This is a genomic window from Streptomyces qinglanensis, assembly GCF_900111245.1.
Classification (GTDB): domain Bacteria; phylum Actinomycetota; class Actinomycetes; order Streptomycetales; family Streptomycetaceae; genus Streptomyces; species Streptomyces qinglanensis.
The window spans coordinates 1-56,304 of sequence record NZ_FOGO01000019.1; the positions used below are offsets into that span (position 1 = coordinate 1).

Consider the following 56,304-nt stretch of genomic DNA (forward strand, 5'->3'; position numbering starts at 1 on the left):
GTCAGCAGCGCCGCCATACCGGCCTGCAACACCATGAACACCGTCGAATCCGACCGCCGCGCCAACCCCACCAGACCCCGATGCAGCTCAGCGTCCAGCTCGAACGTCAACTGGGCGCCCTCGTAGCCGGCCGTGGCCGGCCGGGGCCGGTCGGTGGGGAAGGTCACCTGCTCCGGCAATCCCGCCAGCTCCGCACGCCAGTAGTCCACCTGCTCGGAGAACACGCTCTCCGGGTCGGTCTCGTCGCCCAGCAGTTCGCGTTGCCAGAGCGTGTAGTCGACGTACTGGACGGGAAGCTCGGACCACTCCGGGTCACGCTGCTCGACGCGGGCGGTGTACGCCTCCACCAGGTCACGCGTCAGCGGAGCCATCGACCAGCCGTCACCCGCGATGTGATGCATGAGCAGCATCAGGACACACTCGTCGGGCCGGAGCCGGAACAGCCATGCGCGCAGGGGGACGTCCGAGGAGAGGTCGAAGGTGTGGCGGGCTGCGGAGTCCAGGGCACGCGGCAGCTCGTCCTCGGAGACCGGCCTGCTCTCCCAGACGAGGTCGAACGCATCCGCGGGGAGGACGAGCTGGTGCGGCTCGCCGTCGACCTCCGGGAACACCGTACGCAGGGATTCGTGCCGCTCCATCACGTCCCGAAGTGCCGCCCGAAGCGCCTCTGCGTCGACATCGCCTTTGAGCCGAAGCGTCAGCGGCATGTTGTACGTGGCCGACGGCCCCTCCAGCTTGTGCAGGAACCACAGGCGACGCTGAGCGAAGGACAACGGGATCACGAGCTGATTCCTTCTGGGTCGTCGGACAAAGCTCTTGGGCACGCCCCCATGGCACCCACGACTCGTCGGATGGACGAGTCCGTGCGGCGAGAGGACAGCGGAGTAGCTGTCAGCAGGCGTGGAAAAGTCAGATCGAGGAGAACAGGGAACACGGCACAGGAATGCCGGAAGGAAAGAGAGTCGGCCGAAGCCGTGGCATCAGAGCCGTTCGGCGGGATTTCGTGGTGCGGATTCCGCGGCTATCGCGTGTCGGCTCTACCGCGTGCGCACACGTCGGGCCCTGCCGCAATCGCTCATCTCGAGGTCGCCCGCTCCGGGCGCACCACACCGGCATCGTCGGTCGTCTTCGGACCCCAACACAAAGCCCCCCGTAGCGCCTTGTCGTTTGGTCGGGCGTAACTCCGCCCGGGCGGCGTCACATTGGCCGCGTACCCCCGGAGTGAAACACACCCGACCCACGACGTGTCAAGGTCGAATCCGGCGCCCCCCTGAGCGCCGCCGAGGTCGCCAAACCCGAGTACACGTAGGGGAGTTGAGCGTGCAAGCGGGTTCCGGACGGGACTGCCGGAGCGTCACCCGGAAGGGCGGCACCGGGACGGGGTAGATGCTCTGACATCCTTCCCCCGAAGCCGTCCCGCATGTGATCCACCTCATACGCCCGAGCCGGAGATTTCGCATAGCGTGTCCAGCCGGTGACGGAAGATGCCGACGTTCGGCGCCTGTCCGCCCCGTTCTCGCTCCGTTTCCGCCTCGTTTCCATCCCACTCCGGCCTTCGGGAGCCGTACTCCTCCCACTCGACCGATTCCGCGCGGCCCAGCGCACCATCCGAATGCGGAGCGTCTCCCGTCCGACCCTGAGGGACGTGCAAGGTTCATGCCAGAAAACAATGCCCGGCGCAGCGCTCTCGAGATCCTGGAAAAGCAGCGGCAGTTCGACCTCACCCTGGCGGAGATCGACGACATCGAGGGGTTCGATGCGTTCCTCGGGGTGGAGACGGGCGAGCCGGTGGAGCCCTGGGAAGTTCTGGAGGCGGACGACCGCACCCTGGAGAACAATTCACGCTATTCCCCGACGCCGGTCCGCACCGTGCGCGCCGCGCTCACCGCGGCCGCTGTCCGGCACGAGGAGATCTCCTTCGTCGACTTCGGTTCGGGCAAGGGACGCGTGCTGCTCATCGCCGCCGAACACCCCTTCAAGCGCGTCATCGGGGTGGACTTCTCCTCCGAGCTCTGCGCGACGGCCAGGAAGAACGTCGAGTGCACCGTCAGGAACCCGCCGGTGCGCCGGAGCCCGATCGAGATCCACCACCAGGACGCGCGCGAGTTCGCCATCCCCGACGACGCAGGGTTCTTCTACTTCTACGAGCCCTTCTCGGCGGCCGTCGCCGCGGCAGTCCTCGACAACATCGAGGCGTCCCTCGCCCGGCTCCCACGCGACGCGGTGCTGTGCTTCGTGGGATCGAGCCTGCTCACCGAGGTGGAACGGCGCGGTGCCTGGGCGCAGTCGGGCGACACCCTCGCCTCACCGGACGCCGATTACTACAGCACCCGGCTCTACACGTACACGAACGGCTCCGCAGGAGAGCGTCCCGGGTAGACGCTCCCCGGCACAGCTCCTCAGCACCTCCGTACCGAAGGCGAGTCACTCTGCATGTCCAGCCTCATCACACCCGATCCCGGCGCTGTGGACACACTGGATCTGACCGATCCGCGCACCCACGCCGAGTACGATCTCACCCGGGTGTGGCAGCGGCTGCGGAAGGAGCAGCCCTTCTACAAGCACCGTCCGGTGGGCGGTTCGGAGGGATTCTGGGTCGTTTCGCGCTACGAGGACGTCTCCACCCTCTACCGCGACACCAGGCGCTTCACCTCCGAGAAGGGGAATGTTCTCACCACGCTCCTCCTGGGCGGTGACTCGGCGGCGGGCATGATGGCCGCGGTGACGGACGGCCCGCGCCACAACGACCTGCGCAGGATCCTGCTGAAGGCGTTCTCGCCGCGGGCGCTGACGGGAGTCGTGGAGAACATCCAGGCCGCCGCCCGGCAGCTCCTGCTCGACGCCGTCGCACGGGAGGAGTGCGACTTCGCGCGGGACGTGGCCGCGCACATCCCGCTCAACGCGATCTGCGACCTTATGGCCGTGCCCCAGGCGGACCGTCCCTTCGTACTGGAGTGCACCGAGGCGGCGCTCGGGTCCGACGGTGGAGCCCAGTCCCCCGCTGTCGCCTGGCAGGCACGCAACGACATCCTCGCCTACTTCGAGAAGCTGGCCACCGAGCGCCGGAGGAACCCCGGCACTGACGCGGTCAGTCTGCTCGCCACCGGCACCCTCGAGGGCAAGCCGCTCACCATGGACGAAATCGTCGTCAACTGCTACAGCCTCATCCTCGGCGGCGACGAGACCAGTCGCCTCTCGATGACGGGTGCTGTGGCGGCGTTCCTCGAACACCCGGATCAGTGGCGTGCGCTGCTCGACGGCGAGGTGGAAATCTCCACCGCCGTCGAGGAGGTGCTGCGCTGGACGACACCCGCGATCCACTTCGGCCGGTCCGCGCTGGAGGATGTGCCCGTCGGCGACCAGGGGCAGCAGATCAAGGCCGGCGACGTCGTCACTCTCTGGAACAACTCGGCCAACATGGATGAAGAGGTCTTCGCGAACCCGGGCCGCTTCGACCTCGCCCGCACCCCGAACAAGCACATCGCCTTCGGCTACGGGCCGCATTTCTGCCTCGGGGCTTACCTCGGGCGCGCCGAGATCGCCGCCATGCTCACAGCGCTCCGCGACATCGTGACCACGATCGAGCCGAACGGGGAGCCGCGCCGCGTCTACTCCAACCTGTTGTCCGGCATGACCAGCCTCCCGGTGGTCCTGCGCCCCGCGTGACGCAGGGGGCAGGACGGGCGCAGGCTGCCCGCCGCACAAGGAGGGCGTGGCGTTCGAAGCCGCGGACACCGGGAACTGCTCTGTGCGCCGGCACTGAACACCGACATGTCGGTTTCCGGAACCTCCGGTCTCCCGGCGCGCTGGACAGGGGCGTTAACCTCTAGCTTTGCTCCCCCGAGGCCGCTGTCGGCCAGCTTCGTCTGTGGCGTGGACGGCCTCCGCCCCCTGTGAGGTACCCGTGCACTTCGATGCCTGCCCCGTACCGGCGTCCCCCTCTGCCTCCGGCCTCCCCGGACCGCCCGCGGGCCCCGTCGCCGACCGGGACGAGGCGGAGGAGTTCCTCCACCAGTTCCACACCGAGCACCCCGCGCTGCCGGTTCCGCTCAGCACCCGGCTGCAGGAGGTCCGGGCCGCCATCGACGCGACGGGCACCTACTGGCACACCCCGGAGGAGCTCACCTGGGGAGCACGGGTGGCGTGGCGCAACTCCGCCCGCTGTATCGGACGGCTGTACTGGCAGAGCCTGCAGGTCCTGGACCGCCGGAACGCGCACTCCGCAGAGGAGATCCATCACCACCTCACCGACCACCTGCGCCAGGCCACCAACGGGGGCCGCATCCGCCCCGTGATCTCCGTCTTCGCGCCCGACACACCCGCACGTCCCGCACCCCGAGTCTGGAACGACCAGCTCGTCCGGTACGCGGGCCACCGGCGCGCGGACGGCACCGTGCTGGGCGACCCGGTGAGCGCCGACCTGACCGCGGCGGTGCGGCGCCTGGGCTGGCAGGGCCCGGAGGGGATGTTCGACGTGCTGCCGCTCGTCGTCGACACCCCCGGCGACAAGCCCCGGCTCTTCGACCTCCCGCCGGACGCGGTCCTGGAGGTCCCCCTCCGGCATCCCGAGTGCAGCCGGATCGACCAGCTCGGCCTGCGCTGGTACGGAGTTCCGGTGATATCCAGCATGCGACTGCGGATCGGCGGCGTCGACTACCCCCTCGCCCCGTTCAACGGCTGGTACATGGGCACCGAGATAGGCGCCCGCAACCTCGTCGACGAGGACCGCTACAACCTGCTGCCCACGGTGGCCGCCTGCCTGGGCCTCGACACCAGCAGCGAGGCCACGCTCTGGCGGGACCGCGCACTCGTCGAGATCAACGTCGCCGTACTGCACTCCTTCCAGGCCGCCGGAGTGCGCATCAGCGACCACCACACCGAGTCCCGCCGCTTCCTCACCCATCTCGCCAAGGAGGAGCAGCAGGGCCGTACCGTCACCGCGGACTGGAGCTGGATCGTTCCTCCGGTCTCCGGTGGCCTCACTCCGGTCTTCCACCGCTACTACGACGAGGTGGAACAGCGCCCCAACTTCCATCCGGGCGCGGACCTCTCCGCCCGCATGCGGGACACCGCCTGAACCGACGAGTTCACGCAGTCGCGAGCTGTCGGGATCGTAGCCGAGCGCCTGGCGCAGATGGGCGACGGCCGCCTGCGCCGCCCGGTCCCGGTCGGCGTGGAACTGCCGGCCCGCCGGGTCCAGGAACGTCATGCGGGCCAGGTTGTCCGCCCGGCTGAAGGAGGCGCGTGGAGCACGTCGGCCAGGGCGTTGGTGGCAAGCAGGTCCAGGGTGCGGTTCACGACGAAGGCCGGGGTGCGGGCCTAGCCGTCCATGAGCTGACGCAGCGCGGGACCGACCCGGTCGGTGGCGTGCGTGGACGGGAGACGGGTCGCCCGGTGCCGTCCCGGCCGGCCGGTGGAGGTGGGCCCGGGCCTCCGTGTCGAGGCGCAGTGCGCGGCCGGGAGCGTCCAGCACCTGCGGCGACGTTGCGCTCCCGGCCCTGTTCCAGGCAGGTGTAGTAGTCGGCGTTCATCCCGGCCAGGACGGCGACTTCCGCGCGGCGCAGTCCGGCGACCCGGCGGACGCCGTAGCTCGCCGGGGCGGCGGCCAGGGCGCGGCCGATCGTCGCCGCACCGCCGGGCGGGCGGAGACGGCGATCCGTCCGCGCCGGGACTCCGGCCGCCGCCGGCTCCTCCGCGGCGCCGCGAAGGGGCCGGCGGAACAGGCGCCGCGGCCCGCCCTGGTCCGGCTCAGCGGTTGCCGAGCCGGGCCAGGGTGGCGTCGAGGTCGGCGGCGCGGGGGCGGTTGTGAGGCAGCTTGGCGAGCACGGCAGCCATGCCGCAGGTGTTGGTGAGGGCCGAGAAGACCAGTCCGGCGGCGATGCCGGCGGACAGCAGTTGGAAGGCCGGGTGGACGAGCAGGCCGAGGAGGAGGCCGAGGAGGACGACCGTACCGGCGGTGAAGCGGACCTGCCGCTCCATGCCCCAGGTGGCGCCGCCGGCGCTCTGCGGGCGGTGCAGGTCGTGGCCGTCGGCGGCCCAGGCGCCGGTGCCGCCGGAGAGGGTGGCGGTCTCGATGCCGTTCTCGGCGAGGACCCGGCAGGCGCTCTCGGACCGGGCGCCGGACGCGCAGACGACGAGGATGTCGCCGCGGTCGGCCGCGCGGCGGATGTCGGGCAGGGCCCGCCGTATCTGGTCGAGGGGGACGTTCAGCGCGCCGGGCAGGTGCCCGCCGGCGTATTCGCCAGGGGTGCGGACGTCGATGACGGTCAGCTCGTGCAGCCGGGTGCGGGCTTCTCCGGTACCGAGGGCGGTGGGCGCGGTCATGGCAGATGTCATCCTTTTCTTTCGGTCGTGCCCCCTCGGGGCCGTATATTACCCGTAGGGGTATTTCACGAGGAGTGATGATGGAGCTTGACCTGGCGGCAGCAGAACTGAAGGCGGTACTGAACCGGCTGCGCCGGGCACAGGGCCAGATCTCCGGGGTGATCCGGATGATCGAGGAGGGGCGGGACTGTGAAGAGGTCGTCACGCAGTTGGCAGCCGCGTCGCGCGCGCTGGACCGGGCCGGGTTCGCGATCATCGCCACCGGGCTGCAGCAGTGCCTGACCGAGATGGCGGACGGCAGCCGCTCCGGTGAGGACCGGGACGAGATGCGCGCCCGGCTGGAGAAGCTCTTCCTCTCCCTGGCCTGACCCGACCGTCCCGAGCCCCCGAGCCTCCGAGCCCGGCTGTTCCGAGTCCCGGAGCCCCCGAGCCCGGCCGCTCCGAGCCGTCCGCCCCGAGCCCCCGGCGGCCCGCGTGCTCACACGACCACGTCCACGAGCATGAAGGCCGCCACACCCAGCAGGACGAGGGCGAAGATCCGCTGCAGGGTCCGGCCGGCGATCTTCGTGGCGAGGCGTTTCCCGTCCCAGGCGCCGAGGATCGCGGCCCCGGTGAACGGGGCGATCACCTCCCAGCGCAGGCCCCCGCCGCCGGTCCGCGCGGCGAGCGCGGCCACCGAGTTCACGGTGATGACCAGCAGGCTCGTGCCCACGGCCTGCTTCATCCGCAGCCCGAGGACTCCCACCAGCGCGGGAACCGCGAGGAACCCGCCGCCGACGCCGAGGAATCCCGTCACGGCACCCAGCCCGGCTCCCGCGCCCGCCGCCCTGGCGGGATGTATCCGCTCGGGCGGCTCGGAGTCCGCGGGCCGCAGCATGCGCAGGGCGGCCAGCGCGGCGACGACCGCGAAGGCGGTGGTGAGTGCCGCTGCCGGGAGCCGGCCTGCCGCAGCCCCGGCCAGGACCGCGGGCACGATGCCGGCGGCCGCGAACAGCGCCCCGGTCCGCCAGACGACGTTGCCGTCCCTGGCATGGGCGTAGAGGGCGGTGGCCGAGGTCGCGGTGACGATGATCAGGCTGGCGGTGGTCGCCGACGCCGGTGGGAACTCCAGCAGATAGATCAGCGCCGGTACGGCGAGCACGCTGCCACCGCCGCCGAGCGCTCCGAGGGCCAGGCCGACGACGGCACCGGCGACCAGGGCGACGATCAGGAGGCTCACGCTATCGAGCCGCTGTTCCCGCGTTCGTCGACGACCGGGAACCCGGCGGCGGCCCACGCGTTCATGCCGCCCTCGACGTCCACCGCGTCCGCGTTCTGCTCGGTGAGGAGCTTCGCTGCCCGCTGGGAGCGGTGCCCGCTGCGGCAGATCACCACGAGCGGACGGCGCTGTGCGGCAGCGGGCAGGGCCGCGCCCGCTGCCAGCCCGGTCAGCGGGGCGTGCACGGCATCCGGGGCGTGCCCCGCCCGCCACTCGGGCTTCTCGCGCACATCCAGCAGGACCGCTTCGGGCCGGTCCCCGGAGGTGCGGGCGCGGGCCTCGTCCACGGACAGGCGCGGTGCGCTCCTACGGAAGCGGAACATCATCGACGTCGCCTTTCTCGTTCGGGTTCTCGTTTCGGGTGCGGCCGCCTCAAGGGTGGCCGCCCTCGGGTGCGGTCGCCTCAGGGGTGGCCGCCTCAAGGGCGGTACGGGGCCGGGGCGTCCGGCCCCTGCGCGCTTCACCCGGTGACGACGGTCAGTCCGGCCTCGGCAGCCGCGTCGAAGCCGTCGTCCACGGCCACGACCTGCCGCCCGGCGGCATCCAGCAGCGAGGCGGCGATACCGGCGCGCATGCCGCCGGCGCAGTGCACCCAGACTGTTCCTTCGGGCACCTCGCCCAGCCTGCCGTGCACCTGGTGGATCGGGATGTGCACCGACCCCGCTATCCATCCCGCGGCGCGCTCGGAGTCGCGGCGCACGTCGAGGACGACGACGTCCTCCTCGTCCCGCGCCGCCAGTTCCGCGAACGTGGCCCGGGGGAAGGATGCGGGGCGCTCCCCGTCGCGAAGCCAGCCCGCAGGACCGCCGGTCGCGGCGGAGGCGGGCCGGTCGATGCCGACCCGGGCCAGTTCCCGCTGCGCGGCGGCCAGTTGCCCCGCTGTGTCCGCGAGCAGGGTGACCGGCTTGCCCCACGGGATCATCCAGGCCAGGTACGTGGCGAGCTTGCCCTCCGCCTCGAAGTTGAACGAGCCGGCGACATGTCCTTCGGCGAAGGCGACCCGGTGCCGCAGGTCCACCACCCACTCGCCCGCCGCGAGCCGCGCGGCGATCTCGTCCGGGTCCGCGACCGCGGGCCGGGTCAGGTCGACGGGGGCGGGACCCTGGGCATTGGCCGGGCCCATGTGCGCGTAGTAGGCGGGCACGTCCTCCAGTCCGGCGAGCAGCTCGGCGACGAAGGTGTCCGCGTCCGAGGTGAGGGCCGTGTTGGCGGCCTTCTCCTTTCCGATGGTCGTGGTGTCCCCGTCGGCCTGTGCGGAAGAGCAGAAGCTGCCGAATCCGTGCGTGGGCAGGACCGCGGTCTCGTCGGGCAGGGCATCGGCGAGGCGGTGGGCAGAGGCATGCTGGGCGTGTGCCAACTGCGCGGTCAGGCGCGGCTCGACGAGATCCGGGCGGCCGACCGTGCCGATGAGCAGGGAGCCGCCGGTGAACGCGGCGACCGGACGCCCCGCCTCGCCGAGTACGTAGGCGGTGTGGTGCGGCGTGTGTCCGGGCGTCGCCACGGCCGCCAGCGTCAGTTCCGTGTCGATGTCGACGGTGTCTCCGTCGGCGGCCGGGATCCGGGAGAACGAGACCCGCGCACCGGCCGGGACGAGATAGTCGGCTCCGGTGATCCGGGCGAGCTCCAGGCCGCCGGTGACGTAGTCGTTGTGAAGATGCGTCTCCGCCACATGGGAGATGCGCACCCCTCGCCGAGCGGCAGCCGCCAGCACCTGGTCGATGTCGCGGGGCGGGTCCACCGCGACCGCCGTCCGCGCCCCGCCGGCGAGGTAGCTGCGGTTGCCCAGGCCCTCGATCTCGATCGTGTCGACGAAGAACACCGGGTACTCCTTTCCCGAGAAATTACCCCCGTGGGTATGCCAGTCAGCGTAACACCTTTACCCCCGGGGGTATATTCCGCAACGGGCCGGACCCGGACCGCTGCCGCTGTGCAGCACGGCCGCCGGGTACCCCGGACAGGGCGAGGAACGAGGTCGAGCCGGAACCCGCCACCGGCCGGGCCCGGCGAACCGGAACCCGCGCCCGCACCCGTCGGTGACATGGCAGAGCGGACCGGTCCGCCGACCGAGATCGCGTTTTCCTGCCCGTGTCAGAGCGCCCGGAGGGCTGCAGCGACGGTACGGACGGGCCCGCCGAACGGCGGCGAGCCCGGAAGAGGCCGGACCACAGCATGCGGGGCCCCGGAACCAGCGCCCCGGACCGGGACACACGCGAACCTTCGACCGGCGCCGGAACGTGACGGTCAGCGACCGACCGCGCTCACCCCCGGACGGACCGCCCCGCGGCAGCGCCGCCGCGCAATGTCAGGCCCGGCCGTCCGGGGCCCGTGAATCCGCAGCCCCGCGGGGCCAACCCCGCATCCGCAGCAGCACAGGGCCCGACGCATCCTCGACGGCGGACACCCCACCCGGACCTGTCGCCCCCGCCCGTCCTGCCCCCGAGGGGCCCTCCACCGTCGGATCGCGCCGGACGGGCAGAAGGACAGAGAAAGCAGACGGAGGACGGGCAGAGGGCGCGCGCCGGACAACGACAGAGGCGCGCAGAGGGCACAGCGGAAACGTCGGGCCACCTCACCGGCGGACGGCGCGGACCACCGTGTCCAGAGCCTCGGCCTCCCCCACCGGGCGGCGGGCGATCTCGGCCACGACGACATCGGCGCACGGCTCCCAGGCGGCCTCGACCCCCTCCGTGCTGGTCAGCACCCGCGGATCCTGCGGTCCGCCCGTCCCCTGCTCGAGGTTGGCCACATCGTGACCGACCAGCAGCAGGGTGCCGCCGGGCCGGGCGGCCCGGCACGCCAGGGCCAGCACCCGCGCCATGTCCTGCGGGGGAAGGTGGAGATAGGAGAGAAGGACCAGGTCGTACGCGGCGTCTTCGGCGGCGTACCGGGTGACGTCGGCCTCCACGGCCCGCACCTCCGCCTGCCGGCGGTCCGCGGCCTCGGCGATGCGCCGGACGGCGACGGGTGAGAAGTCGACGGCGTCCACCCGCCAGCCGCGTCCGGCCAGCCACAGGGCGTTGCGGCCCTCCCCCGCGGCCAGGTCCAGCGCCCGGCCCGGCGTCAGTCCGGCCGTCTCCCGGGCCACCCACCGGTTGGGCTCGGCCGGCCACAGGCGTTCCGACGCCTTGTACCGCTCGTCCCAGGCGTTCGCATCCACGCCTCTCCTCCTCCCGGCAACCGGCGGCCGGTCCGACCCCTCGCTTGTCCACCGGGCACGCCGGTCTCCTGCCGCCACGTTACGTGTACCGCTGAACGACCCGTCGCGCCACACGCGCACAGTTCCGGCGCCTGCCCGGGCGGTCGCGGCCCCGCCCGGCACGGACACGGCCAGGAGGCGGCACCGACCCGGGCGTCGCGGCCGCCGCGCCCGCCGGGACCGTGGAGGTGGCAGTGGCGCCGCGGAGACGGGCACGCATGAGGAGCGGCGACCCCATCCGTGCCCGCGCCGCGCAACGGCCGGGCGACTGCGGCCACTCCGCTGGTCTGGCCCCGGACGACGGCCTGTCCGAGCCGTCCCGCCCGAGCGACACCTGCTCCCCGCAGGCTGCCTCCGGGCGACTCACCCGGCGGTGAACCGCAGGATCTCGCGCGCCACGGCCTCGGGGTTCTCCTCCGCGAGCCAGTGTCCCGAGTCGGGGATCTCGACCGCGCGGGTGACGTTGCGCAGCATCGGCGTCAGGGTCGGACGGGTGGCGGCGAGTGAGCCGGTCGCCGTGAGGAGCAGCGTGGGGGTGTGCGCGGGAGTGGCTGCGATGTTGTCGCGCTCGTCCCGGTCCAGACTCCGGTAGAGCTCGAATCCCGCATGCCGTACGCCGGGGCGGCCGTAGGTGCGGACGTACTCCTCGATTTCCCGGCGGGTGAAGGGGGACTTCGTCCTGTCGCCGCCGAAAGCGGATCCGCCGTGCGCGACTTGCGCGGAGAAGGCTGTGATGTATTCGCGCATGTCCTTCCGGTTGTCGACGAGTTCCTCCGGGATCTCCCGCTGGCTGTTGAAGGCCATGTGCCAGGAGAAGGTCCGGTACTGGGCCGCGGAAAGCTTCCGTCCGGGGAGCGGATAGTCCATGTGCACATAGGAGCGCACCTGCCGGGGGAACTGCGAGACGTACTGCGCTCCGACTCCACCGCCGAGATCGTGTGCCGCCAGGTCGAATGTCTCCAGTCCGACCCGGTCGTGCAGCAGACCGCGCACGTAGCGGGCCAGGGTCTTCTTGTCGAAGCTCTCCGGGCTTCCCTTGCTGTCGCCGAGGCCCGGGAGGTCGAGCGCGTACACGGTGTGGTGCTCGGCGAGAGCCGGCATGATCTTCCGCCACTCGTACCAGGTCTGCGGCCAGCCGTGCAGCAGTACCAGCGCGGGGCCTCTGCCACCCATGACGTAGTGCATGCGCACCCCGCGGACTTTCGCGAACTTGTGCCGGAACGTGGCGTTGAATTCCGCGTCGTGTTTCGTCGCACTGTCGTACGCCGCCGTGGGGCCGTTGGGGGAGGTGCCGGGTGCGGGTGCGGCACCAGCATCCTCGAGTGCGGTCCACCCGACGGTGCTGCCCACGGCGAGTGAGACGGTCAGCGCGCCGGCGCCCAGGAGGAGTCGCCGACGGGAAGGGGAGGTCCGACTTCGGGTCAGTGTCATGCGGCAATCGTCGAGCGCAGTCTTGCAGAAACGCATACTCTTTTGCAGAACCGCAAATCACCGAGCGGGTCCGAGGGATCGACGAGCGGACCCAGGGGGAGGTGCCGGGCCCGTGGGGGACGACCTGGCGGTACTGCAGAACGTCGGCCCGAGGCTGCGGGGCTTCCGCAAGGCTCTCGGGATCACCCTCACCGGGCTCGCGGAGCGGACAGGGCTCACGCCGAGCACCATCTCCCGGCTCGAACGCGGCCACATCCGGCCGACTCTGGAGCAACTCCTGCCGCTTGCCCGCGCCTACGCCGTGCCGCTCGACGAACTCGTCGCCGCGCCGACGACCGGCGATCCGCGGGTTCATCTGCGCCCCTTCCGCCGGCACGGAATGACCTTCGTGCCGCTGGGGATGAAGACGGGCGGCCTGCAGGCGTACAAGGTCGTCTATCCGCCGGTCTCGCAACTCCCGCCGCCGAGATTCCATGTGCATCCCGGCCGGGAGTGGTTCTACGTACTCCACGGGACGGTCCAGCTCGTCCTCACCGACACCCGGACGGAACTGTCGGCGGGCGAGGCCGCGGAGTTCGACACCAACGTCCCGCACTGGATCGGCAACGCCCGGGAGGACAGTCCGGCAGAGACCATCGCCATCTACGGACAGCAGGGCGAGCGCGTGCACATCACGGATCTTCCGGCCGCGGCCGGAAATCGACTGCGGGTGGAATCCGAACCCCCTGCGGAACAGATGCCGTGAGCCCCGATCGTGCATGAAAATGCGTCACCTGGCCGCAGCCTTCTCGTCCGGCGGGCAGGGGGCGGCCCGGCCGTCGTGTCCCGGAAGGGCGCCGGGATTTCTCCGCCCCGGTCGGGCATCACTGCCGGCGGCCCGCCCCCCCGGCCCCTCCCGCGGGCCGGGCCGCCGCGCCCCGGGCTCGTCAGCCCACGAGCAGATAGCTGGTGCCGTAGCCCTCCGGGTTGCAGGGGCCGCGGTAGCGCCGGTCGGTGTCGGTGTACGAGAAGCCCGACGGGATGGTGCAGGCCCAGATCCCGGTGCGCGGCTCGCGCAGCCGGTAGGCGGTGCCGTAACCCTGCGGGTTGCAGGCTCCGCGGTAGCGCCGGTCGGTGTCGTCGTAGGTGAATCCCGAGGGCACCGTGCAGGCCCAGATACCGTCGGCGGGGTCGACGACGTAGTAACTGGTGCCGTAGCCACTCGGGTTGCAGTTCCCGCGATAGCGCCGGTCGGTGTCCGTGTAGGTCTTGCCCGCGGGCACCGTGCAGGCCCAGAAACCGGACGCGGACACCCGGGGCGCCTCCGCACCGGCGGACGGCGCGGACGCGGCTGCTGTCGCGGGTGTCGCGGCGAGCCCTGCGAGAGCCATTGCCGCCACACCGGCGGCGGTGGTGACAGCCTTACGCAATCCCGATCGCATCATCGAAATCTGACTCCTCCTGATGTCGCCCGGGGTGCACGACCAGCAGCTCGGTGCACTGTGACGAGGCGTCGCAGTCGCCGGTCGCCCGGGCGCGCTCATCGTCACACCGCAACAGGGGGCGAACAACGCGCGCCCGCTCCCACCCGGAACGGTCCGGCCATTCTGCGAAGGTCCGGTGAAGAACTCTTGCGCTTGGTGTGACGTCGACACAGTGGCTCATCCGGGAGCCGGCGGGATCGGAATCCGGACACCCGACGGCGCGCGGGACGGCACCACCAGCTCCCGCATCCGGCCGGAACCCGTACGCGACGACCCCGGCCCCCTTGACCCGGTCGTGAGCAGTCTTCGTGAGGTACGGATACGCCACAACCAGTCCGGAACAGCCCTCTCCCCGCCCTCTTCCCGCCCCGACCACTCGCCAGTGAGACGAACAGGACGCGGACCGGGCACGGGGGTTGTCGGTGACGACGACGCTGGTCTTGCTGCTGACCGAGGGCACATGTTCAGCCCGGCCGCCGCCGACAGGGCGACCAGTTCCTCACGGGAGGCCCTGGTGTCCCCGGTGATGGCGATCTGCATGCCCTGCACCAGAGGCCCTTCCGACTCGAAACGTCCGGGATTCTGATACGCGCACGGCGTCTTGGGAACAGACAGCCGACAGTTCTGACGGGGCGGACATTCCAGAAGGGGGAGAGAAAGACCCTCTGCTCTGCCGCACCGTCGGAGCGGTCAGATCAGCTGGTCGGCTTCGTCGAGCAGGTAGCGGCGCTCGATCTCGTTGCCGGTCAGGGCGGCCGCCTCACGGTACAGCCTCGCGGCACCGGCCGGGTCACCCGTCATCCGCACCAGGTGTGCGCGCACCGCGCGTTCCCGTCGCCGGGTGAGGGGGTCCTGGTCCAGTCCGTGGCGCCGGTTGAGGTCGTCGAGCAGTGCCAGCCCCCGGGTCGCTCCGAAGGCGCGGGCCACCGCGACCACCCGGCTCAGCCGCACCGGCGCGGTCGGGGTGAGGCGCTCGAGCCACAGATAGAGCATGGCGATCTGCGGCCAGTCCGTGCCCTCCGGAGCCGCGGCGGCGTGCAGGGCCGCGATCGCCGCCTGGAGCTGGTACGGCCCCGGCTCGCCACGGCTCCAGACCTTGTCGATCAACCCGGTGCCCTCCTGGATCAGGGGGCGGTTCCACCGGGTCCGGTCCTGCTCGTCCAGCGGCAGCAGCCGGCCGTCCTCGCCGGTACGGGCGGCGCGGCGTGACTCGGTGAGCAGCATCAGCGCCAGCAGACCGGTCACCTCCGCGTCGTCCGGCACGGCGTTGGCGAGAGTCCGGGTCAGTCTGATCGCCTCAGCGGTCAGGTCGAGACGTGCGAGTTCGTCACCGGCGGAGGTCGCATACCCCTCGTTGAAGATCAGGTAGAGCACCCGCATGACAGCCCTCATACGGGTCGGCAGGTCGGCGGCGGTGGGCGCGGTGAAGCGTGCTCCGGCCCGGGTGAGCTGCTGTTTGGCGCGGCTGATCCGCGTCCCCATGGTGGCCTCGGAAATTCCGTGGGCGTGCGCGATCTCGGCGGTTGTCAGGCCGCCGACCGCGCGCAGGGTGAGCGCCACCTGCGAGGTGTGGCTCAGGGCAGGGTGACAGCACAGGAGCAGCAGGGTGAGGCTGTCGTCGGTCTCCTGCGGGGGGCTCTCCCGGCGGCCCGTTTCCCGCATGGCCAGTTCGGCCATGCCCACGTCCCGCTCACGCCGGTGCCGGGCCTGCTCGGAGCGGAGCAGGTCGACCATCCGCCGGTAGCCGATCCGGATCAGCCAGCTTCGCGGCTCCTCCGGTACGCCGTGGTCCGGCCAGGTCCGGACCGCCGCCAGCAGTGCTTCCTGTACCGCGTCCTCGGCCGTGTCGAAGCGGCCGAAGCGCCGCACCAGCGCACCGAGGACCTGGGGTGCTTCGGCACGCAGCAGATTCTCGATGTCGGCGGCCCCCTTCGGCCCGACGTCCGACGGAGCATCGCCGGCCGGGGCGCCGTTCTGCGGACCACCGCCGGCTGGGCCGCCGTTCACCGGAGCACCGCCCATCGGGGCGGCACGGCGGGCTGCCGTACCCGTCCCGGTGGAGGTCCGCCGGTCATGACGTGAAGTCCTCGCCCATGATCGGCCGGATCTCGATGGGCTCGCCCAGTACGTGCACGATCCGCGAGGCGATCTCCACAGCGCGTTCCCGGTCGGCCACGTCGATCACGGCGAAGCTGGCCAGCACTTCCTTCAGTTCGGCGAACGGCCCGTCGGTCGCCGTCGTGCCGTCCGGTGTCCGGTGGACCGTGGTGCTCACCGCCGGGTGACCCAGGCCCTCGGTGCTGACGAGCTCACCGGTGTCGAGCAGCTCCCGCTCGAACCTCTGGTAGACGGCGAACGCGGCCAGCGCCTCCGGAGACGGTTCCCCGGCGGTCGCGGCGTCCCAGGCGGCGGCCGAGGTGTAGCCGAGCAGCAGGTACTTCATCGCAGTTGCTCCTTCGATCTCATGCGGTGAGGGTAGAGCGGGTCACGGGGTGCGCCGCAGGGAGGTGCCGACGACGGTGGTCCAGGTGAAGGCGACCAGGCCGTTCACGGCGATCTGGACACTCATGTGCTCCGGTGACATGGGCAGGAACAAAACGAGCGCGGCGGCGGCGTTCAGTACGGCCAGCAGTGCCGCACGGCGGCGCGCACACCGCACGGCCAGCACGACGGCGGCGACGGCCAGCGCGGTGAAGGCGACGGCGGCCGAGGCGGAGTGCGCGATGCTGTGCCAGGACATCCGGGCGACCGGCCGGTCCGGGGTGCCCAGCGGGAAGCCGTTCTCCGGGTCCATGGTGAACACCCCTGCGGCGATCAGCCCGGCGCCGAAGATCCCGACGCAGACCGGCAGCGCGCGCCGTCCGACTCCGTCGTGGAGTGTGCGTCCGATGCCGGCGGCCAGTGCGAGACCCCCGAGTCCCGCGAGCACGAACGTGGTGATCTGGATCCAGCCGAGGCCGCCGGTGGCGAGCTGGCTGATCGGGTGCCGGGTGATGTCGAAGCCCGGACGGGTGAGCATCTGGAGGACGGCGGACGCGGCGAAGACCGGTCCGGCGAGCGCTCCGGCGGCCAGCAGACGGTCCGGGTTGCGAGCGGTGACGACAGCGGGAACGGCGGGGGCGGTCATGGCTTCCTCCTTGGCTGGTCTCCCGGCTACCTCGTCGCCGGATCCGGGATCTCGACCCGGCGCGGACGTGACACACGTCACAGTTGCCGGATGTCGAGGGCGGCCGGACGGCTCCGAGGTGGCTGCGAGATCCCATCGAGGAGGACGACATGTTTGAGACCCTTCCGCCGAGCGCCGAACTGACGGCTCTGGACCGCCTGGTCGGCACCTGGGCGGTCACCGGCGGCGCAGAGGGAACCGTGCGGTACGAGTGGATGCCCGGCCGGTACTTCCTGATCCAGCACGTGGAACTCACCCAGTTCGGCGAGCCGGTCACCGGCATGGAACTGATCGGGAACCTCCGCCCGTTCGGCGAGCCGACCGGTGCGGACGTCGTGTCGCGGTACTACGACTCGATCGGCAACACGTTCGACTATGTCTACGAACTGGTCGGCGACAAGCTCACCATCTGGGCCGGCGCGAAGGGCAGCCCGGCCTACTACGAAGGAACGTTCAGCGCCGACGGCGCCACCGCGACCGGCGACTGGGTCTACCCCGGCGGAGGCGGATACACCTCGACCATGACGCGAATCTGACACCCGGGCCCGCGACGGCGGCATGAGCAGCCCGGTTGCATGGCGGCGCCCCGGAACGGGACGTCGCCATGCGGCGGGTGCGCCGGAGCCCTCTCAGTTCGCTCGATCCATCGCAGGGTCGGGGAGAGGTTGCGGAGGACCGCCAGGGTGAAGGGGCAGCAGGGTCGCGCCTGGAGTCCCATCGGCCCACGGGAGGCGACGAAGAACTCGGAGCTGGTGGCGAGGCGGCATCCCGCCGATGCGATGCCGAGGAGCGGCCGAACACCGAGCAGGAACTTCAGTTCGACCTCATGTGGGCGGACGGAACGTCAGGTCGGTGGCGCGTAGCGGGCCGCGATCTCCGTCGCGCGGTGGTGCAGGGATGTGCGCAGCCACTGCGGGGCCTCCACCTCGGCCAGCATGGCGTGCTGCCACAGCGCCCATTCCGCGTGCCGTGCATCCTGGAAGACGACGTGCAGCCGGAGCCGGCCGTCCTCGTCCGTATTCTCGGAGCGGACCGCCAGGGCGGTCGCGGCCAGATGCTCCCGGTGCGCGGGGTCCACGCGGACCACCACGGCGGTGGTGTCGCCGCCGGTCCGGAACCGCACCATGCGTTCGCGCCAGACCCGGTTCAGGTCGACGGCGTCCACACGCTGCGCGGGTTCGTCGAGCTCCTCGGCTGCCAGGACCCGGCTCAACCGGTAGGTGCGGTCCTCGGCACCCCGTTCGGCCAGCAGGTAGCCCTGGTCCCTGACGGTGACCAGACCGATCGGGTCCACCGTGCGCCACTGCGGCGACCGGCCCACGGCCTCGTAGTAGATGCGCAATTTGTGCCCGGCGCACACCGCCCGCCGGACCTCTGCGGCGACGGAGTCCGGAATCTCCGCGGGGGCCACGCGTCGCGAGAGGAGATCGGTCTCCGGGTCGATGAGCAGCCGCCGGGCCGCTTCGGCGGCGGTGTCCCGCAGCCCCTCGGGCAGCGCGTCGACCACTTTCAGCACTGCCGAGGCGAGCGCCGAGCCCAGGCCGAACAGCTGCGCGCCGCGCCGTGATCCGGCGACCACGAGAGCGAGCGCCTCGTCGTGGTTCAAGCCGGTGAGCGCCGTCTGGAAATCCGGCAGGAGCGCGAACCCGCCGTGCCGCCCGCGCTCCGCGTAGACCGGGACCCCCGCCGCGGAGAGTGCCTCGACGTCGCGCAGCACCGTCCGGGTCGACACCTCCAGCTCACGGGCGAGTGTCTCCGCGGTCATCCGGCCCCGCTGACGCAGCAGCAGGACCAGAGAGACCAGCCGGTCGGCGCGCATGGGAAAACCCTAGCGAAATAGCTGACCAAAGGTGTCGCGTATTTTTGACAGGCTCCCTCGCACGACGTCAGAGCGCGGCGCCTGCCGCAGCGATGGGCGTGCACGTGTCATGAACCGAATGGAGCAGGTGCGCATGGAACGCAACGCGGTCAACCCGGTGCCGTGGTCGGTCGAGATGGGCTTCAACCAAGGTGAGGTCGTCTCCGGGCACTCGCGCACCCTGTACATCTCGGGGCAGACGGCGATGAACAGAGAAGGCAGACCCGAGCACGACGGTGACATGGCGGCGCAGCTCGCGCTGGCCGCCGACAACATGGAGGCAGTGCTCGCCGAGGCGGGCATGACCCTCTCGGACCTCGTCCGGCTGAACGTCTACACGACCGACGTCGATCTGCTCTTCCAGCACTACGGTGTGCTGGCGGGCCGCCTGGGCGCCGCCGGCGTCGCACCGACCAGCACCATGCTCGGTGTGACGCGGCTGGCGATCCCCGGTCAGATGGTCGAGCTCGAGGGCACCGCCGTCGCGTGAACCCCGTCTCCGCCGCTGCTCGGGCCCGTCGGACCGGCACGAGCAGCGGACGGCCGCCCGCCCGCCTGCCGACCGACGCGCCCGAGCCTCGCCCTCACATCTGTGCGGCCCTCACTTCCCTCCCCACCCACGACACAAACAGGGCCTCGAGGGGTGCCACGAAGGCGGGGAGGACAACCAGGAAGGTCACCAAGGCGCAGATCGCGGCCCGGCGGTTGGTGTCACACGTCGAGTCAGTCCGCATGGGGGGCGAGCGTACGCACGAACGGCTCGCCTGATACCTGCCGTTCGGCAGAGGCGAAGCATGGCGGAATCCTCTTCCCGTACGGGCGCGGGCCCCCTTCCGCCTCGCCTGTCGGCGTCACTTCCGGCGGCGGCTGAAGGTGTATCCGCGCTCGAAGACCCGGACGGCGATGCCGACCCGGTTCCGCACCCCGAACTTCCGCTGGATGCTCGCCACATGGGTCTTGACGGTGCCCAGCGAGATGAAGAGTTCGGCGGCGATGTCGGCGTTGGCGCCTCCTTCGGCGACCAGGACGGCGATCTCGCCCTCCCGCTCGGTCAGCGCCTCCGAGGGAGGACCCGAGTCGCATGGCGTCCTCTTGCCGGTCACGTGCTGCAGCAACCGTACCGTGATGGAGGGGCGTCGAGGTCGAAGGTGCTGACCACAATGACCTTGGACCTCGGCTCGGGAGCCTGGGCCCGGCAAGCCGCCGGACCACCTCCAGGCCGTCCATCCGCGGCATCCTGATGTCGGCCAAGACCACATCCGGCTGGAGGCGGCGGGCGACCTCCACCGCCTCCACCCCATCGGCCGCCTCACCTACCCCACCGCCATGCCCTGCTGGCTCTCGAAGATGGCCCGCATCCCCGTACCGCTTCCTGGACCTAATGTCGTCCCCTACCGCACGACGATGGGGAACCAGACCGCCAGGCGCTTGGCGATGGTCGGCATATCGATGTTGTCCTGCGCGACTTCCTCGACGAACGGACCGGCGGTGGAGACGGGCGGCGGAACAGTACTGGCGCTGACGCCGTTGAACCGCAGGAAGACGCGCATGGCGAGCCAGGCGGTGCGTTTGTTGCCGTCGATCAGCGCGTGATTGCGGGCGACGGAGTGCAGCAGCGCCGCCGCCTTCTCGTACAAGGTGGGGTACAGCTCGGCGCCGAAAACGTTCGTCCGGGGTCGCTCGATCGCCGACACCAGAAGGCCCATGTCGCGGACGCTGTGCTCGGTACCGTTCACCGTGCGGGCGATGGCCAGGATCTCGTCGATCTGGAGGTAGCGCACGTTGGTCACTTCAGGTAGTCCAGGATCTCCGCGTCGCTGTCCATGAGCTCGGCCAAGACGTCGTCGACCTCCAGTTCGGCCCGGTTCTGAGCATCACGGATGGCCTCAATGGCAAGTTCCTGCTTGCTGCGGCCCTCCCGGCGAGCCCGCTCGGTGAGCTTCGCGTCAAGGTCGTCGGGGAGCCGGAGTGTCATCGCCATACAGGGGACGATACCTGACCGGTATCAAGTTTGCGATCAGGTCGCACTCTCGGCCCCGCGGAGCGTGGGACCAGACCGCCGTGCGCATCACTCTGCGGAGCCCCAGTAGAGACCCCCCTTCGAGCATCATCCGAGCTTCAGGAATCTCCGCAAGAGCCTCTTGAAGGCGCGCCGCTGCAAGCGCCACACTCACGAATCAGCAGGTCAGAGCGCCGTAAAGATCGATCCGTCCGCTTGAGCCACTGCACGGAGGAATAGGCCGAGCAACCCACCCGACAGCAAAACCCCAGTTCAGGCCCCCCTTCGCCACCGTCGGCTCCAAAATCGCCACGCACGCCATGTGCTGCGTCATCGGCATAGGCGCAGTCGGCGAGGACAGGAACGCCTTGTCTCTCACAGATCCGGATGATGTGGTAAGCCCCGGCCGACGCTCGCTTTCCAGCAACATACGGCTGTCGTGGGTCGCTTCGGTGACTGATGGTCGGCGCGGTCCGACGCGCCCGTCGCCATCAGGGCGGCACGCGGGCACAGGATCCTGGCGTGGCCGGAGCCATGCGGCGAGCCAGGGGTCCCGGGGGATCGCTTCCGTCTCCACTGATGCCGGGGCAGACTGCGGACCAGGGTGAGAGAGATGGCGGTACGAAGATCCTCACGGTCTGTATATGACGGCCCTGAACCCGGAAAGCGGCGACGATGTTCTTCAATGGCCCCGCGCACGTGCGCACCGATGCCACGCTCTTCCCAGCCAGTACCGGCGTCCCCGTCAAGCAGGATCTGCCAGTCCTGCCGCAAGACTTGGCGCGCGCATTGTTCATCACTGGCAGGGCCCCGTACGACCAAACCAAGCACGGGAGGTCATCGGCGTACGAGTGGTGCCACAGGGTGGCGGTCCTGCCCGCCTATCTCAGCTGGAGTGATGATCCGGTCCGTCGCATCGCACGTACCGACCTCGCCCGCGAACTCGACCCCTCCGAGAAGGGCATGCTGTCCTACACCCTGGGACAGGCCATGTGCCAGATCTTCGCCGAGAGGCAGCTATCCGTCCGGTTCTTCATGCACGTCGCCCGCTATGCCTCCGCCTACAGTCTCACCTTCGCCCCCGGCCAGAGCCGGGCGGACTTCTTCGGAGAGCGGACGATCGGCGGGTATGTCGTCGCGGAAGCCAAGGGCCGCTCCGGCCCGCTGACGAAGAAGCTGCGCCAAGCCATGGGGAAACAAAAGAGGACAGTCAAGACCATCAAGGGCGAAGTGCCGAAGATCGCATACGCGAGCGCCGTGCACTTCTCCTCCCCCCATAGCCCCATACGTCTGACGGCGATCGACCCGGACACAGCCGACCCTCGCGCCGTAGACCTTCCCGTCGACCCGGACCGACATGTGCTGGCCTACTACACGCCGTTCCTGGACGCCTTCGCACATCAGGAACCACTCATTCTGGGCGACTATGTCGTGGCTGGCTTCGCGACGACATCCTGGGCCTGCTCGCCCGCCACCGGCCTCGCCAGGAGCGCACGCTCTACATCGACGGAACTCTCTTCGCGGCAGACTGGACGGTTCCTGAGGACCGACGCCGCCCTGGCCCCCGGGACAGCGAGGTGCTCCCCGACTTCCTGCACGAGGCGTTCCGCAGCATGAACGAGGAGGAAGATTGGCGAGTGGTGTCCGTGGAGGAGGGGGACCTCGACTGGCGGGATCTGCCCCCTGCCAGGGGCTTCATGCCGGGAATCCTCCCCCAGGGTGATCTCCTCGAGGGCTGAGGCATGGACGGCCGCTGCAGATTCACCGTCGCGGTATAGACGCCGCCGAGAGCCTGACTAGCGCTGTCCCGGTCCACGCGCTGTGCAGATCGGCTTGTCCCCGTCGGCCCGGTGACACGAGTTTCGCCGGCAGCCCAACGTGGCGACTCCACCGGGTCGATGCGAACGTCGACGATGGTGGTGTGGCCTGTCCTGGCGACGATAGAGCCTCCCCGGTTGCACCGAGGGCGCCGAGAGTGGTGCCGATCCCCATCGGATCCCCGACCGACGTCACAGTTCACCAGCGAGGCCGAGATCCCCCTTGCTCGTCTCGGCCGCACCCTCAGTACTCCGGTCACGCCACCAGGGATGCGCGATCGGCTGCGACACCGCCCAAGCAGTCATGCTCAGCCACATGAGCGGAGCGCCCAGCAGGTTCTTCGTCTGCTGATGGTATAGCGCAAACAGCTCGCTGACCTGCGGATATGGCAGCTGTAGGGACGTTACCGGGACCGCCGGCCCGGGACTGGTCCGGATCTTGACTGATGCCGATCCCGGGGCGACGGCTCTGTTGGCGTGGCCGCATCCGCCTGCCCCGCGTTGACGATCCCACCTGGCACAGGTTGTAGAGACCGTCCACGGGTGTTCAGCCACTCCAGCCCGGGCACGAAACCGCAGGTCAGGGCCTCCTGGTCTGGGAGGGTCCGCCCAGTTCGCAATAACTGAGTGATAGCGGGTGATACGGCGAAGCCCCGCCGGGAACCACCCTGACGGGACCTCTGCGCTGAGCCGTGGTCTGCTCTGTCGTGCTGGTCCTCACCGGCGACACCGCTACCGGCCGTACGGACTCTGGTCTCATCGCCCGTGCCGGTCTCGTCGCGCATCTCGTGTAGCAGCCCGCGGTCGCCTCCGACGCGGTTCGCTTTCCGTCTGCAGGTGATGGCGGAGCCACGGTAACGATGAAGTCGATACTGCCATCGACATCCTCGGAGCCGGGGAGTGGATGAAGGATGCGGCCGAGGAGGCCGACCAGGCATCCCGTCAGAACGAGCGTCAAGTGAGCGTCACGAGCGCCATTCCAGCGTCAAGATATCGCCCTTAGCGCCCGCACCGCACATAATGCGCACGAGCAAAACCGCAGCTCAGGCGCCCTTCCCCGCCGGCTCCAGCACCGCCACGCACTCCACATGGTGCGTCATCGGGAACAGGTCGAAGGCGCGCAGGAAGCGGGGGCGGTAGCCGGCGGTGGCGAAGTAGGAGAGGTCGCGGGCGAGGGCGGCCGGGTCGCAGGCGACGTAGGCGATGCGGCGGGGGCCGAGTGCGGTGACCTGGTCGACGATGCGCTTGCCCGCGCCGGTCCGGGGCGGGTCGAGCACGACCAGGTCGGCCTCGGTGATGCCGGTGCGCGGCAGGACCTTGTCGACCTTGCCGTGCTCGATGCGTACCCGGGGGAAGTCCTCGAGGTTCTTGCGGGCGTCGGCCGCCGCCCGCTTGCCCGACTCGATGCCGAGCACCGCGCCCTTCTCGCCGAGGCGGTCGGCCAGCGCTCCGGCGAACAGGCCGACGCCGCAGTACAGGTCCAGTGCCGTCTCGCCCTTGCGGGGGGTGAGGCCGCGCATCACGGCGTCCACCAGGACCTCGGCGGCACGGGGGTGGACCTGCCAGAAGCCGCCCTCGCCGATGCGCCAGGTGCGTCCGTCGGCGCGCTCGCGGACGAAGTCGCGGCCGTGGACGCGGTGCACGGCGCGGTCCTTCTCGCCCACCCGGAGGACGGAGACCTCGCGGTTCAGCTCCACGAGGGGCAGCCGGCCGCCGGGGCGCGGGGTGAGGACGACCTGGCGGTCGGCGGAACCGGTGGCGGCGATGGCGTCGACGGTGGCGATCTGCGGCCACTCGCGTTCCTCGATGCCGAGCTCCTCGACCTCGGGCGCGGCGATCAGGCAGCGGTCGATGCGCTGCACCTCGTGCGAGCGGTGCTTGAGGAGGCCGGCGTGGCCCTCCGCGTCGATGGTGTAGCGGATGCGGGTGCGCCAGGCCGGGACCTCACCGGGGGCGACCTTGTCGCCCGGTGCGGGTTCGACCGTACCGTCCCAGGAGACGTCCTCGGGGGTGAGCCCGGCGAGCCGCTGGAGCTGCTCGGTGAGCACATCGGCCTTGAGGCGTCGCTGGGCGCCGGGCTTGACGTGCTGCCAGTCGCAGCCGCCGCAGCGCCCGGGGCCCGAGAAGGGGCACGGCGCCTCCACGCGGTCCTTGGCGGCCTCCAGGATGTGCACGGCGTCGGCCCGCAGGAAGCGCGAGTCGGTACGGCCCTCGGTCACCCGGGCGACGACCCGCTCCCCGGGCAGCGTGTGCCGGACGAAGAGCACCTGGCCGCCGCCGGTACGGGCGACGCAGTGGCCGCCGTGCGCCACCGGGCCGACCTCGACCTCGTACTCCTCCCCCACCAGGGAGGGGGCGAGCTCTTCGGACGCGCTGGCTTCGGGCATCGGGGCGTGACTCCAAACGACGGGAAAGGCTGAGGGCTGAAGGAAGGCTGACGAACGGCTGGCACGGGGGAACCAGGAGGGCGCCGTGCGATGAGATGCGGGTCCGGCCGGACGGGAGGGACCCGCCCGGGCCGCAGCCGCCGAGTCTACTTCCCGCGCTGCCGGGTCAGGCTCCCCGCCGGTCCGGACCCGTTCCCGGGGCCCTTGCCGCCTTTGCCGCCCTTGCCGCCGTCCTTCTGGGACTTCCGCGGCTGGATGACGGGACCGCGGCGCACGGAACCGGGCGCGTTCCACTGCTCCCGCCGCCTGGCCCGCTTCTTGGCCAGCTCGGAGGACTCCAGCTGGTAGGGCACCGAGGTGACCATGACGCCGGGTGTGAACAGCAGCCGGCCCTTGAGCCGCAGCGCGCTCTGGTTGTGCAGCAGGTGCTCGTACCAGTGGCCGACCACGTACTCCGGGATGAAGACGCTCACCACGTCGCGGGGCTGCTCCTGGCGCAGCCGCTTCACGTAGTCGATGACGGGGCGCGAGATCTCCCGGTAGGGCGAGTCGAGGATGGTGAGCGGGATGTCGATGCCGCTCTCCTCCCACTCCCTGCGGAGCTGCTCCGTCTCGTCCTGGTCCATGTTGACGGTGACGGCTTCGAGGGTGTCGGCGCGCAGCAGCTTGGCGTAGCGCAGGGCGCGCAGCGTGGGCTTGTGGATCTTGGATACGAGTACGAACGAGTGCACCCGCGAGGGGCGCAGCTTCGCCTCGGTGGGGTCCTCGGCGGCCAGTTCCTCGGACACTCCGTCGTAGTGCCGGCGGATGGCGGTCATCACGGCGTAGAAGAGTGCCATGCCGACCAGGGAGACCCAGGCGCCGTGCGAGAACTTCGTCACCAGCACGACCACGAGCACCAGCCCGGTGAAGAAGGCCCCGAAGGTGTTGATGGCGCGGGAGCGGTGCATGCGGTGGCGGCGCGCGGAGTCGGTCTCCGTGCCGAGCAGCCGGTTCCAGTGCCGGACCATGCCGATCTGGCTGAGGGTGAAGGAGACGAACACGCCCACGATGTAGAGCTGGATCAGGCGGGTGGAGTCGGCTCCGTAGACCACCACGAGTATCACCGCGGCGCCCGCCAGCAGCACGATGCCGTTGGAGAAGGTGAGCCGGTCGCCGCGGGTGTGCAACTGCCGCGGCAGGTAGCGGTCCTGCGCCAGGATGGAGCCCAGCAGCGGGAAGCCGTTGTAGGCGGTGTTGGCGGCCAGGAACAGTACCAGCGCGGTGGCCGCGGCCAGGTAGACGAAGGGGAGCGTGCCGTCGCCGAAGACCGCGGCCGCCACCTGGGAGATGACGGGGTTCTGGGTGTAGCCGGCGCCCGCCGGGTGGCCGTCGATCAGCAGGTCCTTGGCCGGGTTCTCCGCCATCCGCACCTTGGTGGCCAGCGCCAGCGCGATGATGCCGCAGAACATGGTGACCGCCAGCACGCCCATCAGGGCCAGGGTGGTCGCGGCGTTCTTCGACTTGGGCTTGCGGAAGGCGGGCACCCCGTTGCTGATCGCCTCGACGCCGGTGAGCGCCGCGCAGCCGGAGGAGAAGGCCCGCAGCAGCAGGAAGGCCAGCGCGAACGCGCCCAGGCCGGACTGTTCGGTGTGGATCTCGTAGTCGGCGGTGGGGGCGCGCATCTCGTCGCCCAGGATGACTCCGCGCACCACCCCCCACGCGAGGAGCCCGAAGACGCCCGCGACGAAGCAGTAGGTCGGTACGGCGAACAGCTTGCCGGACTCGCGCACGCCCCGCAGGTTCATCAGCGTCAGCAGCACGATCACGGTCACGGCGCAGAACGTCTTGTGCTCGACGACGAACGGGATGGCCGAGCCGAGGTTCTCGACCCCGGAGGCGATCGAGACCGCCACGGTGAGCACGTAGTCGACCAGCAGTGCGCTGGCGACGGTCAGTCCCGCCCTGCGGCCCAGGTTCGTGGTCGCGACTTCATAGTCCCCGCCCCCGCTCGGATACGCGCGGACGTTCTGCCGGTAGGAGGCCACCACCGTGAACATCAGCACGACGACCGCGACCGCGATCCACGGGCTGAAGCTGTAGGCGGAGGCCCCCGCCACCGACAGGACCAGCAGCACCTCGCCCGGCGCGTACGCCACCGAGGACAGCGGGTCGGAGGCGAAGACGGGGAGGGCGAGACGCTTGGGAAGGAGCGTCTCGGCGAGCCTGTCGCTGCGCAGCGCCCTCCCGAGGAGAAGTCGTTTCGGTACGTCGGTCATCCTGGACACGCAGAGGATCGTATGCGGTCAGTCGTGCGATGCTGAGACGGCCCGCTGTACGGGACGAAGGGACGGGCGTTGCACATTGTGATCATGGGCTGCGGGCGAGTGGGAGCAGAGCTCGCGCAGACCCTGGAGCGACAGGGCCACACGGTCGCGGTCATCGACCGGGACCCCACCGCGTTCCGGCGCCTCGGCTCGGGGTTCGGCGGACGCCGGGTCACAGGGATCGGCTTCGATCAGGACACCCTGCGCGAGGCCGGTATAGAGGAGGCGGGGGCGTTCGCCGCGGTCAGCAGCGGCGACAACTCCAACATCATCGCGGCCCGGGTGGCACGTGAGATGTTCGGCACAAAGCATGTGGCCGCGCGGATCTACGACCCGCGGCGCGCGGAGGTCTACCAGCGTCTCGGCATCCCCACGGTCGCGACGGTGCGCTGGACCGCGGACCAGATGCTGCGCCGGCTGCTGCCGTCCGGCTCGGAGCCGCTGTGGCGGGACCCGAGCGGTGCGGTACAGCTCGCCGAGGTGCACACCTCCGCGGCGTGGGTCGGTGAGCGGGTCAGCCGGCTCCAGGAGGAGGCCGGGGTGCGCATCGCTTTCCTCACCCGGCTGGGCGAGGCCATACTGCCGACGTCCCAGACGGTGCTGCAGGAGGGCGACCTGGTGCATGTGATGATGCGCTGCGACGAGGTCGCGAAAGTAGAGGAAGTCTTCGCCGTGGGGCCGGAATCGTGAGCGGCACACGGGCGGCTGCCGAGCCGCGTCGGAGCAGGACGCACGCACTCCGCCGGACGGGCGGAGAAGCGAACCAGGGGAACGCATGAGAGTGGCGATTGCCGGGGCGGGCGCGGTGGGCCGCTCCGTCGCGGGCGAGCTGTTGGAGAACGGGCACGAGGTCCTGCTCGTCGACAAGGCGCCGACAGCCATCTCCGTCGAGCGGGTTCCCCAGGCGGAGTGGCTGCTGGCGGACGCGTGCGAGATCACCTCGCTGGACGAGGCGGCGCTGGAGCGCTGCCATGTGGTGATCGCCGCAACGGGTGACGACAAGGTCAACCTGGTGGTCTCGCTGTTGGCCAAGACGGAGTACGGGGTGCCCCGGGTGGTGGCCCGGGTCAACAACCCGAAGAACGAGTGGCTGTTCAACGAGTCGTGGGGAGTGGATGTCGCCGTCTCGACTCCGCGCCTGATGTCGGCTCTGGTGGAGGAGGCCGTCAGCGTCGGCGACCTGGTGCGGCTGCTGCGCTTCTCGCAGGGCGACGCGAACCTCGTGGAGCTGACGCTGCCGCCGGAGTCCACGCTGGCGGGCACCCGCGTGGGTGATGTGAGCTGGCCCGAGGACACCGCGCTGGTGACGATCATTCGCGGCTCCCGGGTGCTGACGCCGGATCCGGACGACGTGCTGGAGGCGGGCGACGAGCTCCTCTTCGTGGCCGCCCCCGCACGTGAGGAGCAACTCGAGGAGCTGCTCTCCACCCGCGGCTGACGGTCCCCCGGTGCGGGGGTGACAGACCTGCGGTGACGGCGGCGGCTGGCGGCCCCCGGAGGCCGGTCCCGCGGGGGCCGGTCCCGCGGGGGCCGGTCCCGCGGGTGCAAGGCGCGCTCTCCGGGGACGGGAGCCACGGAGGGCGCGGCCGACACGGACGCGGCGGACGGCTTCCGCCCGCCGCGGCGCGGCCGTGAGCGGCGCGGTCAGCTCTTCTTCACCAGCGCGACCCACACCTGGCCGCGCGCGAACGGCAGCCGGTCTCCGCCGTCCGCCCGGGTGAAGGCGGTACCGCCGCTCGCCGAGGGGCGCGACCAGTGTGCTTCGTACGCCATGCCGTCCCGCAGCACCAGCGCGTCGCCGGAGCCGACGGTCTCGGTGTACGGGGTGATGCTGCCGGAGCTGTCGTGGAAGCGGGACGGGCGGACGGTGACGTACTGGATCACGACGGTGGCGGGGGCGAGCCGCCCGCCGTCGCGGGCGCGCGCCGCGGCTCCGTCCATGGCCACCAGCCAGCGGCCGCGGTCCGCGGACCAGGTGAAGGTGAAGCGGGCCCCGGGGTAGCGGACGGTCTGCCGGTCGGTTGCGCGGCCGCCGCCGGGTGCGGAACCGAAGCGGTAGCCGATGTCCCGGGGCGCGGAGGCGCCCTCCGCGGCTTGCTGGGCGCGGCGTGCCTTGAGGTAGAGGTTGTGGGGGACGCGGCGGTCCGGGTCCCGTTCGTAGCCGCCGGGCAGCTCGCCGGGCGGCAGCAGCCGCAGCGGTGCCGCCTCCAGGGTCGGCAGGAGTTTGCTCTGCACGCCGGAGAACGCCAGCGCCGGCTCGCCGAACTGGCGCAGCAGTTCGATGTCGGATTCGCGGGCGCTGCGCACCGGGCCGACGGTGGCGGGGAGGTCGGAGGCGAAGACGGCCAGGATGCGGCTGAGACCGGCCTCGACCTGCTCGGTGTAGACGATGTCGGCGTGGTCGAGCCCGTTCTGCGGCCGGGCCGCGGCCACGTTGTCGACCTTCACGGCCAGCACCCGCTCGCCCTTGTGCGGCTCGCCGGTGAAGGGGGAGGCGTCCCCCTGGTCCTCGTCGGAGCCGCACGCGGCGAGGGTGCCCGCGCCGAGGGCCGCGGCGGTCGCCAGGGCGGCCCGCAGCACGGTCCTGCGCGCCCGGTGCGGGGCCGCTCCGTCTGCGGCGTCTGTGAGTGGCCCGGGCCGCCGGGTGGGGTCGTCCATGGCGCCTCGCCTCGCCTCCGTGTCGCCGTGCGCGTCGCGGAGGATCCTTCCCCGCGACGGGGACGACGGTGCGGCGCGCGGTCCGGTTGGCCCGTTCAGCCGGAGCGCGGGGGAAGCGCGTGCGCGCCGGCGGCGGCGGTGCCGGCCGGCGTCAGCGGCGGTGCCGGCCGGCGCTGCCCGCCTCGGCCGTGGCGGCCTGCGCCGCGGCCTTCTCGGCCTTGGCCGCTTCCTCCTCGGCCTCCATCTCGGCGATGACGTTGATCGGCGGCGGGGCCTTCGCCAGGAAGATCCAGGTGAGGTAGACGGCCAGCAGGAACGGCGGGATCTTCAGGATGACGGTGACCCAGCCGAACTGGGTGGTCTCGCCCCAGAAGTAGAGCGGGAAGAGCACGGCCGACTTGCCGAGCAGGATGAATCCCCAGGCGTAACTCGCCTTGGTGTACGCCTTCTTGCGGCCAGGGTTGCGCTTGCGCCAGGACAGGTTCTCCTTGAACACCGGTCCGAGCACCAGGCCGAGCAGGGGCACGCCCGCCATGGCGGTGACAAGGTAGGCGAGCGCCAGGCCGAGCGTGTAGAGCATGCCCGGCAGATAGAAGTCCTTGGCGTTGCCGGTCATCATCGCGAAGAGCACGCCGAAGCCGACGCCGAAGATCCCGCTGAAGGCGTGCTTGACGGTGTCCTTGCGCAGCAGCCGGAAGACGACCATCACACCGGAGAGCACCAGCGCTGTGATCGCGGCGGTGTGGATGTCCTTGTTCACCGTGTACATCGCGATGAACACCAGGCCCGGCACCGTCGTCTCGACCAGGCCCCGCACCCCGCCGAACGCCTCGAACAGCGCCGCTTCCGTGACGGCCTGCGATCCGGTCTCCTCGGGGGCCCGGGAGCCGGTCCCGCCGGTCGGCCGGTCGTCCGGCTCCTCCGCTTCGGTCCGCTTGTCGGGAAGGGTCACCCGCTACTCCTGTCCGAGGGGTCGCAGCTCGTACTTCGGGTTGAACATGACGGGACGGCCGTGGTTGACGGTGATCCGCCCCCAGGCGATCAGCTTGCGGCCCGGCTCGATCCCCGCGATGGAGCGGCGGCCCAGCCAGACGACGTCCAGCGAGGCCGACCCGTCGAACAGCTCGGCCTCCAGGGTGGGCACTCCGGCGCGTGGCCGCAGTGTCACGGTGCGCAGCGTACCGGTTACCCGCACCATCTCGCGGTCGGTGCATTCGGAGATGCGGGCACAGCCGGTGTCCTCGGCTTCCTCACGCAGCTCGGCCGAGCGCAGGTCCTCCTCCGAGGAGGAGAGCCGTTCCAGGAACCGTCGGAACCGCCCGCTTCCCGTGCCCCGCTGCTCTCGGGTGGCGCCAGTCATAACCGCCAGGGTACCGCCGGACGGCTGCGCGTCTCCCCCGCCCGCCGGCACCGCCGCGCACCGGGACGCCGGGCTTCCCGTGCTCACGTCTCGAAGCGGTAGCCCATCCCGGCCTCGGTCACGAAGTGCCGGGGGTGCGAGGGGTCGGCCTCCAGCTTGCGGCGGAGCTGGGCCATGTAGACGCGCAGGTAGTTGGTCTCGGTGCCGTAGGAGGGGCCCCAGACCTCCCTGAGCAGTTGCTTCTGGCTCACCAGCCGACCGGGACTGCGGACCAGCACCTCCAGCAGATGCCACTCGGTCGGGGTGAGCCGGACGTCGCCGCCGTCGCGGTGCACCTTCTTCGCCGCCAGGTCGACGGTGAAGGTCCGGGTCTCGATGACCCCGGCCCCCTCCGGCATCCCGGCCGGGGGCTCCGCGCGCCGGACGGCGGCGCGCAGCCGGGCCAGCAGCTCGTCCATGCCGAACGGCTTGGTGACGTAGTCGTCGGCGCCCGCGTCCAGCGCCTCCACCTTCTCGTCGGAGGTCTGCCGGGCGGAGAGCACCAGGATCGGCACCCGGGTCCAGCCGCGGATGCCGTGGATGACGTCCACACCGTCCATGTCGGGCAGGCCCAGGTCCAGGACGACGGCGTCGGGATGCCGGTCGGCCGCCAGGCGCAGTGCGGTCGCGCCGTCGTGCGCGGCGTCCACCTCGTACTTGCGCGCCTTGAGGTTGATCACGAGGGCACGGACGATCTGGGGTTCGTCGTCGACCACGAGCACCCGGTGCATTCTTGTTCCTCTCGGTTCCGTTGTGCCGCTCAGGCGCCGGAGCGCTGGGACGGGAGCTGCGATCTGCCGGCGCGGGCCGGCAGCCGGCGGGGCGCGGGTCCGCGGCCGTGCGCCGCGCGCAGGGTGAGCACCATGGTCATGCCGCCTCCGGGGGTGTCCTCGGCCTCCAGCGTGCCCCCCATCGCCTCGGCGAAGCCGCGGGCGACGGCCAGGCCGAGGCCGACCCCGGCACCGCCGGGTGCGTCGCCGTAGCGCTGGAAGGGCTCGAAGATACGGTCCTTGTCGCTGTCGGGCACCCCGGGGCCGCGGTCGGTGCAGCGCAGTTCGACCCGGTCGGCCAGCGCGCTCGCGCGCACCAGCACCTTCTTCCCCTCCGGGCTGTACTTGACCGCGTTCTCCACCAGGTTGGCGACGGTGCGCTCCAGCAGTCCCGGATCGACGGCGACCAGCGGCAGCGCCTCGGCGACGGCCAGCCGCACGCTGCCCTCGGGCACGCCGCCCAGCGCCTTGGGCACGACCTCCTCCAGGCTGATGTCCTTGATGTGCGGCCGGACGGTGCCGGTGTGCAGCCGGGACATGTCCAGCAGATTGCCGACGAGGTTGTCGAGCTTGTCCGCACCCTCCTCGATCGCCCCCAGCAGCTCCGCCTCGTCCTCCGCCGACCACTGCACGTCGTCGGAGCGCAGCGAGGAGACGGACGCCTTGATGGCGGCCAGCGGGGTGCGCAGGTCGTGCGAGACGGCGGCCAGCAGCGCGGTGCGGATCCGGTTGCCCTCGGCCAGCTCGCGGGCCTGCTCGGCCTCGCCCAGCAGCCGCTGCCGGTCGAGCACCCCGGCGGCCTGCGCGGCGAACGCGGCCAGCACCCTGCGGTCCTCGGCGGGCAGCACCCGTCCGGAGAGCACCAGCATCATGCTGTCCCCCACCGGCATGTCCGTCTCGCCGTCCTCCGGCGCGGCCAGCCGCTTGCCGGAGCCGGTGGTGCCGACGCTGCCCGCGCAGGTCCAGGCGGCCCGCTCGGCGGTGCGCTCCAGCAGGGCGACGCCGTCCATGGCGAAGGTCTCCCGGACCCGCTCCAGGAGCGCCTCCAGGCTGGGCCCGCTGCCCGGGCCGCCGCCCGCGTGCGGGGTCTCGCCGCGCAGCACGCTGCCCGCCAGTGCGGAGAGGATCTCCGACTCGGCGCGCAGCCTGGCCGCCTGCTGGGTGCGCCGGGCCGCCAGGTCCACCACCGAGGCGACGGCCACGGCGACGGCGAAGAAGACGGCGAGCGAGACGACGTTGCGGCCGTCGCTGATGGTCCAGGTGCGGACCGGCTCGGTGAAGAAGTAGTTCAGCAGCGCCGAGCAGACCGCGGCGGAGGCCAGCGCGGGCAGCAGTCCGCCCACCAGCCCGGCGGTGACCGTGAGCACCAGGAAGAGCAGCACGTCGTTGGCGAAGCCGATGCCCGGCTCGGTGGCCAGCATCAGGAGTGTCAGCAGCACGGGAGCCCCGAGCGCGGTCAGCCAGCCCGCGACGAGACGCGCTGTGCCCAGCCGGGCGGCCCGGGTGCCGGGCAGCCCGCGCCCCCGGGCGGCCTCCTCGTGGGTGACGATGTGCACGTCCAGGTCCGGCCCCGAGTCCCGGGCGACGGTGGCGCCGACCCCGGGCCCGAACACGTACTGCCAGGTCCTGCGGCGCGAGGAGCCGAGCACGATCTGGGTGGCGTTGTGGCCCCGCGCGAACTCCAGCAGGGCCTGGGGGATGTCCTCGCCGATGACGTGGTGGTAGGTGCCGCCCAGGTCCTCCACGAGGGTGCGCTGGACGGCGAGTTCCTGCGGGGAGGCGGGGGTGAGGCCGTCGGCGCGGGAGATGTGGACGGCCAGGATCTCGCTGCCCGAGCCCTTGGCCGCCATCCGGGCGGCGCGGCGGATCAGGGTGCGGCCCTCGGGCCCGCCGGTGAGCCCGACGACGATCCGCTCGCGGGCCTGCCAGGTGGTGCGTATGCGGTGCTCGGAGCGGTACTGCTGGAGGTACTCGTCGACCCGGTCGGCCGTCCACAGCAGGGCCAGTTCACGCAGGGCGGTGAGGTTGCCGGGCCGGAAGTAGTTGGACAGGGCCGCGTCGACCTTGTCCGGCGCGTAGACGTTGCCGTGCGCCATCCGGCGGCGCAGCGCCTGGGGGGACATGTCGACCAGTTCGATCTGGTCGGCGCGCCGCACCACTTCGTCGGGCAGGGTCTCGCGCTGCCGTACGCCGGTGATGGACTCCACCACGTCGCCGAGCGACTCCAGGTGCTGGATGTTGACGGTGGAGACGACGTCGATCCCGGCGGCGAGCAGTTCCTCGACGTCCTGCCAGCGCTTGGCGTTCCGGGAGCCGGGCACGTTGGTGTGGGCCAGTTCGTCCACGACGGCCACGGCGGGGCGGCGGGCGAGCACCGCGTCGGTGTCCATCTCGGTGAGGTCCGCGCCGCGGTGCGTGGTCCCGCGGCACGGCACCTGCTCCAGTCCGTGCAGCAGGGCCTCGGTGCGCGGGCGGTCGTGGTGCTCGACGAACCCGACCACCACATCGGTGCCCCGCTCTGCCCGGCGGTGCGCTTCGGAGAGCACGGCGTAGGTCTTGCCGACTCCGGGTGCCGCGCCGAGGAAGACCCGCAGCCGCCCCCGCCGCCGCTGCTGCTGCGTTCCGGACACCATGCCCCCATTCTCACCGCTCTCCGGTCCTGGTCATGCGGCGCGGGCGGGGCCCTCGTCAGGGTTCCGGACGGATGGCCCGGCGGGCGCCGGGTGCTGGAGCCCCTCCGTCCTCGATGCGGCCCCTACGCGGCTGCCGGGGGCACGCACGACGAAGGCCGGGCCCGTCGGGCCCGGCCTTCGCAGCAGCGGTGGGCGCTAGCGCACCTCGGAGATCTCCGGGCCGCGCTGGAGCTTGTCGAGGCCACCCGCGAACCGGGAGCCCTCTTCCACCGTCTCCTGCTGCACCCCGTCCGGCACCATCTGCGCGTCCTCGGGCAGCTTGAGGACGATGGGGTCGCGCGGCGCCATCGGCCCCTCGCCGCGCACCACGACCGTGTCCCGGAAGATCTGTTCCAGCACACCCGCCGCCTCGGGCTGGACCGCGCCCTGACCGGAGATCACCCCGCGCAGGAACCACCGCGGTCCGTCCACCCCGACGAACCGGACGACCTGCACGCCGCCCGTGCCGTCCGGCAACTGCACCGGCACCTGCGCCCGCAGCTCCCAGCCCAGCGGCCCCTCGGCCTCGTCGATGACGCCGCCCTGCTGGGTGATGCCGGAGGCGATCTCCTCGCGGACCTCGTCCCAGATGCCCTCGCGCTTGGGCGCGGCGAACGCCTGGAGCTGGACTGCGCTGTCCTGCAGTACGACGGTCGCCGCGACGATCGCGTCGCCCGCGACCTCGACCCGCAGCTCCATGCCCTCGACCCCGGGGATGAACAGGCCGCCCAGGTCGACCCTGCCGGAGTCGGGCTCGGTGACCTCCTCGATGTCCCAGGGGCCGTCCGGGCGGGGCGCCGGAGGCAGCTTGACCCGGGTCTCACCGGTGTCGGCGTCGGTGTCCGCGCCGTCCTGCGGCTCGCCCTCGCCTTCCTGTTCCGTCTCGAACTCGTCCGAGGTGCCCTTGGGCTCTTCGCTCTTCTTGCGACGACGTCCGAACACGTCACTGTCCTCTCAGGTCGGAAGCTCGATCGGCACCGACCGCAACGTAATCCTTCTGCTGTGCGGCTGTCTGCAGGGTGACGCCCGACGCGTCGGCGGGCGCCGGCCGGGCCGGACGGTCCGCCGCGTGGCCGCCCGTGGAGCCGAAGCCGCCCGCGGCGCGCACCGAGTCGGGCAGCTCCTCGACCTCGCGGAACCGCACCTTCTCCACCTGCTGGACGACGAGTTGGGCGATACGGTCGAAACGCTCGAACCGCACGGTCTCGCGTGGATCGAGATTGGCCACAATCACCTTGATCTCCCCACGGTACCCGGCATCGACCGTTCCCGGTGCATTCACCAGCGAGACGCCGCAGCGGGCCGCGAGGCCCGAGCGCGGGTGGACGAAGGCCGCGTAGCCGTCCGGGAGGGCGAGCGAGATCCCCGTCGGCAGGACGGCCCGCTCCCCTGGGGCCAGTTCCGCGCCCTCGGTGGTCACCAGATCGCAACCGGCGTCTCCCGGGTGCTGGTAGGAGGGCACGGGCACCTCGGGGTCGGTGCGCCGCAGCAGGATCTCGACACCGCCGCTCACGGGTTCACCTCGAAGGCACGCGCGCGCCTGACCTGGTCGGGGTCGTCCATGGCCGCGTGGATCTCCTCCTCGCGGCCGTTCTCGATGAAGTGCTCGACCTTCACCTCTATGAAGACGGCGTCCGCGCGCACGGCGACCGGCCCCTCGGGGCCGCCGATCCGGCCGGTGGCCGTGGAGTAGATCTTGCGCCCGTGCACCGCGGTCGTGCGGGCCTCCAGATACAGGAGCGTGTCCACGGGGACGGGGCGCAGGAAGTCGGTCTCCAGCCGCCCGGTCACGGCGATCACGTGCATCAGCCAGCCCAGCGAGCCCAGGGTCTCGTCCAGCGCGGTGGTCAGCACACCGCCATGGGCGAGGCCGGGCGCTCCCTGGTGGGCGGGCTTGACGGTGAACTCGGCGGTGACGCTGACGCCCTCCCCGGCCCGCGCCGCCAGGTGCAGGCCGTGCGGCTGCCCGCCGCCGCAGCCGAAGCACATGCCGTAGTGGGCGCCGAGCGGCGCACCGGGCTCGGGAGCCTCGGGGTGGCGCACCGGCGGTACGGCGTCCGGCGGCGGCACCAGCGAGGTCTTCGGGGAACTGGGGGGATTGGCTGCACTCACGGGTGCAGACCTTACCGCCGTGCGGGGCGCCGGGGGGCGCCGTGCCAAGCTGGACACATGGTTGCCCCGGCCGCGCTCCACGACGAGCGCCTCACCGCTCCCCGGTCCTGGTGGCTGATCGCCGCCGGAATCGGGGTGGCCTGCGCGCTGATGCTCTTCCCCTTCGGCCCGCTGCCGCTGCTGTGCGGCCTGGTCGGAGGCGGCGCGCTGGCGGCGGTGTGCGTGAGCAGCTACGGCAGCGTCCGGGTGCGGGTGGTGGCGGACTCGCTGATCGCCGGGGACGCACGGATTCCCGTGTCCGCGCTCGGGGAGGCCGAGGCACTGGACGCCGGCCAGGCGCGCGCCTGGCGCACGTACAAGGCCGACACGCGGGCGCACATGGTGCTGCGCGGCTATGTTCCGACAGCGGTGCGGGTCGAGGTGACCGATCCGCAGGACCCGACGCCGTACGTGTATCTCTCCACCCGGCATCCGCAGCGGCTGGTGGAGGCACTGCGTTCGGCCCGCGAGTCGGCCGTCGCCTAGCCGCCGGCTGTGATCGGCCGTTCCCCGACGCGGAGTCGGCGGGCCCGGTCAGCCGCTGTGCGGACCGGTCGCACCGGCGCGCAGATCGGCACGGACGCGCTCGGCGAGCCGTGCGGTGTCCCTGCGGTTCAGTACGGCGCCTGCGGCGGCTCCGATCAGGAACGGCGCGAGGTTCGGCAGGGTGCGCAGCGTGCGCTTCGTGATCTGCCGGCGCAGCCTGCGGCGCAGCTCCCCGTTCATGGCCGCGCTCAGGGTGGCGGGGCGGGTGACTTCTATGCCGCGTTCGGAGGCCCAGGCGCTCAGGTAGGCCGCGGCCCGTTCGCGGACGTTGCCGGGCGCCCGGCGGCCGTAGACCTCGTGGAGTTCGGCGATCAGCTTCAGCTCGACACCGGCGACGCCGACGATCTCGGCGGTCAGCTCGGCGGGCAGGGCCGGGGGTACCGGCAGCATCGCGGCGCCGCCGACGCCCGCGCCCACGGCGGCCGCACTCCGGGTGGCTCCGGCCACCAGCCGGTCGGCCAGCTCCTCGGTGCTCAGCCCGGGGAACTGCCTGTGGAGGGTCTCCACATCCCGTACCGGCACGCGTGGGGCGAGCTCGATGACGCGCTCGGTGAGCGCGCGTACGTACCTCTGCGTACGCGCCCCGACCCGCCGCGCAGCGCCGCCGGACCGCGGTCCGGGGCCGGGCGGTGTGCCGTCGGGCGGCACGGGCGGCACCGGGCCGCCCGCGTGCGGCGCGGCGCCCTCGGCACCGCGCTCGAACGGCACGAGCGAGGCCGACCGGTCATGAGGGCCTCGCTCGTCGTCACGTGCGCCTTCGACTGCCACGGCAGTCGGTCCGCTTCTCAGGCCGCGCAGTCGCGGCAGATCGGCTGACCGTTCTTCTCCGCGGCGAGCTGGGAGCGGTGGTGGACCAGGAAGCAGCTCATGCAGGTGAACTCGTCCGCCTGGCGGGGCAGCACCCGGACGGACAGCTCCTCGTTGGAGAGGTCCGCTCCCGGCAGCTCGAGGCCCTCGGCCTGCTCGAACTCGTCCACGTCGACATTGGACGCGGACTTGTCGTTCCGCCGGGCCTTCAGCTCCTCGATGCTGTCTTCGTTGACTTCGTCGTCGGTCTTGCGTGGAGTGTCGTAATCCGTAGCCATGTCGCTCTCCCCCTCTGGGTGTCTGTGGTGTCTCCAGCGCACGTAACGCGTGAGAGGCCGGACTTGTGCCCGACCCGAGGCGGAGATTTTGCCTCACATCAAGGTCTGTTACTCAATCGACACCCAACGGCACCCCTGAAGAGGTGATCATGTCGGATGTCGAGGAGGACCATAGACGGTCCCCGGCGGTGCTCCGCACACATTCCGCACCGACCAACCGGGGTACTGCCCACGATCTCCACCTGCGGAAACCTGGATTTTCCGGGTTTTCTTCCCGTTCGGTGACCCCGGTCCGGGACCATCCGAAAATTCGCATGTGTGATCGATCACAACCCGACTGCCGACAGTGGGAAACGTCCCCGATTCCGCATATAGCGAACGGGGTGCCGACTACGCCGGGGTGTTTTCGGTCACTTTTCGTCACCTCCATGTCCTCACCTTCCTGCAGGGCTCCGCGGCGTCGGCCGCCGCTCACAACGGCAGCGTCACCCGCATCACCAAGCCGCCGTCCTCGCGCGGCACAGCCGAGACCGCACCGCCGTGCGCCCGCGCGACCGAGCGCACGATCGACAACCCGAGCCCGACCCCCTTGTCACTGCCTGTCCGCTCCGTACGGAGACGCCGGAACGGCTCGAAGAGGTTGTCCACCTCGTAGGCCGGGACGACGGGTCCGGTGTTCTCGACGCTGAGCACCGCCTGCCCTGGCTGGGCCTCCGTACTGACCGAGACCCATCCGTCCGCACGCAGGTTGTAGCGCACGGCATTCTGCACCAGGTTCAGTGCGACGCGCTCCAGGAGTACCCCGTTGCCCTGTACATATGTGGGCTGCCGTACTCCGCGCAACTCGACACCCTTGGTCTCGGCCTCGCCCCGCGCCTGCTCGACCGCCTGCGAGGCCACCTCGGCCAGGTCCACCGGCTTGCGGTCCACCAGCTCGTTCTCGCTCCGGGCGAGCAGCAGCAGCCCCTCCACGAGCTGCTCGCTGCGTTCATTGGTGGCCAGCAGCGTCTTGGCCAGTTGCTGCAGCTCCGGCGAGGCGTCCGGATCGGCGAGCTGCACCTCCAGCAGCGTGCGGTTGATCGCCAGCGGGGTGCGCAACTCGTGCGAGGCATTGCCCACGAAGCGCTGCTGCGCCGTGAAAGCACGCTCCAGCCGGTCCAGCATGTCGTCGAAGGTGTCCGACAGCTCCTTCAGCTCGTCGTCCGGGCCCTCCAGCTCGATCCGCTTGTGCAGATCCGAGCCCGCCACCTGGCGCGCGGTGCGGGTGATGCGGCCCAGCGGCGAGAGCACCCGGCCCGCCATCACGTAGCCGAAGGCGAAAGCGGCCACCGCCAGTCCGAGCAGGGCGAGCAGCGAGCGGCGCAGCAGGCCGTCCAGCGCCATCCTGCGCTGCGCCTCCGCACACTCCGACAGGCGCTGCATGAACACGTCACTGGGGAGGGTTCCGGTCAGTCCCTGGCAGTCCGAGGTCGGCTGGACCTCCCCGTTGAGGATGCGGAACGAGACGTGGCTGGCGTCGTCCAGCGCCTGCGCCGCCAGCAGATAGATGATCGTCAGCAGCAGCATCCCGGCGATCAGGAACATCCCGCCGTACAGCAGGGTGAGCCGTATCCGGATGGTGGGACGCAGCAGGGGCGAGGAACGGGGGGTCTCGCGCGGGTCCCAGCTCGGTTTCGGGGGTGTCCGCGGCGGGGCGCCGCCGGTGCGGTCGCCCCCGTCCGGTCCGGCGGGCCCGGGGGCGCCCCGGGAACCGGGGGAACCAGGAGAAGTGGAGGAGGCCATCGACGTCAGATCCGGTACCCCGCGCCCGGCACGGTGACGATCACGGGTGGTTCACCGAGCTTGCGGCGCAGCGTCATCACCGTCACCCGCACCACGTTGGTGAACGGGTCGGTGTTCTCGTCCCACGCCTTCTCCAGGAGCTGCTCGGCGGAGACCACGCTGCCCTCGCCCCGCATCAGCACCTCCAGCACCGCGAACTCCTTGGGTGCCAACTGGATCTCCCGGCCGTCCCGGGAGACCTCGCGGCGCCCCGGGTCCAGCCGGATACCGGCCCGCTCCAGCACCGGCGGGAGAGCGGTGGTCGTGCGCCGCCCCAGCGCCCGCACGCGGGCCGTCAGCTCGGAGAAGGCGAAGGGCTTGGGCAGGTAGTCGTCGGCACCCAGCTCCAAGCCCTCGACCCGGTCGCTGACGTCCCCCGAGGCAGTGAGCATCAGCACCCTGGTGGGCAGACCCAGCTCCACGATCCGGCGGCAGACGTCGTCCCCGTGCACCAGCGGCAGATCCCGGTCGAGTACGACGACGTCGTAGTCGTTGATGTCGACGCGCTCCTGCGCCGCCGCCCCGTCGTAGACCACATCGACGGCCATGGCCTCCCTGCGGAGGCCCGTCGCCACGGCATCGGCGAGCAGTTGCTCGTCCTCGACGACGAGTACGCGCACGGCGCTGTTCCTTCCCTGGATACGGATGGGGGATCGTGCTCCCCATCGTGCCCCGGACCCCGGTAAATCGGCGGTAAGAGCGGAGGTGAGAAGCCGGCGGCGGACTCCGGCACGGGCCGCCGGCACATTTTCGGAGCGGTTGAGGTTTCTCTGAGGTTCCGGTTGGGGAGGACCTGAGCACCATCCACGATCACGCCCTGTGCGCAGGGTGCCACAACGCACCTCCGACGCAGTCCGGGGACCACGCCGTGATCGGGCACGCACCACTTCCCTCGGCACACCCCGTGCCACCGACCCGCGACGAGGGGGCACACCATGGACGCATTCACCGCAGGCATCCTGCAGCGTATACGGACCACCGAGTCCGACCTGCACCGCGCACGTGAATCCGGCGACGACTTCCTCGTGGACGTCGAGCAGTCGGAACTGGAGGACCTCCGCCGCCTGGCCGCCGAGCACGGCGTGCAGGTCGCCTGACGGTCCTTTCGAGCCCGCTTCGGCGATGCGGCCCTCCGGTCCGGGGGGCCGCATCGCCGTTCCCGGGCTACTCCGCCGCGCCGGCCGGCCGGTCGTGCCAGGCGCCCAGCTCCTCCAGCAGCGGCTGGAGGACCTCGAAGACCCCCGGCGAGGCCGCGACGGTGAGAGCGCCGTCGGCGGGCAGCCCCGGACGGCCGCCCGTGCGGGCACCGGCCTCCCGCGCGACGAGATCCCCCGCGGCCAGATCCCACGGGTTGAGGCCGCGCTCGTAGAAGCCGTCCAGCCGCCCGGTGGCGACGTCGCACAGGTCGATGGCGGCCGAGCCGCCGCGGCGGATGTCGCGCACCCGCGGCACCAGTTCCTGGGCGACAGCGGCCTGGGCCACCCGCCGCTCCCTGACGTAGCCGAAGCCGGTGCCGATCAGCGCCTGCTCCAGCGGCGGGGACGGGCGGCACCGCAGGCGCCGGCCGTCCAGGAAGGCGCCCTGCCCGCTGACCGCCTGCCAGGTCTCACCGCGTACCGGTGCCGCCACCACGCCCACGACCCGCTCGCCGTGGTACTCGGCGGCGATCGAGACGGCCCAGTCGGGACGTCCGTACAGGTAGTTGACGGTGCCGTCGACGGGGTCGATGACCCAGCGGACACCGGAGGTGCCCTCGCTGACGGCGCCCTCCTCGCCGAGGAAGCCGTCCTGCGGACGGTGCTCGGCCAGGAATCCGGTGATCAGCCGCTCGGAGGCCAGGTCCATCTCGGTGACCACGTCGATGGGGCTGGTCTTGGTCGCCGCGACGCCCAGATCGGCCGGGCGCCCGTCGCGCAGCAGGGTGCCCGCGCGGGCGGCGGCCTCCTGCGCGAGGGCGAGCAGCTCGGCCTTGAGCGCGTCGTCAGCGGGTTCGGATGCGGACTGCGGGGTGTCGGTCACGAGTGTCGAAGCTCCTGTCGTGTGGACCGGGTACCGGCGCGGCGGTGGGCCGGGGCGGGCGGTCGGGCGCGCCCGGGATCCGGGCGCGGGGCTCTCACAAGGGCGGCGCGTCGGCACCTGCCGCGGCCGGCTTCGGCGTCCGCGCCGGGCAGCAGCCGACCGGGCACACGTCGTGGCTCGGGCCGAGTGCGCCCAGCGCGCACCGGGCGGGCGCCTCGCCCCGCTCCGCGGCGGCGCGCTCCAGCACCAGTTCCCGCACCGCGGCCGCGAACCGCGGGTCGGCGCCCACCGTGGGCGAGCGCCGGGCGGGCAGGCCCAGCTCGGCCGCCTTGTCCATGGCCTCGGTGTCCAGGTCGTAGCGGACCTCCATGTGGTCCGAGACGAAGCCGACCGGCACCATCACCACACCGGGCACGCCGTTCCCGTGCAGCTCCTCCAGGTGGTCGCAGATGTCCGGCTCCAACCACGGCACCGAGGGCGGGCCGCTGCGCGACTGGTAGACGAGGCTCCAGGAGTGCCGTACGCCGGTGCGCTCCCGGACGGCCTCGGTGATCAGTTCGGCGGCGTCGCGGTGCTGCGCGACGTAGGCGCCGCCGTCACCGTGCGCCTCGACGGGGCCGGAGGTGTCGGCCGCGGCGGTGGGGATGGAGTGTGTGGTGAAGGCGAGGTGCGCGCCGTCGCGCACCTCGGCGGGGAGGTCGTCCAGACAGGCGAGCACACCGTCGACCACGGGTTCGAGGAAGCCCGGGTGGTTGAAGTAGTGACGCAGCTTGTCCACCTGCGGCGGGCGCAGGCCCTCGTCCCGCAGCGCCGCCAGCGACTCGGCGAGGTTCTCCCGGTACTGGCGGCAGCCCGAGTAGGAGGCGTACGCGCTGGTCGCCAGGGTGAGCACCCGCCGGTGACCGTCGCCGGCCAGTTCGCGCAGGGTGTCGGTGAGGTACGGCGCCCAGTTGCGGTTGCCCCAGTAGACGGGCAGTTCGAGGCCGTGTGCGGCGAAGTCCTCGCGGAGCGCCGCCAGCAGGGCCCGGTTCTGCTCGTTGATCGGGCTGACCCCGTCGAACAGGTAGTAGTGGCGGCCCACCTCTTCGAGGCGTTCGGTGGGGATACCGCGTCCCCGGGTGACGTTCTGCAGGAACGGGACGACGTCGTCCATCCCTTCGGGACCGCCGAACGAGAGCAGCAGGAGCGCGTCGTAGGGGGCCGGGGAGGAGTCCGGCCCGGGGCCGGAAGGTTCGGTGGGCAGCGCATCGGACATGCCTCGATCTTCCCATCCGGGGGACGCGGCAGGCGCCCGGCCTCCGCTGCGCGGCGCACTGTCGGGTGTCTGTGCGAGAGCCGTGAGTATGATCCCTCTCCAACTGGTGGGGACCCACCGGTGCGGGGGGCGTCGGCGGTCGTGGTGCGTTCCTCGGCCCCGGCCGCGCTCTGGACAGAGCGCCGCGGCGAGAGGGGACAGGCACAGATGAGCGGGCGATCAGGTGTGCGGTCGACGGCGGACGGCCGGACGGGAACGTGGCGGAACTGGGCGGGCAACGTGGTGGCCGCCCCTCGGCGGACGGTCTCGCCCTCCACCACGGAGGCGCTGGCCGAGGTGGTGCGCCGTGCGGCCGCGGACGGGCTGCGCGTGAAAGCGGCGGGCACCGGGCATTCGTTCACCGGCGCCGCCGTCACGGACGGGGTGCTCGTCCGGCCCGAGCGGCTGACCGGAGTGCGCGCCGTGGACCGGGCCGCGGGCACGGTCACCGTCGCGGCGGGTACCCCGCTGAAGGTGCTGAACGCCGCGCTGGCGGCCCGGGGCCTGTCGCTGACGAACATGGGCGACATCATGGAGCAGACCGTCTCGGGCGCCGTCAGCACCGGCACCCATGGCACGGGCCGCACCTCGGCCTCGGTCGCCGCGCAGATCACCGAGCTGGAGCTGGTGCTCGCCGACGGCTCCGTGGTCCGCTGCTCGGCGGAGGGCACACCGCAGGAGCGGGCCCTCTTCGCCGCCGCGCGGGTGGGGCTGGGGGCGCTGGGCGTGGTCAGCGAGATCACCTTCGCGGTGGAACCGGAGTTCCTGCTGAGCGCGCGGGAGGAACCGATGCCGTTCGACCGGGTCGTCGGCGAGTTCGATCAGTTGGTGGCCGAGAACGAGCACTTCGAGTTCTACTGGTTCCCGCACACCGAGAGTTGCAACACCAAGCGCAACAACCGCAGTGCGGGCCCCGCGGCTCCGCTCACCCCGCTGCGGGGCTGGGTCGACGACGAGTTGCTCTCCAACGGCGTCTTCCAGGCGGCCTGCTCGCTCGGCAGGGCGATACCCGCCGCCGTCCCCGGGGTGGCCCGCGTCTCCAGTCGCGCGCTGTCGGCACGCAGCTACACCGACATCCCGTACAAGGTCTTCACCAGTCCGCGCCGGGTGCGCTTCCTGGAGATGGAGTACGCGATACCGCGGGCCGCGCTGGTGGAGGCACTGCGCGCGCTGAAGGCGCTGGTGGAGCGCTCGGACTTCCGGGTGAGCTTTCCCGTGGAGGTACGTACCGCGCCCGCGGACGACATCCCCCTGTCGACGGCGAGCGGCCGTGAGACGGCGTACGTGGCGGTGCACATGTACCGGGGCACCCCGCACGAGGCGTACTTCAGCGCGGTCGAGCGGATCATGACGGCGCACGCCGGCCGCCCGCACTGGGGGAAACTGCACAGCAGGGACGCGGAGTACCTCGCCGGGGTGTATCCGCGCTTCGAGGAGTTCACGGCCCTGCGTGACCGCCTGGACCCGGACCGGGTCTTCGGCAACGACTACCTGCGGCGCGTGCTGGGCGACTGACACCCCTTGCGGGGCACAGGGGCGGTTGCGTCGCGACGGGCCGTGCCGCACATCGGGAGCGATGCACGGCACGGCCCGTCGCACTGCGGGACCGTCCGGGGTACTAGCCGGGCTGCTGGCCCTGCGGCGGATCGGCGCCGCTGCCGGAGCCTCCGGTCTCTCCCTGGTCGGTTCCGGCACCGCCGTCCTGCCCGCTGTCCGAGCCGCTGTCGCCTGTGCCGGTGTCGCCGCTGCCGGAGTCTCCACCGTCGTCGGTGCCGTCCGGCTGGGAGGGGGACGGCTCGGGGGTCGGCGTCGCTCCGCCACCGGTGTCACCGGAGTCACCGGAGTCGTTCCGTCCGCTCCGGTCGCCGTTCCGGTCGCCCGGATCGGCCGACTGTCCGGAGCCGGACGGGTCGGTGGTCGGGCGCTGCCCGTCCTCCGACCCGTCCGGGCCCGGACTCGCCGGGGGTGCGTCCGGGGAGTCGCCGGTGGAGGAGTCGTGGCCCGGCCGGAACACGTCGCTGAGCGAGGTGCCCTTCCCGCCGGAGACGTTGTGGCCGGAGAGCGCCTCGTAGAGCGTGATGCCGCCGATCGCGATCACGAACACCAGCACGGCGGGCAGCAGGGTGCGCCGCCAGCCGCGCCACGTGGTGCCGTGGGTGGTGGCCGAGGTGAACTCTCCGTCGCCGGGGACCTCCCCGGCTGCCGCCGCCCCGTCCCGCGCGGACGCGGACCGGTCGGCGCCCTCCAGCGCCCGGGTGGCGTCGGCGGGCTGCGGTGACCGCGCCGGGTGCCGGCTCCGCAGCACCCGGGTGGCGTCCGCGGTGCCCAGCACCTGGGTGGCGTCCGCGTCCCGGAGCGGGACGGCTTCGGCCTCGGAGCGCAGCGCCCCGGTCAGGTCGTCACGGCGCAGCGCTCGGGTCGCGTCGGTGCCGTCCGGCCCGGCGCCGCTGCCTGCCCCCTGCCCCCATGAGGTGGTGACGGGGCCGGAGCCGTGCAGCACATCGGCGTTGTGGACCGCCTGGCCGGTGTGCCCGCCCTCGTCGTCCTTCCAGCCGGCGGCCGGGTCCCGAACCGGGAGCTGCCGGGCCTTGGGCGGCACCGTGACTTCCTTGATCTGCTCGCCGGTCCTGCTGAAGAAGTGCTGGAAGACCGGGCCGCCGCTGGTCGCGACGAGGCTCATCACACCGGCGCCCAGGAAGGTGCCGTACACCCCGAGTTGCCCGGCGGCGAACGCGGCGACCACCGCGGCGACCGCACTGCCCAGCACCTGGGCCAGGCTCAGCTCCAGCCGTTTTCCACTCTTGCTCTCCTCCTGCTCGGGGGCTCCCCTGCTGGATATGGATTGCTTGTCGCTCTTGTCCATTTACCGCCCTTGATCGCACACTCCAAGCACTGTGCACGATTAGGGGACTTTCGAGCGAAGGTCAGGGTTCCATTTCGGGTGGTTCTGTGATGCTTCCCACCCCCGTATCCAGGCCAAATGGACTCTTGGGGCGTCAACTCCCTTACTCCGGAGCAACTTCGGAGGCGCGGCGGTCCACCCGGGTGGCCCTAATGGAGTAGTGTGACGAGCCCTGGTCTCGGTTCTGACCCGGCGTCGGCTGCACACGGTGACCACCTCGGTCACTGTGCGTTGTGAGGAGGCAACCGTGCCGTAGCGGCGGTTCCGGGCAGTTCCACACGATTCGAACAACGATCTGGAAACAGCCTCGGACCCCGAGGAAGTCGGCAAGGTTGTGGCAGGCTGCACCCGGGCAGGCCACACTCGTCTAGCGGGAGCAGCGACGCACGTGACGTCGGCAGGCACCACCCGGGAGGTCCCCATGCCCGAACTGCGTGTCGTGGCCGTCAGCAACGACGGCACACGACTGGTGCTCAAAGCTGCCGACAGCACGGAATACACGCTTCCGATCGACGAGCGGCTGCGCGCCGCCGTCCGGAACGACCGGGCGCGGCTGGGCCAGATCGAGATCGAGGTGGAGAGCCACCTGCGGCCTCGGGACATCCAGGCGCGGATAAGAGCCGGTGCCTCCGCCGAGGAGGTCGCCTCCCTCGCGGGCATCCCGGTCGACCGGGTGCGCCGCTTCGAGGGCCCGGTGCTCGCCGAGCGCGCCTTCATGGCCGAGCGCGCCCGCAAGACCCCGGTGCGCCGCCCCGGCGAGAACGTCGGCCCACAGCTCGGCGAGGCCGTGGCCGAACGGCTGCTGCTGCGCGGCGCCGACAAGGACTCCGTGCACTGGGACTCCTGGCGGCGCGACGACGGCACCTGGGAGGTGCTGCTCGCCTACCGCGTCGCGGCCCAGCCGCACTCCGCGACCTGGACCTACGATCCGCCGCGCCGCCTGGTGCAGGCAGTGGACGACGAGGCCAGGGCGCTGATCGGCGAGACCGACGACACCCCGGAGCCCAGCTTCCCGTTCGTGCCCCGGATCGCCCGGCTGCCCCGCGAGCGCCCGGACCGAGGTGAGCGCTCCGGCCGGCCCGAACTGGAGCCTGCCGCGCTGGCACCGGCGCCCGGCGACGAGGACGACCAGGCGCTGTCCGACGCCGAGGACGGCGCCGGCACCCCGGACTCGCTGACCAGCCTGCTGGAGGCGGTGCCCAGCTTCCGGGGCGACCTGGTCGTCCCGGAAGCACAGCCGGGTGCGGCGGAGGACGAGGACGACGAGGCGGCCGCCGCACTGGCCGAGACCGCCGCGGGCGAGCGGGAACGCGAGGAGGAGCCGGAGGCTGTCGAGCCGCCCGCCCCCGCCGCGAGCGCCGGTTCCGCCTACGCGGACGTACTGATGCCGCGCTCGGTGACCGCGCACCGGGACCGGCTCAAGGGCAACACCGACCGGCAGGCGGAGGCCGACGGCGTCCGTCCGGGCCGCCGGGCCGCGGTGCCGAGCTGGGACGAGATCGTCTTCGGCACCCGCCGCAAGAAGGAGTAGGCGGCGCATCGGGCCCCGGCCCGGGCAACGCGCACCGGGGGCGGTCCGAGCGGACCGCCCCCTGCTCTGTCCTCCGCGGCAGGTGACCGCGCCACGCAGGGCTCAGCCGCGCTCCGGCCCGGTGGCCACCGGGCGGCCTCCCCCGGCCGTCCACTCGCTCCAGGAGCCCACGTACAGCGCCGCCTCGATCCCGGCGAGGTGCAGGGCCAGCACTTCCTGGGCCGCGGAGACCCCGGAGCCGCAGTAGACGCCGACCTCCGTGCCCGGCCCGGCGCCCAGCGCCGCGAAGCGTTCCGCGAGGGCGTCCGGGGAGCGGAGGGTGCCCGCGTCGGTGAGGTTCTCCGTGGTGGGCGCCGAGACCGCGCCCGGGATGTGCCCCGCCACCGGGTCGAGGGGCTCCACCTCTCCGCGGTAGCGCTCCGCGGCGCGGGCGTCCAGCAGCACTCCGCGCCGGGCCAGAGCCGCGGCCTCGTCCGCGTCCAGGCACGGCAGGCCGCCGGAGGCGGGGGTGAAGTCGCCGGGCACCGGGTCGGGGGTCGCGGTGCTGAGCGGCAGCGGCTCCCCGCTCCCGGGGTCGCGGTGGCTCTGCCAGGCCGCCAGGCCGCCGTCCAGCACTCTGACGTCGGGGTGGCCCGCCCAGCGGAGCAGCCACCAGCAGCGGGCCGCGGCCCAGCCGCCGCCGGGGCCGCCGCCGTCGTAGACGACCACGGGGCGGTCCGCCGTCACTCCCGCGCGGCGCATCGCCGAGCCGAAGACGTCCGGTGCGGGCAGCGGGTGCCGGCCGGTCCCGGCCCCCGCGGGACCCGCGAGCTCGCTCTCCAGGTCGATGTAGACGGCACCGGGCAGATGGCCCGCCCGGTAGGCGGGCAGACCGGGCGGGTCGCCGGGCTTGTAGCGCACGTCGAGCAGCACGGGCGCGGCGCCGGCTGCGAGGTCGCCGGCGAGCGCCGTTGCGGAGATGATGGCTGTCATGGCGCCATCCTCGCGCAGGCCCGCTCCCCCGGGGTCCAGGGGTCGGTGACGGCACACGGATCGGGGATTCTCCACCGGAAGCGGCAACAGCGGCGCGGCCGGGGAGCGCGGCACGACGGATGGTGACAGCATCTGCACTGGCGAGTAGTCACGACGCCGCGGCAACGAGGCCGCGGCACTTCCACCCGCACGACCGCATCGATGATGGTCAAGGAGCGAAGCAGATGACCGAGGCAGCGACTCGGCTGCGGCACACGCCCGGCGCGCCCGCATGGGCGAGCCTGATGGTGCACGGACTGGACGGCGGCAAGGAGTTCTACCAGGGCCTGTTCGGCTGGGAGTTCCGGGCCGGTCCCCGGCAGCTCGGCCCGTACGTGCGCGCCGTCGCGGCGGGGCACGAGGTGGCCGGACTGGGCAAGAAGGCGGACGGCAGGCAGCTCCCGGTGGCGTGGCTGCCGTATCTGGCGACGGACGACGCCGACGACACGGCTTCCGCGGTCCGTTCGTACGGGGGCACGGTGGCGGTGGGTCCGCTGGACGCGGAGCAGGCGGGGCGGATGGCGATCGTCTCCGATCCGCACGGGGCCCCGTTCGGGCTGTGGCAGGACGTGCACGTGCCGGGTCTGGGCACGGCACCGCGCGGAATGGCCGGGGCTCCGGTGTGGTTCGAGCTGGTCACCCGGGAGACGGGCCGGGTGGTCAAGTTCTACCAGGCGGTGTTCGGTTACGACGTGCAGAGCGTCGAGGCGCCGGGCGTCGACTGTCTGACCCTGTGCGTGGCGGGCGTCCCGGTGGCGGGCATCCAGGGCGTGGGGGACGCCCTGCCGCGGGACCGGGGGCCGCACTGGCGTACGTACTTCGCGGTGGAGGATCCGGACGGGATGGCGGGCCGTGCGGAGAAGCTGGGCGGCGGTGTGGTGCGCCCCCCGGGCGACTCACCGTACGGGCGCGTGGCGACGCTGGCGGACCCGGAGGGCGCGCACTTCAGTGTGATCCGGCCCGCCGCAGCGGATCGCTGAGCCCGCGCCCGGGAGGGACCTTCGCCCCGGCGGGTTCGTCCACCGGGAGGACGTCGGGCGAGAGCGCTCCCGCCCCTGCCGAGGCGGCCGTCAGCCGTCTGCGGTGGTGGCGCCTGCACAGGACTTCGTAGCCGACTTCACCGCTGGGCTCCCCCACGTCCCCCACGACCACCTGAGCGCCCTCGACGACCATCCGGCCGCCGACGGTACGCGCGTTGTGGGTGGCGCGGGCGCCGCACCAGCACAGGGCCTCCACCTGGAGGGTCTCCATCCGGTCGGCCAGTTCCATCAGCCGCTGGGAGCCGGGGAAGAGGCGGGTGCGGAAGTCGGTGGCGATACCGAACGCGTAGACGTCGATCCCCAGGTCGTCGACGACGCGGGCGAGCTGTTCGACCTGTTCGGGCGAGAGGAACTGCGCCTCGTCCACGATCACGTAGTCGGTGCGGCCGCCCGAGGTCAGATGGCGGACCAGGTGCCGCTGGAAGTCGAGTTCCTCGGCCACCTCCACGGCCTCGGCGACCAGCCCGAGCCGGGAGGAGAGCTTGCCGGTGCCCGCGCGGTCGTCCCGGGTGAAGATCATGCCCTGCAGGCCGCGCGCCGAGCGGTTGTGCTCGATCTGGAGCGCGAGCGTGCTCTTTCCGCAGTCCATCGTTCCGGAGAAGAACACCAGCTCTGGCATGGGAGGTCGGGCCCTTTCTCGGTTCGGGTTCCTCGGGCGTGCGCACGTGGGGGCGCCGGGCGGGCGCACCGGACGCGGTGCGTCAGGTGCGGACCTCCAGCAGCGGGACGAGTTGCTCCGCGGACGTCGCCGAGCCGTGCATCCCGATCAGCTCGGACTCCTTGGGCTCGCGCCGGGTCGCCACCACGGCGACGTCGTCGCGCATCGCGGCGATCACGTCGCCGATCCTGCCGCGCACCCGCGGTTCGACGCCGGGGCCGAACCAGCCGAGGTCGACGGCCTCTTCGCGGGTGGCGACCCACGCCTGCTCGGCCAGCACCTCGCGCCAGACGGCGTGCACGTCGCCCGCCGCGCCGGGCACCGCGTACACGTGCCGCATCCGGCCCTCGCCGCCCAACTGCGCGACCCCGGCGCTCAGCTCCCAGTCCTCGTCGAAGTCGATCCGCGCCTCGGGCCCCTGCGGGATGTCGACCATGCCGTGGTCGGCGGTGACGTAGAGCACCGAGCGCGGGGGCAACTGCTCGGCGAGGCGCTGCGCGAGCCGGTCGACGTACATCAGCTGGCCCCGCCAGGCGTCCGAATCCATGCCGTGGCGGTGCCCGTTCCCGTCCAGCTCGGCGTAGTAGGTGTAGACGAGGGTGCGGTCCGCGGCGGCGAGGCGCTCGGCGGCCAGATCCATCCGGTCCTCGGCGGACAGCCGGCCCAGGAAGGTACCGCCGGAGAGGGCGATCTTGGTGAGCGGCGTGTGCTCGAAGTGCGGCGCCGTCACCTGGCAGACCTGCACTCCGGCGGCCGCGGCCTGCTGGAAGACGGTCGGGTACGGCTGCCACACGTGCGGCTCCGTCCAGGGCTGCCAGCGGAGCTGGTTCATCAGCGCGCCGGTGGCCGGGTCCAGCGCGGTGTAGCCGGGCAGTCCGTGCTCTCCGGGCACCCGACCGGTCCCCACCGAGGCCAGCGAGGTGGCCGTGGTGGAGGGGAATCCGGAGGTGATGGGTTCGCCCGTACCGGCGGTGGAGCCGGCGAGCAGCGAGGTGAGGAACGGCGCCTCGTCGGGGTGCGCCCTGAGCGCCTCCCAGCCCATCCCGTCCACCAGGAACACGCAGGCCCGGTCCGCGGGCGGGAGCCGCAGCCCGGCGGCCAGGCCGGGAACGCCGAGCCCGGCGGCCACGGACGGCAGCAGGTCGGCCAGCGAGCCGGAGCCGTAGCGCGGGACGGGGGCCGTGCGCGGGTCGAGCGGGCCGTCCGGCACGGCGCCGCCGTACCCGGCCCCACCGGACGGCGTCGGCGCGCCCGGTGCCGGGAACGGGTGCGGGATGTTCTCAGCGGTCACTGCGGGGATCCGACCCGGGTGGTTCCGGCGGTGGCCTCGGACAGCGCCTGCGCGAAGGCGAGGGTCTGGCGGACGGTGTCGGGACCGTCGCCCGCCTCGCTGACCCGCAGCGAGAGGTCGTCGGCCGTGGCGGATCCGGTGTAGCCGTGGTCGGCCTCGCAGTTGGGGTCGCCGCAGGTGGCCGGCTCCATGTCGAGCCGGGAGACGGCGCCCCAGCCGATGGTGAGGACGACCTCGCGGGGCAGGGTGCCGGGCGTGTAGGACTCGGGGTTGGCCACCACCCGCGAGAGCACCACGGAGGAGATCCGCTCCAGTTTCACGGACTCGGTGGAGGTGGTGGCGTAGGGCGAGGGCGAGGTGCCGTCCGCCGCCTGCTCGTCGGTGTGGCTGACGAGGAAGCGGGTGCGGGTGAGCACCAGGACCGTGACGTGGCGGCGGACCTCGTTGGAGTCGAACGTCGTCTCCTGGTGCACAAGGTATGAGGCCACGGGCTCGCCACCCACCGCCGCCTCGACGGCCTCGGCTACGAGGGCCGGGTAGTAGCCGCTGCGTTCGATCGCCTCACGCAGCCCCTGCGTCGTCGTACCGGTCTTCGCCATGACAGCCATCCTAAGGGCCGTACGGCGGGCTCGGCCCGGCCCGCTCCCCCCGGTGGGCCCCCGCAGCGCCGTCAGTACGCCGGGAGCCTGCGCGCGCCCAGGTCGGGGCGCCTTCCCGGGTCGGCGACACGGACGGAGGCGCTCAACACTGTCACACCGCGGGGCGCCACCACCACCGGGTCGAGCTCCACCGCGACCACCTGCGGATGATCGTCCATCAGCAGCGAGACCCGCAGCAGCACCTCCTCCAGCGCGGCGGTGTCGGAGGGCTCGGCCCCCCGCCAGCCGAACAGCAGCGGCGCGGAGCGGATGGCGCGGACCAGCCCGGCGGCCTCCTTGTCCGTGACGGGCACCAGGCGGTGCGCCGTGTCGCCGAGCAGCTCGGAGGGCGGACCGGCCAGCCCGAAGGAGAGCACGGCGCCGATGGCCGGGTCCAGGGTGCCGCGGACCAGGGTGCCCACGCCGCGCGGCGCCATCGCCTGCACGACCGGGCGCAGCTCCTCGGGGGCGCCGAGCCCCTCGGTGAGTTCCCGGTAGGCCCGGCGCAGCCCGTTCTCGCCCGCGATGTCCAGCCGCACGCCGCCCAGGTCGGCGCGGTGCCGCAGATGCGGCGCCGTGGTCTTGAGCGCGACGGGGAAGCCGAGGGTGCGGGCCGCCTCGACGGCCGCGTCGGCGTCCGGCGCCGGGAGCGTGGGCTGTACCGGGATGCCGTAGCTGAGCAGCAGCCGCGCCGTCTCCTCGTCGGTCAGGGTCCGGCCGCGGCCCGGAGAGGCCGGCGTCGCCTCGGCCAGCAGCCCGGTCGCCGCGGATTCGTCCACGTCGAGGTCGGGCACCTTGCCGGGGCTGCCGGCCTCCGCGCGCCAGCGGGCGTAGCGCACCGCCTCGGCCAGGGCGCCGGAGGCGCGCTCCGGGGTCGGGTAGGAGGGCAGGCCGCGCTGGGCGAGGGCTTTCTGCAGTCCCTCCATCGCCAGGTGGACGACCGCGACCGGCTTGCGCGGGGTGCCCTCGGCCGCGGCCGCCTCGACTGCTTCCCGCAGCGCGTCCGCGAGGGCCTCGACGTGGCCGCCGGGCGGGGTGCGGGGCTCGACCGCTCCGGCGCTGTCCGGCAGCTCGGTCGGCACGGTGGGGACCACGGTGACCAGTACGGCGTCCGCTGCCGGGTCGGCGAGCGCGGTGCGCAGCGCCCGGCCGAACGCGCCCGGCCCGGCCGAACCGGGCAGTGCCACGACCGGACGGGGCTGCAGCCCGTCGGTGAGGCAGGCGTCGTAGGCCAGCAGGCTCATCGCGTCGGTGTTGCCGAGGATGCCGACCCGCGGGCCTGCGGGGGGCGGCTGCTCGGTCAGGAGTACCCCGGTGTCCAGCAGCTCGGTGAAGGTGTCGACCATCAGGACGCCGGCCTGGCGCAGCAGGGTGCGGACGGTGGTGTCGGGGGTGCGTGCCGCGGGCGCCGCGTGGCCGGGCGGCGGCGTGCTGCCGCGCTGCCGGGCACCCTTGACGACGACGACCGGCTTGCGGGCCGCGGTGCGCCGGGCGAGCCGGGTGAACTTGCGGGGGTTGCCGATGGACTCCAGGTACATCAGGACGACGTCGGTGGCCGCGTCCTCGTCCCAGTGCTGCAGGAGGTCGTTCCCGGAGACGTCGGCGCGGTTGCCCGCCGAGACGAAGGAGGAGGGCCCGATGCCGCGCCGGTCCAGACCGTCGAGCAGCGCGATGCCGATGGCCCCGGACTGGGTGAAGACGCCGATGCCGCCGCGCTCGGGCATCCGCAGCGCCGGGGTGGCGTTCAGCCGCACGTCCTCACCGGTGTTGATCAGTCCGAGGGCTCCGGGGCCGATCAGCCGCATGCCGTAGGAGCGGGCGAGCCGCACCAGCTCGCGCTGCTCGTCCCGGCCGACCCCCTCGGAGAGGACGACCAGCCCCTGCACGTCCGCCTCGCCGCACTCGGTGACCGCCCGGTGGAGCTGGTCGGCGGGGACGGCCAGCACGGCCAGGTCGACGTGGTCGGGGACGTCCCGCACCGAGCGGTGTCCCGACACCCCGGCCGGCAGCACGGCCTCCTGCGGGTCCAGCGCGTGGTTGACGGCGTGCAGCCGACCGGCGAAGCCCCCGGCGCGCAGGCTGTCGAGCACCGCGCGCCCGGCGCCGCCGGGGCTGCGGCTGACCCCGACGACCGCCACGGAGCCGGGGGCCAGGAGGCGCGCGACGGAGCGGGCCTCGGCGCGCTGCTCGCGGGCCCGCATGACGGCCAGCGAGCGCTCGGTGGGTTCCAGGTCGAGGGTGAGGCGGACCGCGCCGTCCTCGAAGCTGCGCTTCTGGAAGTAGCCGGCGTCCGTGAACACCTTGATCATCTTGGTGTTGGCCGGCAGCACCTCGGCGGCGAAGCGGCGGATGCCGCGCTCCCGGGCCACGGCGCCGATGTGTTCGAGGAGGGCCGAGGCCACTCCCCTGCCCTGCTGGTCGTCGCGGACCAGGAAGGCGACCTCGGCCTCGTCGGCGGGCTCGCTCGCGGGGCGGCCGAGGTGGTCGATGCGGTCGTAGCGCACGGTCGCGATGAACTCGCCGCCGATGGTCGCCGCGAGGCCGACCCGGTCGACGTAGTCGTGGTGCGTGAAGCGGCGCACGTCGCGGTCGGACAGCCGGGGGTAGGGCGCGAAGAAGCGGTAGTACTTGGACTCGTCCGACACCTGCTCGTAGAAGCTGACCAGCCGCTCCGCGTCGTCCGGGGCGATCGGCCGCACCCGGGCCGTACCGCCGTCGCGCAGCACGATGTCCGCTTCCCAGTGGGCCGGGTAGGCGCGCTCCTCGGGGCTCGGCATGAGGCCAGCGTACGGCGGAGGGAGGGCGCGTGCTCAGGGGTGTGCGGAGGCGTCGTATCGTCGGCGGCCTGAGCACCGTCTCCGGGGGTCCGCCGCCGGTTCACGGTGGACTCGGGCGACCGTGCAAGACTGGTCTAGACAACCTCGTACGACTCGAAGGGCAACACCATGGTTGAGCGCCGCGTCACCGTCGGCTGGGCCGAGGGGCTGCACGCCCGCCCCGCCTCCATCTTCGTCCGCGCCGCGTCGGCGACCGGAGTGCCCGTCACCGTCCGGAAGGGCGAGGGCACCCCCGTCAACGCGGCCTCCATGCTCGGCGTGCTCGGCCTCGGCGCCGAGGGCGGCGAGGAGATCGTCCTGGCCTCCGAGGCGGACGGCGCGGAGGCGGCTCTGGACCGGCTGGCCAAGCTGGTCGCGGACGGACTGGAGGAGCTTCCGGAGACGGTCTGAACGCCTGCCGGTAGCCGGTACCAGGCACACCTCTGCGGCCGCCGGAGCGGGCGGCACCGCAGCCCGCATGCGGCAAGCCCCCGGTCACCGGACCGGGGGCTTGCCGCATGCGGTGCCGGGGACGCGCGTCAGACCTTCACGCCGTGCTTGCGCAGGTAGGCGACCGGGTCGATGTCCGAACCGTAGTCGGGGCCGGTGCGGGCCTCGAAGTGCAGGTGAGGGCCGGAGGAGTTGCCGGTCGAGCCGGAGAGCCCGATCTGCTGACCCGAGGTGACCTGCTGGCCGACCGAGACGCCGATCGAGTTGAGGTGGCCGTACTGGGTGTACGTGCCGTCCTTGTGCTTGATCACGATGTTGTTGCCGTAGGCACCGCCGTTCCCGGCCTC

General features: G+C 72.0%; 53 protein-coding genes and 2 pseudogenes (1 of these 55 only partly in view). 16 read left to right on the forward strand and 39 right to left on the reverse strand.

All coding sequences use genetic code 11. The features are described 5' to 3' along the window. The coding region (locus tag BMX65_RS28855) for a condensation domain-containing protein (protein WP_244905681.1) at positions 1–782 on the reverse strand (782 nt) is incomplete at its 3' end. An 874-nt stretch (positions 783–1,656) separates the two neighbouring features. Here BMX65_RS28855 and BMX65_RS28860 point away from each other — a divergent pair. From BMX65_RS28860 to BMX65_RS28870, 3 genes are all read left to right on the forward strand, one after another. Beyond that, entirely contained in the window at positions 1,657–2,379 is a 723-nt protein-coding gene (locus tag BMX65_RS28860; protein ID WP_075003311.1) for a class I SAM-dependent methyltransferase, read from the forward strand. Positions 2,380–2,433: 54 nt separating this feature from the next. After that, positions 2,434–3,666 carry a cytochrome P450 gene (locus BMX65_RS28865; protein WP_075003312.1) on the forward strand — a complete coding sequence of 411 codons (1,233 nt, stop codon included), beginning with the start codon at positions 2,434–2,436 and terminating at the stop codon, positions 3,664–3,666. A gap of 238 nt (positions 3,667–3,904) precedes the next feature. Further along, positions 3,905–5,077 carry a nitric oxide synthase oxygenase gene (locus BMX65_RS28870; RefSeq protein ID WP_075003313.1) on the forward strand — a complete coding sequence of 391 codons (1,173 nt, stop codon included), beginning with the start codon at positions 3,905–3,907 and terminating at the stop codon, positions 5,075–5,077. A 3-nt stretch (positions 5,078–5,080) separates the two neighbouring features. On the opposite strand, the pseudogene BMX65_RS28875 reads toward BMX65_RS28870, so the two are convergent. Further along, positions 5,081–5,594: pseudogene (locus BMX65_RS28875) on the reverse strand (helix-turn-helix transcriptional regulator); the annotation flags it as partial. Between the two features lie 154 nt (positions 5,595–5,748). Continuing rightward, a complete protein-coding gene (locus BMX65_RS28880; protein ID WP_075003314.1) occupies positions 5,749–6,324 on the reverse strand; it encodes a rhodanese-like domain-containing protein in 576 nt (191 codons plus the stop codon). An 80-nt stretch (positions 6,325–6,404) separates the two neighbouring features. Here BMX65_RS28880 and BMX65_RS28885 point away from each other — a divergent pair, with 80 nt between their 5' ends. Next, positions 6,405–6,692: a metal-sensitive transcriptional regulator gene (locus BMX65_RS28885; protein ID WP_075003412.1), complete on the forward strand. Its 288-nt coding sequence runs from the start codon at positions 6,405–6,407 to the stop codon at positions 6,690–6,692. Positions 6,693–6,802: 110 nt separating this feature from the next. On the opposite strand, the gene BMX65_RS28890 is transcribed toward BMX65_RS28885, so the two are convergent. The 5 genes from BMX65_RS28890 to BMX65_RS28910 all read right to left on the reverse strand — a co-directional run bounded on the left by BMX65_RS28890 (position 6,803) and on the right by BMX65_RS28910 (position 12,209). Further along, the gene (locus BMX65_RS28890; RefSeq protein WP_075003315.1) at positions 6,803–7,543 is read right to left on the reverse strand and encodes a sulfite exporter TauE/SafE family protein; all 741 of its coding nucleotides are present in this window, start codon (positions 7,541–7,543) and stop codon (positions 6,803–6,805) included. Then, on the reverse strand, positions 7,540–7,905 hold the full coding sequence (locus BMX65_RS28895; protein WP_177214378.1) for a rhodanese-like domain-containing protein: 366 nt from the start codon (positions 7,903–7,905) through the stop codon (positions 7,540–7,542). The genes BMX65_RS28890 and BMX65_RS28895 overlap by 4 nt, the downstream gene beginning before the upstream one ends. Before the next feature lie 137 nt (positions 7,906–8,042). Beyond that, positions 8,043–9,401, reverse strand: a complete 1,359-nt coding sequence (locus tag BMX65_RS28900; RefSeq protein WP_075003317.1) for an MBL fold metallo-hydrolase — start codon at positions 9,399–9,401, stop codon at positions 8,043–8,045. 750 nt (positions 9,402–10,151) lie between these two features. Continuing rightward, the gene (locus BMX65_RS28905; protein ID WP_075003318.1) at positions 10,152–10,739 is read right to left on the reverse strand and encodes a class I SAM-dependent methyltransferase; all 588 of its coding nucleotides are present in this window, start codon (positions 10,737–10,739) and stop codon (positions 10,152–10,154) included. A gap of 402 nt (positions 10,740–11,141) precedes the next feature. Next, a complete protein-coding gene (locus BMX65_RS28910) occupies positions 11,142–12,209 on the reverse strand; it encodes an alpha/beta fold hydrolase (RefSeq protein WP_079172136.1) in 1,068 nt (355 codons plus the stop codon). A gap of 112 nt (positions 12,210–12,321) precedes the next feature. Between BMX65_RS28910 and BMX65_RS28915 the strand changes: the two genes are divergently transcribed. Further along, complete coding sequence (locus BMX65_RS28915) at positions 12,322–12,954, forward strand: helix-turn-helix domain-containing protein (protein ID WP_075003319.1); 633 nt, start codon at positions 12,322–12,324, stop codon at positions 12,952–12,954. Positions 12,955–13,135: 181 nt separating this feature from the next. Here the strand turns inward: BMX65_RS28915 and BMX65_RS28920 are convergent, their stop codons facing one another. The 4 genes from BMX65_RS28920 to BMX65_RS28940 form a co-directional block, all read right to left on the reverse strand. After that, positions 13,136–13,579 (reverse strand): hypothetical protein, encoded by a 444-nt coding sequence (locus tag BMX65_RS28920; protein ID WP_239501939.1) that lies wholly within the window; start codon positions 13,577–13,579, stop codon positions 13,136–13,138. Positions 13,580–14,362: 783 nt separating this feature from the next. Next, entirely contained in the window at positions 14,363–15,589 is a 1,227-nt protein-coding gene (locus BMX65_RS28930) for an RNA polymerase sigma factor (protein ID WP_075003415.1), read from the reverse strand. A 154-nt stretch (positions 15,590–15,743) separates the two neighbouring features. Beyond that, the gene (locus BMX65_RS28935) at positions 15,744–16,115 is read right to left on the reverse strand and encodes a YciI family protein (RefSeq protein ID WP_075003320.1); all 372 of its coding nucleotides are present in this window, start codon (positions 16,113–16,115) and stop codon (positions 15,744–15,746) included. 42 nt (positions 16,116–16,157) lie between these two features. Then, positions 16,158–16,799 carry a DUF998 domain-containing protein gene (locus BMX65_RS28940; RefSeq protein ID WP_075003321.1) on the reverse strand — a complete coding sequence of 214 codons (642 nt, stop codon included), beginning with the start codon at positions 16,797–16,799 and terminating at the stop codon, positions 16,158–16,160. Between the two features lie 149 nt (positions 16,800–16,948). Between BMX65_RS28940 and BMX65_RS28945 the strand changes: the two genes are divergently transcribed. Next, entirely contained in the window at positions 16,949–17,374 is a 426-nt protein-coding gene (locus BMX65_RS28945) for a hypothetical protein (protein WP_075003322.1), read from the forward strand. A gap of 308 nt (positions 17,375–17,682) precedes the next feature. Here BMX65_RS28945 and BMX65_RS28950 read toward each other — a convergent pair whose 3' ends face one another. Beyond that, positions 17,683–18,657, reverse strand: a complete 975-nt coding sequence (locus tag BMX65_RS28950) for a helix-turn-helix transcriptional regulator (RefSeq protein WP_075003323.1) — start codon at positions 18,655–18,657, stop codon at positions 17,683–17,685. Between the two features lie 133 nt (positions 18,658–18,790). On the opposite strand from BMX65_RS28950, the gene BMX65_RS28955 reads away from it, so the two are divergent. Then, on the forward strand, positions 18,791–19,186 hold the full coding sequence (locus BMX65_RS28955) for a RidA family protein (RefSeq protein ID WP_075003416.1): 396 nt from the start codon (positions 18,791–18,793) through the stop codon (positions 19,184–19,186). 361 nt (positions 19,187–19,547) lie between these two features. Here the strand turns inward: BMX65_RS28955 and BMX65_RS28960 are convergent. The 3 genes and pseudogenes from BMX65_RS28960 to BMX65_RS28970 all read right to left on the reverse strand — a co-directional run bounded on the left by BMX65_RS28960 (position 19,548) and on the right by BMX65_RS28970 (position 20,677). After that, positions 19,548–20,054: pseudogene (locus BMX65_RS28960) on the reverse strand (response regulator transcription factor). 33 nt (positions 20,055–20,087) lie between these two features. Continuing rightward, entirely contained in the window at positions 20,088–20,486 is a 399-nt protein-coding gene (locus tag BMX65_RS28965) for a type II toxin-antitoxin system death-on-curing family toxin (protein WP_075003324.1), read from the reverse strand. Continuing rightward, on the reverse strand, positions 20,483–20,677 hold the full coding sequence (locus BMX65_RS28970) for a ribbon-helix-helix protein, CopG family (RefSeq protein ID WP_075003325.1): 195 nt from the start codon (positions 20,675–20,677) through the stop codon (positions 20,483–20,485). Before BMX65_RS28970 ends, BMX65_RS28965 begins: the two co-directional genes overlap by 4 nt. A 693-nt stretch (positions 20,678–21,370) precedes the next feature. Between BMX65_RS28970 and BMX65_RS28975 the strand changes: the two genes are divergently transcribed. Beyond that, entirely contained in the window at positions 21,371–22,312 is a 942-nt protein-coding gene (locus BMX65_RS28975) for a hypothetical protein (protein ID WP_075003326.1), read from the forward strand. Positions 22,313–23,555: 1,243 nt separating this feature from the next. On the opposite strand, the gene BMX65_RS28980 is transcribed toward BMX65_RS28975, so the two are convergent. Continuing rightward, positions 23,556–24,899, reverse strand: coding sequence for a class I SAM-dependent RNA methyltransferase (locus BMX65_RS28980; RefSeq protein WP_075003327.1), 1,344 nt, complete (start codon positions 24,897–24,899; stop codon positions 23,556–23,558). A 146-nt stretch (positions 24,900–25,045) separates the two neighbouring features. Beyond that, entirely contained in the window at positions 25,046–27,166 is a 2,121-nt protein-coding gene (locus tag BMX65_RS28985) for an APC family permease (RefSeq protein ID WP_075003328.1), read from the reverse strand. Between the two features lie 69 nt (positions 27,167–27,235). On the opposite strand from BMX65_RS28985, the gene BMX65_RS28990 reads away from it, so the two are divergent. Next, complete coding sequence (locus BMX65_RS28990; RefSeq protein WP_075003329.1) at positions 27,236–27,895, forward strand: potassium channel family protein; 660 nt, start codon at positions 27,236–27,238, stop codon at positions 27,893–27,895. A gap of 85 nt (positions 27,896–27,980) precedes the next feature. After that, positions 27,981–28,643, forward strand: coding sequence for a potassium channel family protein (locus BMX65_RS28995; protein WP_026005177.1), 663 nt, complete (start codon positions 27,981–27,983; stop codon positions 28,641–28,643). A 206-nt stretch (positions 28,644–28,849) separates the two neighbouring features. Here the strand turns inward: BMX65_RS28995 and BMX65_RS29000 are convergent, their stop codons facing one another. From BMX65_RS29000 to BMX65_RS29035, 8 genes are all read right to left on the reverse strand, one after another. Beyond that, a complete protein-coding gene (locus BMX65_RS29000; protein WP_075003330.1) occupies positions 28,850–29,863 on the reverse strand; it encodes a DUF3048 domain-containing protein in 1,014 nt (337 codons plus the stop codon). Between the two features lie 151 nt (positions 29,864–30,014). Beyond that, on the reverse strand, positions 30,015–30,815 hold the full coding sequence (locus BMX65_RS29005) for a DUF3159 domain-containing protein (protein ID WP_075003331.1): 801 nt from the start codon (positions 30,813–30,815) through the stop codon (positions 30,015–30,017). A gap of 3 nt (positions 30,816–30,818) precedes the next feature. Beyond that, entirely contained in the window at positions 30,819–31,223 is a 405-nt protein-coding gene (locus BMX65_RS29010) for an OB-fold nucleic acid binding domain-containing protein (RefSeq protein ID WP_075003332.1), read from the reverse strand. A gap of 83 nt (positions 31,224–31,306) precedes the next feature. After that, positions 31,307–31,993, reverse strand: a complete 687-nt coding sequence (locus BMX65_RS29015; protein ID WP_075003333.1) for a response regulator — start codon at positions 31,991–31,993, stop codon at positions 31,307–31,309. A 29-nt stretch (positions 31,994–32,022) separates the two neighbouring features. Next, complete coding sequence (locus BMX65_RS29020; RefSeq protein WP_075003334.1) at positions 32,023–34,665, reverse strand: ATP-binding protein; 2,643 nt, start codon at positions 34,663–34,665, stop codon at positions 32,023–32,025. A gap of 195 nt (positions 34,666–34,860) precedes the next feature. Then, entirely contained in the window at positions 34,861–35,646 is a 786-nt protein-coding gene (locus BMX65_RS29025) for a DUF3710 domain-containing protein (RefSeq protein ID WP_075003335.1), read from the reverse strand. 1 nt (position 35,647) lies between these two features. Beyond that, positions 35,648–36,217: a dUTP diphosphatase gene (gene dut, locus BMX65_RS29030; protein ID WP_075003336.1), complete on the reverse strand. Its 570-nt coding sequence runs from the start codon at positions 36,215–36,217 to the stop codon at positions 35,648–35,650. Next, the gene (locus BMX65_RS29035) at positions 36,214–36,816 is read right to left on the reverse strand and encodes a PaaI family thioesterase (RefSeq protein WP_075003337.1); all 603 of its coding nucleotides are present in this window, start codon (positions 36,814–36,816) and stop codon (positions 36,214–36,216) included. The genes dut and BMX65_RS29035 overlap by 4 nt, the downstream gene beginning before the upstream one ends. A gap of 57 nt (positions 36,817–36,873) precedes the next feature. Here BMX65_RS29035 and BMX65_RS29040 point away from each other — a divergent pair, with 57 nt between their 5' ends. Beyond that, positions 36,874–37,341: a DUF3093 domain-containing protein gene (locus BMX65_RS29040; protein WP_075003338.1), complete on the forward strand. Its 468-nt coding sequence runs from the start codon at positions 36,874–36,876 to the stop codon at positions 37,339–37,341. 48 nt (positions 37,342–37,389) lie between these two features. On the opposite strand, the gene BMX65_RS29045 is transcribed toward BMX65_RS29040, so the two are convergent. The 4 genes from BMX65_RS29045 to BMX65_RS29060 all read right to left on the reverse strand — a co-directional run bounded on the left by BMX65_RS29045 (position 37,390) and on the right by BMX65_RS29060 (position 40,927). Further along, entirely contained in the window at positions 37,390–38,169 is a 780-nt protein-coding gene (locus BMX65_RS29045) for a hypothetical protein (RefSeq protein WP_075003339.1), read from the reverse strand. A gap of 17 nt (positions 38,170–38,186) precedes the next feature. After that, complete coding sequence (locus BMX65_RS29050) at positions 38,187–38,486, reverse strand: DUF4193 domain-containing protein (protein ID WP_019359801.1); 300 nt, start codon at positions 38,484–38,486, stop codon at positions 38,187–38,189. A 471-nt stretch (positions 38,487–38,957) separates the two neighbouring features. After that, entirely contained in the window at positions 38,958–40,268 is a 1,311-nt protein-coding gene (locus tag BMX65_RS29055; protein ID WP_075003340.1) for a sensor histidine kinase, read from the reverse strand. A 5-nt stretch (positions 40,269–40,273) separates the two neighbouring features. Beyond that, entirely contained in the window at positions 40,274–40,927 is a 654-nt protein-coding gene (locus BMX65_RS29060) for a response regulator transcription factor (RefSeq protein ID WP_019359799.1), read from the reverse strand. 315 nt (positions 40,928–41,242) lie between these two features. On the opposite strand from BMX65_RS29060, the gene BMX65_RS33105 reads away from it, so the two are divergent. Continuing rightward, positions 41,243–41,404, forward strand: a complete 162-nt coding sequence (locus BMX65_RS33105) for a hypothetical protein (RefSeq protein ID WP_019359798.1) — start codon at positions 41,243–41,245, stop codon at positions 41,402–41,404. A gap of 67 nt (positions 41,405–41,471) precedes the next feature. Here the strand turns inward: BMX65_RS33105 and BMX65_RS29065 are convergent, their stop codons facing one another. Further along, on the reverse strand, positions 41,472–42,326 hold the full coding sequence (locus BMX65_RS29065) for an inositol monophosphatase family protein (RefSeq protein WP_075003341.1): 855 nt from the start codon (positions 42,324–42,326) through the stop codon (positions 41,472–41,474). 94 nt (positions 42,327–42,420) lie between these two features. Then, on the reverse strand, positions 42,421–43,581 hold the full coding sequence (locus BMX65_RS29070; protein WP_075003342.1) for a ferrochelatase: 1,161 nt from the start codon (positions 43,579–43,581) through the stop codon (positions 42,421–42,423). 207 nt (positions 43,582–43,788) lie between these two features. Here BMX65_RS29070 and BMX65_RS29075 point away from each other — a divergent pair, with 207 nt between their 5' ends. After that, entirely contained in the window at positions 43,789–45,135 is a 1,347-nt protein-coding gene (locus BMX65_RS29075; protein ID WP_075003343.1) for a D-arabinono-1,4-lactone oxidase, read from the forward strand. A gap of 103 nt (positions 45,136–45,238) precedes the next feature. Here the strand turns inward: BMX65_RS29075 and BMX65_RS29080 are convergent, their stop codons facing one another. Further along, positions 45,239–46,483 carry a hypothetical protein gene (locus tag BMX65_RS29080; RefSeq protein WP_239501936.1) on the reverse strand — a complete coding sequence of 415 codons (1,245 nt, stop codon included), beginning with the start codon at positions 46,481–46,483 and terminating at the stop codon, positions 45,239–45,241. A 460-nt stretch (positions 46,484–46,943) separates the two neighbouring features. On the opposite strand from BMX65_RS29080, the gene sepH reads away from it, so the two are divergent. Then, positions 46,944–48,053, forward strand: coding sequence for a septation protein SepH (gene sepH, locus BMX65_RS29085; protein ID WP_075003344.1), 1,110 nt, complete (start codon positions 46,944–46,946; stop codon positions 48,051–48,053). 102 nt (positions 48,054–48,155) lie between these two features. On the opposite strand, the gene BMX65_RS29090 is transcribed toward sepH, so the two are convergent. Beyond that, positions 48,156–49,025 carry a sulfurtransferase gene (locus BMX65_RS29090; protein ID WP_075003345.1) on the reverse strand — a complete coding sequence of 290 codons (870 nt, stop codon included), beginning with the start codon at positions 49,023–49,025 and terminating at the stop codon, positions 48,156–48,158. 224 nt (positions 49,026–49,249) lie between these two features. On the opposite strand from BMX65_RS29090, the gene BMX65_RS29095 reads away from it, so the two are divergent. Further along, positions 49,250–50,044, forward strand: a complete 795-nt coding sequence (locus BMX65_RS29095; protein WP_075003346.1) for a VOC family protein — start codon at positions 49,250–49,252, stop codon at positions 50,042–50,044. On the opposite strand, the gene BMX65_RS29100 is transcribed toward BMX65_RS29095, so the two are convergent. The 4 genes from BMX65_RS29100 to BMX65_RS29115 all read right to left on the reverse strand — a co-directional run bounded on the left by BMX65_RS29100 (position 50,010) and on the right by BMX65_RS29115 (position 55,468). Then, positions 50,010–50,723, reverse strand: coding sequence for a thymidine kinase (locus tag BMX65_RS29100; RefSeq protein WP_075003347.1), 714 nt, complete (start codon positions 50,721–50,723; stop codon positions 50,010–50,012). The two genes, BMX65_RS29095 and BMX65_RS29100, sit on opposite strands and share 35 nt — an antisense overlap. An 82-nt stretch (positions 50,724–50,805) precedes the next feature. Next, entirely contained in the window at positions 50,806–52,053 is a 1,248-nt protein-coding gene (locus BMX65_RS29105) for an alkaline phosphatase family protein (protein WP_398764194.1), read from the reverse strand. After that, a complete protein-coding gene (locus BMX65_RS29110; protein ID WP_075003348.1) occupies positions 52,050–52,652 on the reverse strand; it encodes a DUF5998 family protein in 603 nt (200 codons plus the stop codon). The genes BMX65_RS29105 and BMX65_RS29110 overlap by 4 nt, the downstream gene beginning before the upstream one ends. A 71-nt stretch (positions 52,653–52,723) precedes the next feature. Further along, positions 52,724–55,468, reverse strand: coding sequence for a bifunctional acetate--CoA ligase family protein/GNAT family N-acetyltransferase (locus tag BMX65_RS29115; protein ID WP_075003349.1), 2,745 nt, complete (start codon positions 55,466–55,468; stop codon positions 52,724–52,726). A gap of 168 nt (positions 55,469–55,636) precedes the next feature. On the opposite strand from BMX65_RS29115, the gene BMX65_RS29120 reads away from it, so the two are divergent. Beyond that, positions 55,637–55,918 carry an HPr family phosphocarrier protein gene (locus tag BMX65_RS29120; protein ID WP_027760887.1) on the forward strand — a complete coding sequence of 94 codons (282 nt, stop codon included), beginning with the start codon at positions 55,637–55,639 and terminating at the stop codon, positions 55,916–55,918. Positions 55,919–56,046: 128 nt separating this feature from the next. On the opposite strand, the gene BMX65_RS29125 is transcribed toward BMX65_RS29120, so the two are convergent. Next, positions 56,047–56,304, reverse strand: partial view of a M23 family metallopeptidase gene (locus BMX65_RS29125; RefSeq protein ID WP_075003350.1) — the 3' end only. The gene runs 564 nt beyond the window's last position; only the last 258 of its 822 coding nucleotides appear in the window; the start codon falls outside the window, past its right edge; it ends in the stop codon at positions 56,047–56,049.

Coding starts and splice junctions, on each gene's coding strand:
- BMX65_RS28955 (WP_075003416.1), top strand. CDS start 18,791: ATGGAACGCAACGCGGTCAACCCGGTGCCGTGGTCGGTCGAGATGGGC.
- BMX65_RS29080 (WP_239501936.1), bottom strand. CDS start 46,483: ATGGACAAGAGCGACAAGCAATCCATATCCAGCAGGGGAGCCCCCGAG.
- BMX65_RS29070 (WP_075003342.1), bottom strand. CDS start 43,581: ATGTCCGATGCGCTGCCCACCGAACCTTCCGGCCCCGGGCCGGACTCC.
- BMX65_RS29055 (WP_075003340.1), bottom strand. CDS start 40,268: ATGGCCTCCTCCACTTCTCCTGGTTCCCCCGGTTCCCGGGGCGCCCCC.
- BMX65_RS28995 (WP_026005177.1), top strand. CDS start 27,981: ATGAGAGTGGCGATTGCCGGGGCGGGCGCGGTGGGCCGCTCCGTCGCG.
- BMX65_RS29000 (WP_075003330.1), bottom strand. CDS start 29,863: ATGGACGACCCCACCCGGCGGCCCGGGCCACTCACAGACGCCGCAGAC.
- BMX65_RS33105 (WP_019359798.1), top strand. CDS start 41,243: ATGGACGCATTCACCGCAGGCATCCTGCAGCGTATACGGACCACCGAG.
- BMX65_RS28865 (WP_075003312.1), top strand. CDS start 2,434: ATGTCCAGCCTCATCACACCCGATCCCGGCGCTGTGGACACACTGGAT.
- BMX65_RS29040 (WP_075003338.1), top strand. CDS start 36,874: ATGGTTGCCCCGGCCGCGCTCCACGACGAGCGCCTCACCGCTCCCCGG.
- BMX65_RS29095 (WP_075003346.1), top strand. CDS start 49,250: ATGACCGAGGCAGCGACTCGGCTGCGGCACACGCCCGGCGCGCCCGCA.
- BMX65_RS28910 (WP_079172136.1), bottom strand. CDS start 12,209: ATGACACTGACCCGAAGTCGGACCTCCCCTTCCCGTCGGCGACTCCTC.
- BMX65_RS28945 (WP_075003322.1), top strand. CDS start 16,949: ATGTTTGAGACCCTTCCGCCGAGCGCCGAACTGACGGCTCTGGACCGC.
- BMX65_RS29090 (WP_075003345.1), bottom strand. CDS start 49,025: ATGACAGCCATCATCTCCGCAACGGCGCTCGCCGGCGACCTCGCAGCC.
- BMX65_RS28940 (WP_075003321.1), bottom strand. CDS start 16,799: ATGACCGCCCCCGCCGTTCCCGCTGTCGTCACCGCTCGCAACCCGGAC.
- BMX65_RS29120 (WP_027760887.1), top strand. CDS start 55,637: ATGGTTGAGCGCCGCGTCACCGTCGGCTGGGCCGAGGGGCTGCACGCC.
- BMX65_RS28885 (WP_075003412.1), top strand. CDS start 6,405: ATGGAGCTTGACCTGGCGGCAGCAGAACTGAAGGCGGTACTGAACCGG.
- BMX65_RS29075 (WP_075003343.1), top strand. CDS start 43,789: ATGAGCGGGCGATCAGGTGTGCGGTCGACGGCGGACGGCCGGACGGGA.
- BMX65_RS29115 (WP_075003349.1), bottom strand. CDS start 55,468: ATGCCGAGCCCCGAGGAGCGCGCCTACCCGGCCCACTGGGAAGCGGAC.
- BMX65_RS28935 (WP_075003320.1), bottom strand. CDS start 16,115: ATGAAGTACCTGCTGCTCGGCTACACCTCGGCCGCCGCCTGGGACGCC.
- BMX65_RS28920 (WP_239501939.1), bottom strand. CDS start 13,579: ATGGCTCTCGCAGGGCTCGCCGCGACACCCGCGACAGCAGCCGCGTCC.
- BMX65_RS28975 (WP_075003326.1), top strand. CDS start 21,371: ATGTTCTTCAATGGCCCCGCGCACGTGCGCACCGATGCCACGCTCTTC.
- BMX65_RS29010 (WP_075003332.1), bottom strand. CDS start 31,223: ATGACTGGCGCCACCCGAGAGCAGCGGGGCACGGGAAGCGGGCGGTTC.
- BMX65_RS29015 (WP_075003333.1), bottom strand. CDS start 31,993: ATGCACCGGGTGCTCGTGGTCGACGACGAACCCCAGATCGTCCGTGCC.
- BMX65_RS28895 (WP_177214378.1), bottom strand. CDS start 7,905: ATGTTCCGCTTCCGTAGGAGCGCACCGCGCCTGTCCGTGGACGAGGCC.
- BMX65_RS28880 (WP_075003314.1), bottom strand. CDS start 6,324: ATGACCGCGCCCACCGCCCTCGGTACCGGAGAAGCCCGCACCCGGCTG.
- sepH (WP_075003344.1), top strand. CDS start 46,944: ATGCCCGAACTGCGTGTCGTGGCCGTCAGCAACGACGGCACACGACTG.
- BMX65_RS28950 (WP_075003323.1), bottom strand. CDS start 18,657: ATGCGCGCCGACCGGCTGGTCTCTCTGGTCCTGCTGCTGCGTCAGCGG.
- BMX65_RS28860 (WP_075003311.1), top strand. CDS start 1,657: ATGCCAGAAAACAATGCCCGGCGCAGCGCTCTCGAGATCCTGGAAAAG.
- BMX65_RS29110 (WP_075003348.1), bottom strand. CDS start 52,652: ATGGCGAAGACCGGTACGACGACGCAGGGGCTGCGTGAGGCGATCGAA.
- BMX65_RS28980 (WP_075003327.1), bottom strand. CDS start 24,899: ATGCCCGAAGCCAGCGCGTCCGAAGAGCTCGCCCCCTCCCTGGTGGGG.
- BMX65_RS29100 (WP_075003347.1), bottom strand. CDS start 50,723: ATGCCAGAGCTGGTGTTCTTCTCCGGAACGATGGACTGCGGAAAGAGC.
- BMX65_RS29050 (WP_019359801.1), bottom strand. CDS start 38,486: ATGGCTACGGATTACGACACTCCACGCAAGACCGACGACGAAGTCAAC.
- BMX65_RS29020 (WP_075003334.1), bottom strand. CDS start 34,665: ATGGTGTCCGGAACGCAGCAGCAGCGGCGGCGGGGGCGGCTGCGGGTC.
- BMX65_RS28970 (WP_075003325.1), bottom strand. CDS start 20,677: ATGGCGATGACACTCCGGCTCCCCGACGACCTTGACGCGAAGCTCACC.